The following is a 55,594-nucleotide window of genomic DNA, read 5'->3' as shown; positions in this document are numbered from 1 at the left end:
AGATCGACAAGCCCAGGGCGGTGCGGGCCGTGGCGTCAGCTTGTGGCAAGAACCGGATTGGTGTGTTGATTCCCTGCCATCGTGTATTGCGGGGCGATGGCGGGCTTGGCGGTTATCGCTGGGGATTGGAGCGAAAGCGGGCGTTGTTGGAGGCAGAGCGGAGAAGTGTGACGAGGGAATAAACGATCCCAAAATGCTCCGACAGCAATTTTTTCCTGTTTCAGTTATACTGGAGCGCTTATATTGGCGAATAAGCCAATAGCGAACCGGGGAAATATCATGAGCAAGAAAGTCGTAAAAGCTGTTTTAACGTCTGCTGAGATTGAAGAGCAGACAGCTGCCTTTTTAAAGTCCGGTGGGCGCGTTGAGTATGTGGCTAAAGGTAAAAGTTCGCAGTTGACCTCGGCTGGCCCGAAGCAGATTAATCTGAAGAGTAATTAAGAGATTTTCAAACAAGGTAGCTTCGGCTGCCTTTTTCTTTATGTGCCACTCATATCGGTCGAACCACGTCATAAAATATCGTAACCACTAGCCGACAGCAGGCAAGCTACAATCTTCTGAATCATGGATCTGATATGAGGCATAGCTGCGGTTATGAGTCACAACGAGGAAAGCCCGGGTGTCGGGTCGGGTTCTGGCGAACAGGACTCAACAACGGCCCTGATTGAAGCCATCAATATCCGCAGCATGTCGTTGATTGTGCTGACCAGCATCGCCTCCCTGTATTTTATCGACTGGGCCCAGCCTGTTCTGCTGCCGCTTGTGGTCGCAGTTCTGATCAGTTACGCCCTGGATCCGCTGGTGGCGACACTGGATCGGATTCACATACCCCGTCCATTGGGTGCAGCTCTGGTTCTTTGCGCACTGATAGCGATTCTGGCGGCGGCAAGTGTGCCACTCAAGCAGGAAGCCATGGCCATGCTGGACAAGATTCCCCAGGCCATCAAGGAGCTTCAGCGTGAAGATGCGTCTGCGTCCGAGGATGAAGAAAGCATCATGGAAAAAGCCCAGATTGCCGCCAAGCAGATTGAGGAAACCGCCGAGAAAAGCCAGGAGGAACCGGCTGTTCAGGCCGGCGTGACACCCGTACGGGTGGTGGATGAGCCGATGGACGTTCGTGACTATGTCATCCGCAATTCGCCGGCCACAATAGTTCTTATTTCCCAGATGTTTTCTGTGCTTCTACTGGTGTTTTTCCTGCTTTCCGTCGGCAAGCTATACCGGCGTAAGATCGTTAGAATATCCGGCCCGTCGTTCCGGCGTATGCGCAAGGCGGCACGAATTATGAACGAGCTGCATCACCAGGTACGCCGGTTCCTTTTTGTCATGGTCATCAGTGCGCTTTTTGTCGGCATTCTCACCTGGCTGGCATTCCTGCTATTAGGAGTTGAGCAAGCGGCTTTGTGGGGCGTGGTGGCTGGTATTGCCAGTGGTGTGCCGTATCTGGGGCCTTTCCTGGTTCTGGTCGGCTCTGGGGTGGCCGCATTTCTGCAGTTCGGCGAGCTCAATACTGCCGTGATTGTTGCGCTTACATCGCTGGTCATCACCAGTATTCAGGGGAATCTGCTGATGCCGTGGCTGACGAGTTACGTCTCCAGTTTGAATGCCGTCGCCATTTTTATCGGGTTGTTGTTCTGGGGTTGGTTGTGGGGGCCAGTGGGCTTGATTGTGGCTACGCCCATTCTCATGATCGCAAAATCCGTGTGCGATTATGTGGTGAACTTTCGTCCGGTAGGAGAGTTGTTGGGTAAATGATTCGGGTGTGACCACAGCTTCAATCCTTGATGACTTCTCGCTCGAATCGGCCAAGCACGACCACGATAATCAATGAAAGCACCGTCACCATGCTGGCAAGGGCCAGGGTGCCAAGGCCGCAGGCTACGCCAATGGCGCCGGATACCCAGATGGAGGCTCCCGTGGTAATGCCCTGAACATTGCCGCGGCTCTGGATGATACTGCCGGCGCCCAGAAAGCCAATGCCGCCAATCACGCCTTCGACAATGCGTGTGGGGTCAATTCGGGCGGAAGGGTCGCCTTCCGCCGTGGCGAGCAAAATGTGCATGCCCATCATGATGAATGCGGATGCCCCCACGGAGACGAGCATGTGCGATCGCAGTCCCGCTGGCTTCCCTCGTAGTTCACGTTCAAGCCCAAGCACCAGTGCCAGGCCAGCCGCCATAAGCAGTCGAATGACCATGTCCATTAAGGGGATTTCGCTTTCCAGCACAGATCGTCTCCTGGTCTTTCAGTTTTGTTTGTATCTGCTCACGCAGATTAGCAGGTAAGGCCGGGATCGTCCTTTTATGAGGTTACTGCCGACACGGTTCCGTGCCATATTGGCAATTCCATATCCTCGGGATCTTCGTTGGGGCCACCGGTCCGGCTCTTGAATGAGCCTTCCTCAATCGGTATCCGGAACAGCGCGGTTGCCCGGCGCTCCTTCTGGTTCGGTGCCCGTACCTGCTCCCAACGTCCTGGCTCAATCTGGTTGATGATGGCCCGGAATGCGGCGTCGAATTCTGCAGAGTCTTCCACGAGCTGTGCGCAGCCGAACAACACCAGAGATTCGTAGTTGGCGCTGTGGTGGTACGCAGACTTGGTCAAAACCCATTCATTGGTGACGGCAAACGAGATGCAAAGGAGTTGGCCCGAGCCGAGGCGTTTTGACAGCCGGCCTCCATTGAGGGTGTGAACGTACAGGTGGTCATCCATTCGCCAGGCGGTAATCGGGATGATGCGGGGCTCGCCGTCCTCCACAAAGCCCAGGTGCGCGGTTTTGAGTCGGTCAATCAGCGTATAGGCAACCTGGCGGTCCACCGAGGCTCTTTTGGTGGCCCGCCTCACGGTGCTCCTTGGGCAGGACGTGAGAGGTGAGGCTTGTTGAGTATTTGGCTGATTCATTCGGTGGTCCTCAAGGCTGTGGATTGGACAGTTGCGTTCTATTTCACGTCACTTCTGATACCCTCAAAAGACCCAGATTGTGTTTTTTTATAGGACCAGTGGTTGTGATTGATGATATTCGGTTTGATGCTGACCAATCTCTGCAGCTTCAGCTCTATCGACAGTTGGCTGATCGGATTCTGGCTCAACGCTATCCTCCGGGATACCGGTTGCCGTCCAGTCGCCAAATGGCGGAGGATCTTGGCGTCAGTCGGAACACAGTGAATGCGGTCTACGATCAGTTGAAAGCAGAAGGCTTCCTTCAGAGCCATGCAGGTAGGGGAGTATTCGTTCACGAGGATATCGGGTCGGCTATCGAACCGGCTGGGAAAAAATTGAAAATACCCTCTGGCGGGAGTTTCCGACTGCCTTCACTGCCAGACAGGGTGCGTGGGACTCCCCGCAGAGCGGAAGATGCCTGCTTGCCATTTCAGCCCGGCCTGCCGGATCTGGACGCCTTTCCCGTCAACGCCTGGAACCGCGTGCTGCACCATCAGGAAAGCCGGCGGGGGCTTCGCGGTTATGACAGCACTCAGGGCTACCTGCCGCTGCGGACGGCCATTGCGAACTACCTCCGAACGTCGCGTGGCGTGCGTTGCCATGCCGATCAGATTGTGATCACCAATGGTGCGCAGCAGGCCTTGTCGTTGCTGGCGGATGTGTTTCTGAGTCCCGGCGATCGTGTCCTATGCGAGAATCCGGGCTATCGAGGTGCCCGCAATGCGTTGGGGCGCCTTGGCAATCCGTTGGTGCCCATTCCCCTGAAAAATCAGGTTCTTGATGTGACCGCGTTGCCACATCTGGGCTCCGCCAGGTTGCTGTTCTGCACCCCCACCCATCAATATCCCATGGGGGGGATTCTGGACCTCTCCCAACGGATGGCCCTGGTGCAGTGGGCTCGGCAGAACGATTGCTGGATAGTGGAAGACGACTATGACAGCGAATTTCATTTCTTCAACAAGCCGTTTGCGGCGGTGCAGGGTATGTTCGACAATGCGCCGGTACTGTACGTGGGAAGTTTCAGCAAAACGCTGCTGCCGGCATTAAGAGTGGGATATGTCGTTCTTCCGGAGGAAGTAGTGGAGCCGGTGCTCTGGGCCAAACAGGTCGGTGGTGGCGAAACGCCCTTGCTGATTCAGGCCACTATTGCCGAGTTTATGGAGAGTGGCCAGTTCGTTCGACACGTTCGCCGGATGCGTCAGTTGTATCGGGACAAGTGGCAGTACTTCCAGGACGCGGTGCAGAGGAAACTCGGGGATCTGGTGCACCCTGTGGCCGAGAGTGCGGGTATGCATCTGGTGCTTGAAGGCCGGTTTGATGACTCAGCCTTGAGTGGATGGCTGAGGAAACAAGGCTTTGGCAGCACGCCCTTGAGTGCGCACTACATCGGAGATACCGCATCATCCGGTCTGGTCATGGGGTTTGCCAGTGCCAGTGAGCGGGAAATGGAGGATTGCGTCAGCATCCTCAGAAGCGCGTTAACCTGAATGTAACCGCAGCTTGTAATTGACTCAAAATCCGTCGGAATAGCAAAGGGAAGCAGCATGACAACACCATCCGAGGCGAGACAGCGCGCCATTCTGAATCGTCTTGACCGGTTCAGTCGTCTGATGGACAGCAGCATCGGCCTTCCATTTACCAGGTTCCGGATTGGCATAGAGGCCATCATCGGGCTGTTACCGGTGGTTGGTGATATGGCTGGCCTGATCCTGTCGGGCTATGTGCTGGTAGAAGCGCAACGCGCGGGCGCCAGCAAGGCTGTGAAGTTAAGAATGTTCAGAAATATGGTCATCGATTTTCTGGGTGGCCTGTTGCCGGTGGTGGGGGATGCCTTTGATGCCGTGTATAAGGCGAATACTCGCAATACCAGACTGCTGAGAAACTATCTTGAGAAGGAATTGGCGATTGAACCACCGCCACCGCCGTTCCCCTGGGGAACGCTGATTGGGTTGTCGATTCTGTTTGCAGTGATAACCGGTGGTTTGTCGCTCATTCTTTGATCACCCGAACTGACTATGGATAGAGCATGATGCTGGACGCACTTCAGGCCAATGGCCTTATGCAGATACTACTACTGACATTGATGGCCGGTCTTGCAATGCCTGTGGGCGCAGCACTGGCATCGGTGGAGCGTATTCACCCGCGCTGGCTGGAAACCGAGGTGCGGCACAGTGTGATCGCGTTTGGTGGTGGCGCGCTGCTGGCGGCTGTTGCGCTGGTACTGGTGCCAGAAGGGACGGCTAACTTGTCCATGGTGGGCATCGTTGTCTGTTTTGCCGGAGGCGGTATCAGCTTTATGCTTCTGGATCGATGGCTGGCTGCCAACGGCACACCGGCGAGCCAGTTGGTGGCCATGCTTTCGGATTTTGTGCCGGAAGCCATGGCCCTCGGCGCCACTTTCTCGGTGTCCAGTGAGGGCGGAATTCTGCTGGCCGGCATCATTGCGTTGCAGAATATCCCGGAGGGCTTTAACTCCTATCGGGAGCTGGTGGACGCGACCCATTATCGAGGATTGAAAATTGTGGGTGCCCTGGCGCTGATGGCGTTGCTTGGGCCGGTGGCCGGTGCCCTTGGTTACTTTCTGCTGTCGGATGCCCCGAGTGTGGTATCCGGCATCATGCTGTTTGCGGCAGGGGGTATTCTCTACATCATTTTCCAGGACATAGCGCCTCAGGTACGCCTGAAAAAACACTGGGCGCCACCATTGGGGGCGCTTGCGGGCTTCCTGCTTGGGGTGATGGGAGAGGTGGCGTTATCCGGATAGGGGACGTTCCGGCGTAGTTTGGCTATCATTCTGCCCTTTATGCGTTGTTTACTTTTTATTTTCCCAGAACAGGAGACTAACCGTGGCGGATACATCACTTAAGGAAAAACTTTCCAGCGCAGTCAAGGACGCAATGCGGAGCAAGGACAAAGATCGCCTGGTGACGCTACGTATGGCTCAGGCTGCGGTGAAGCAGATTGAGGTCGACGAGCGCCGGGAACTCACTGATGACGATGTTCTGAAGGTGCTGGACAAGATGTTGAAACAGCGCCGGGACGCCGCTGCACAATATGATGACGCAGGCCGGGGCGAACTGGCAGACAAAGAGCGCTCGGAGATGGTGATCATCGAGGAGTTTATGCCTGCCGCGCTGTCTGAGGACGATCTGGATGCGCTTATCCGCGAAACCATTAACGCGACGGGAGCCTCCGGTATGCAGGATATGGGAAACGTGATGAATGAACTCAAGCCCCAGGTGCTCGGCCGGGTGGATATGGGGCACCTGAGCAAGAAAGTTCGAGCTGCGCTGGCGGGTTAAGCCAGCGCTGGGACCACGGCCTGGTCAGGCGAAGTCGTAGTCTCCACCTTTCTCCAGTGCTCTCTGGTACGCGGGGCGCGCATGCACCCGCGCTACCCAGGCCTTGATGTTTGGCCTCTCGTTACCAACGATGCCCCTGGCGACGGACGCCTCCAGAGGAAAGCTCATCTGGATATCCGCCGCACTCAGCTGTTCTCCAAGAAACCAGGTGTTTTTGGCCAGTTGTGACTCCACGAAGTCCAGGTGGGTCTTGATCATCGGGCCGATAAAAATCTGGTTGGTTTTGTCCGAAATTCCTTTGGCGATCGGCTTGATAAAGAATGGCATTGGGCTGGTCTTCACCTTTTCAAACACCAGGCGCATGACCAGCGGTGGCATCAGTGAGCCCTCGGCATAGTGCATCCAGTAGGTGTAATCCAGCCACTGTTGGCCTCCGGCTTCGGGCAGCATGGTGTCTTTACCATAGGTGTGCGCCAGATATTCGATGATGGCACCGGATTCGGCAACCACCAGATCTCCGTCGGTGATGACCGGGGACTTTCCGAGGGGGTGCACTTTCTTGAGACTGGCTGGAGCCAGCATGGTTCCAGGGTCGCGCTCATAGCGTTGGATCTCGTAGGGTACGCCCAGTTCTTCCAGCATCCAGAGAATGCGTTGTGAACGTGAATTATTGAGGTGGTGAACTGTGATCATTCGGAAGCTCCGTTCCCGTTTTATAAGTGGTCAGGGTAGTACAGTAGGCTGAAAAAGGCTGATTGGTTCACTCGAAATGTAGTATTCCGCTGTTACCTATCCCTGTTGAAAGTGGCGCATGATGGATATGCATTGTTGATCAAACAGGGAGGAATGAACATGTCGAATAAAAAACTGTTGCTGCTGGCCGGCGATTTCACCGAAGACTACGAGACCATGGTGCCGTTCCAGGCACTGACCATGCTGGGCTACGAAGTACACGCGGTTTGCCCGGAAAAGAAATCCGGCGACAGCGTGAAAACCGCCATCCATGATTTTGAAGGTGACCAGACTTACACCGAAAAGCCGGGTCATAACTTCGCGCTCAATTACGATTTCGATAAGGTTCAGGTTGATGACTATGCTGGGCTGGTGATTCCCGGTGGTCGGGGCCCGGAGTACCTGCGCCTGAATGAGCGGGTGATTGAGATCGTGCAGGCGTTCAACAACGCGGGCAAACCCATTGCGTCGGTTTGTCATGGCGCCCAGATCCTGGCCGCCGCCGGAGTGCTGGAGGGGCGCGAGTGCAGTGCCTATCCTGCCTGTGGGCCCGATGTGAAAATGGCGGGTGGTCGTTACATGGACATTCCGGTCGATCAGGCTCACGTTCAGGGCAACCTGGTGACGGCTCCGGCCTGGCCTGCCCATCCGGCATGGCTGTCAGCGTTTGCTAAACTGCTTGGTGCTGAGATCTCGATCTAGTCTTAACCCGGCAGCCTCCGCTCGAGGCTGCCGTTATCACAGGAGACGGACTCCATGTGTGAACTCTATGTGAAAGCCGACCCGATCCTGTTTGAAAGTCGGTCCCGTTCTCTCCGTATCCGGGGGGTGGTCACAACGCTTCGGCTTGAGAACCAGTTCTGGGATATTCTCCGGGAGATTGCCGAAGTGGACGGCATGACCACCAATCAGCTCATCACCAAACTCCACGAAGAGGTGATGGAACTGAGAGGTGAAGTAGAGAACTTCGCCTCCTTTCTCCGTGTAAGCTGCACACGCTATCTGGCGCAGCGCGAAGCCCGTCCCGTTCCCCTGATAACGGCTCATTCATCGGGTAAGGCCCAGTCCCGGGTCGCGTCGGTCCCTTGAATTATCCGCCGTCCGGGCGCAGCTAGTAGGGTAGGTTCATTTCACACAACTGACAGGGGAGGCACCCCATGCATGTATTCATTGCCGGAGCCAACGGGCAGATCGGGCGTTTTCTATTACAGGAAATCGCGGATAGCAGGCATGAGGCACGAGCACTGGTTCGCCACGCAGACCAGGGGCCGGAGTTGCAGCAGCTTGGTGCCACGGAAACGGTGATTGGCGACCTGGAGCAGGATTGCAGCGAAGCGATGCGGGGCTGTGACGCCGTTATCTTTACGGCCGGGTCCGGCCCCCATACTGGTCCGGACAAGACGGTAGATGTGGATCAGGATGGCGCGATTCGACTCGTGGATACCGCCAAGGCCATGGGCATCAAACGTTTCATCATGGTCAGCAGTATGCGAGCTGAAGAGCCCGAAAAAGGCCCTGAAAAGCTTCAGCATTACCTGCGTGCCAAGCGTAATGCCGATGAACACCTGAAAAACAGTGGTCTGCATTACACCATTGTGCGCCCTGGCCGACTTACCAATGACGATGGCAACGGTAAGGTGTCTGTCAGCGAGCGACTGGACGCGTTCGGAGAGATTCCTCGCCAGGACGTTGCCCGGGTTCTGTTGGCTGTGCTGGATTCTGACAATACCGGCAATTGCATTTTTGATGTAGTGTCTGGAGATGTGCCGGTGCGTGATGCGCTGGCGAACCTGTAAGCCGCATCCGCCGGCATGATCAACAAGAGAGCCGCAATGAGCGATAACCCGTTAGCCTCGATTCTGGAAATGGATGGCGAAGAACGCTATGACTATTTTCTGGATGCTGTGGTGGAAGAGCGTGAGCTCTGGATACTGGTCAATGGCGATAACCAGTTTCTCAAAATTGTCTCGGAGGAAGATGGCGTCGGATATCTCCCGGTGTGGCCCGCTGAGGACTTTGCAGCAGATTATGCAGGGCCTTCGGGTGACCTGAGCCCCAAAGCGATTTCATTGCCGGACTTCTTCAAAAAGTGGGTGCCCGGGTTAAGCCGTGACGGGCTTGAGGTAGGCGTTTTTCCGGGCGCCGACAGTGAGCTCTGGATAACGCGGCCGGAAGAGCTGAAGCAGGACCTTCAGGACGTGTTGTCGGGATCTTTCTGATCCCGGCTACACCAGAAAATTCCCCCTCTCTGATACGGTCAGTTCCACTTCTTCGCTTCGATCCTTCAGGGCGACTCCGGAGGTGCCCAGTTGCCTGGCTTCCTTCAGAAGGTAGATCACTTTCTCGCTTGCCTGTTCCACGCCCAGTCCGGCAGGACGGATATTGGATACGCAGTTGCGGCGGGCATCTGGCAGCCCCGGCTCGGGATGATGAGTAAGGTAGACGCCGAGGCTGTCGGGTGAGCTGAGCCCCGGTCGCTCGCCGATCAGTACCACCACTTGTTGTGTCTGGAGCACCTGGCCTATGTGGTCGCCAATCGCTACGCGCCCCTGTTCTACCAGCAGAGGTGTTGCAACCCGCCACTCAGGGCCGTCATGGGCCAGTTTCCGGAGGAAGCTGCGCATGAACGCCGGGGCGTTTTGCTGCACGGCTCTGGCTGACAATCCGTCGGCGATCACTATGGCCAGATCAGGGGGCTCAGCAGAGCCTGTTTTCGACGATTGTAGACGGCTGCTGGATGATTCGCTCAGAACACGCCCCAGATCCGGCCTTTGCAGGTAGCAGGCCCGGTCTGGTGCCTGGCTCTGAAGTTGAATCGGTGGGCCCAGGGCCGACATCTCGGGTATCTGCTGAAATTCGACGATCAACTGCTCAATATCCAGTGGATGGTGCACGGCATCCCTGGCGCGGGCATGGGCCAGCTGAAACTCAAGAAGCTCCGCTGTGGGGAGACTGACGCCCGCCCTGCCAAGGCCGATGCGGGCTGGGGTGCACTGGCGCAGACCTCGCCAGGGGTTGTGAACGACGATCGGGAACTTTGAGTTGGTCATGGTTATGTTCTCCTTCGCGGGCCGGAGAGGCTGTGGCGGAAGGCCGCTGGTATGTCGTTATTCAGCGACACCCGATCCGAATCCTCGAAAATCTGCATGGCGTGCAACCATTGCTCGAACTCCGGTGCCGGTTTCAGGTTGAGCACACGGCGGGCGTAAAGGGCGTCGTGGAATGACGTGGTCTGGTAATTGAGCATGATGTCATCTGACCCTGGAATGCCCATGATGAATGTGCACCCGGCGACTCCGAGCAGCGTCAGCAGGTTATCCATATCATTCTGGTCGGCTTCGGCGTGGTTGGTGTAGCAGATGTCGCAACCCATCGGCAGCCCGAGCAGCTTTCCGCAGAAATGATCCTCCAGGCCTGCCCGGGTGATCTGCTTGCCATCGTAGAGATACTCCGGGCCGATAAAGCCGACCACCGTATTCACCAGCAGCGGGTCAAAATGGCGGGCGACCGCGTAGGCCCTGGCCTCGCAGGTTTGCTGGTCAAGACCGTGGTGAGCATTGGCGGAGAGGGCGCTACCCTGACCGGTTTCAAAGTACATTACGTTTTGGCCGACGGACCCGCGTTTCAGGCTCAGAGCGGCTTCCTGGGCCTCTTTCAGGGTGGCGAGGTTGAATCCGAAACTCTGGTTGGTGGCTTCGGTGCCGCCTATAGACTGGAAAACCAGATCTACGGGCGCTCCCTGCTCGATGGCTTCGAGGGTGTTGGTCACGTGCGTAAGCACACAAGACTGAGTTGGAATGTCGTAGCGCTGGATTACTTCGTCGACCATGGTCAGTAGCCGCTTGGTTTGAGCCACGTTATCGGTCGCTGGATTAATGCCGATGACGGCGTCGCCATTGCCATAAAGCAGGCCATCAAGAATGCTGGCGGCGATGCCTGCCATGTCATCTGTAGGGTGGTTCGGTTGCAGCCGGGTGGAAAGGCGCCCCGGCAACCCGACGGTGTTTCGGAACGCTGTGGTTATCTGGCATTTCTGGGCAACCAGGATCAGATCCTGGTTGCGCATGAGCTTGCTGACCGCCGCCACCATTTCCGGCGTCAGACCGGGGCGTAGTCGTGCCAGCATCTCCGGCGAGGCGTTATCGCTCAGAAGCCAGTTCCGGAAATCGCCGACCGTCAGGTGAGAAACGGGGGCGAAGGCGGCGGCGTCATGAGAGTCCATGATCAGGCGGGTTACCTCATCCGTTTCATAGGGAATCAGGGCGTCGGTCAGAAATGTCTTGAGTGGCAGGTCGGCCAGACACATTTGTGCCAGTACCCGCTCTTCAGCCGACGCTGCGCCAACGCCGGCGAGATGATCGCCTGAGCGCTCTGGCGTTGCCTTTGCCATCAAGGTCCCCAGGTCCCTGAAATCCATGGTCTGAAATCCCATACGGTACGTGTACTGGCCACTCATGGTCTTCTCCTTTAATCCCGGGGGCGACTCTGGCATGCCCGCATCAAATTACTTTAACTACACTGTAGTTTCTTGAAGCGGATGCTGTCTCTCAATTTGCCAACCGATTGGGCAACTGACTCGGTCTAAGGTTCTACTGCCTTGAATTGCGACAGGTGCTAGACTTGGAACCCCTGCAGGTGTAAGGAAACCCTCAATGGCGCTTGGCCGTTTGCTTCTCGTTGTATTCATGCTGTCGCTTGTTTCTCTCCCCTCCCTTGCTCTGGAATCGGTTGCGTCCGGAGAGAAAAGCGTGGAACTGACAGACTTTTCCATCGAATACTTCATCGATGAATCGCAAACGATGGACTATGAAACCGTTCGGCTTGAGTCTTTCGACCAGACCAAGAACACCACCACCCTCGGTACCCGGGCGGCGGTGACCTGGTATCGGGTTTCATTACACAACTCAGGTACTGATGACCGTTCGCTGTTTCTGCACCTTCCCAAGGCTTATCACGTTCGTTCAATCGATATTGTTGAAGAGCGCTCCTCACGCGTCGTCAATCGACTTTCCGTTAACCTCAATGAGGCTGACGCCCACCCTGCCATGTATCGGGGAACACTGGTGTATCCGTTCGAACTGCAAGCCGGGAAAACGACGGTTATGTATGTGCGTAGTCACGCATACTCACACCAGTGGTTCTCGTTGAAGGTATACGATGACGAGAATTCCCGGCGGGCGCTGGCCGGGGGGCACCTCGATATTGCCCTTATGGTGGGGATGATGCTGGCGCTGGTCTTCTATAACGGCCTTTTGTATTTCGCCACCAGCAAGAAGGAAAACATTTACTACTCACTCTATCTGATTTCAGGCCTGGTCTGGATCGCGCTGTCTTACGGTTTGGTGGCGAAGGCGTTCAACGCTTACGGCGACGCAGTGTTTGTCCTGAATCTCTCGTTGATAACCATGCCGATTTTCCTGCTGTTGTTCATGATGGCCATTTTCGAAACACATGAGTATTTCCGAACCGAACATCGCGTGCTTCAGGGTATGCTGGCATTGCTGGTGGTGACGTTTGTTTACGGCCTGTTTGATATCGCGACGGCCCTGAAGCCTGCCAGCAGTCTTGCCGCCCTGATGATGGTAGTGACCTTCTCCGTGAGCATTTCGCTGTTCAGGAAGGGGCACCCTCTGGTCAAATTTTTCCTTGTTGGTCACACCTTTTTTGTGGTGTTCAACGGGTTTGCCGTCCTGTACTACAAAGGTCTGGTTCAACCGAACTACATCAATAGTCATGGAGTCGGTATTGGTATTGTTCTGGAAGCGCTCACCCTGGCTTTCATTATTTCTTACAGGATCAAGGTGTTGGAGGATATCCGGTCAAAGCAGGATGAGCTGAAACGCCAGGCCTCGACGGACCCTCTGACACGGCTCTTCAATCGCCGGTATTTCATGGCAGAGGGAGAGTACGTGCTGGAACAGGCCCGGACCTCGGGTGAGCCGTTGTCGGTTATTGCCATTGATATCGATCATTTCAAAGCGGTCAATGACACCCATGGCCACAATGTGGGCGACCTGGTTCTGGTAGAAGTTGCCTCGGTATTTCGTCAGTTCAGCCGGGACAGGGATCTGGTCGCGCGCTTCGGTGGCGAGGAATTCGTCATTCTCCTGCCGGGTGCGGATCTGGCAGAGGCGTTTGGCTGTGCTGAACGTATCAGGAACGCTGTCGAAGCCATGATCATTGATGGAGGCGATGGGTTGGTGGTTCAAGTCACAGTAAGTGTCGGTGTGGCTGAGGTAAACCCCCTTCTGGAATCTGTGGAGGGGGCGGTCAAACGGGCCGACCGTTCACTGTATGAGGCCAAGGCCGGGGGCCGCAACCGGGTTTGTGGCTATGATGGTCCGGCAGGCAAGGCCCTACCCACTTGAAGGAGGAGATCCTCCAATGGCGTCCCGCACATTAAGAAGCGCTAATCACGTTGTTTGAACCCTGTGCTAGAGTTGGAGTGACCGTGGTTGCTTTTGGATACACGCAGCCATAGCCGAAATAGCAGTAATCATACTGATAAGGAGGCAAGATGATGGAAGCGAAATCCGGTCAACAAAATGAGTACGAACAGGTCCGTGAGGATCTGCGCCGTCTTCAGGAAGATATGGCCAAGCTGACCAGAAGTGTCGCTGAAGGCCAGAAGAACAACATCAGTCATCTCCGAGACGAGATACGCCGCGAAAGCCGGGAAGCGTTTGACCAGGTAAAGCGGCGGGGCGATGAAGCCCTTGATCGCGCAAAGGATGTCAGCGGCAAAGCGGTGGAAAACGTGGAACACAAAATTGAGGAGCGTCCCTTCCTCAGTATCGTTCTTATGTTTCTGGCCGGGTTGTTGGTGGGTCGCTTGTTGGATCGCTGATGATGCCTGACTCGGCCTGGTTGCAGGGCGCGCTGCGCAAGGTAGTCGCGGCAGTTCTGGGTTTACTGCTGGCGCTGGTTTTGCTGGTGGCCCTGCTCATTACCGGTTTTTACATGCTCGTCAACGCCGCCACGCTGGCCCTGGCTCCTGTGCTGGGTGAAGCCGGTGCTATGGCCGTGACGGGCTTTTTCTGCATTCTCCTGTTAGTGCTTTTTTTCTATCGTATGACACGGCCGGCCAGGTCTCACGGACAGGCCGATTCCGGCGAAAGTTCAGGCATGTCATCGCCGGTAGAATCTTTAAGGAACCTGATTCGAAAGAACCCTCTGGAATCGGCGTCTATTGCTTTTGTGCTGGGCATCGCCGAACAGGGAGATCCCCGGTTGAAGTCTCTGTTGCTTCAGGGCGGTATGGTTTTGATGAAGGAAGCCGAAGCTGAACGTGCTGCCAAGCACGAGCATAAGTCTGGCTCACAACCTTCCGATAGCCAGTCGGAAACAACGCAGTAACAGACCAAGAGCAAGACATGCCGCCATCACCATTACAGTCAAGCCTACCTGGTGCGCCGGAGAATAAACGCGCCCTCTGGTCTTGGGCGCTCTACGACTGGGCAAATAGTGCCTTCTTTACGATCATTCTTACTTTTGTCTTCGCTCAGTACTTCAGCGTCTCGGTGATTCAGGATGAAGTGGCCGGCACGCGGGCATGGGGCAACATCGTTGGTATAGCCGGGGTGGTGATTGCCATACTTGCTCCAATTCTCGGTGCTGTTGCCGATCAGTCAGGCCGGCGCAAACCCTGGTTGATCAGTTTTACACTCCTGTGTGTGATTTCGTCGGCCATGTTGTGGACGGTGACGCCGGATCAGAGTCAGTTCTGGACGGCCGCTCTGTGGGTGGGGTTGGGTACACTCGGGGCTGAGTTCGCTTTCATCTTCTATAACTCGATGTTGCCGGATCTGGCTCGGCCGGAGCGTACCGGACGGTGGTCTGGCTGGGCCTGGGGACTGGGTTATGTGGGCGGTATCGCCAGTCTGGTGGTGGCGCTCTACGGCTTTATCGAAGCGGACGGCACGTTCTTTAACCTTGATCGAGACGCCGCAGAGCACGTGCGGGCAACCTTTGTTCTGGTGGCCGGGTGGTATCTGGTATTTGCCTTGCCGGCGTTCTTTTTTATCCCGGATCGTCCGTCAACCGGTTTGAGTCTGGGGGCGGCGACGCGGGCTGGACTGGCCCAACTGAAACAATCCATTGCTCATGTACGGCAATACCGGGACATCGTACGGTTTCTGGTTGCGAGGATGCTGTACACCGATGGCCTGGCGACGATTTTTACCTTCGGTGGCGTCTATGCAGCCGGCACGTTCAACATGAGCCCCACTGAAGTGCTGCAGTTCGCCATTGCCCTGAACGTCACTGCCGGGCTGGGCGCGCTGGGCTTTGCCTGGATTGATGATGCCCTGGGCGGCCGCAACACCATCCTTCTGTCGTTGCTGGGTCTGGGCTGCAGTGCGTTCGCGATTCTGGTGGTAGATGGGGCCACCGCGTTCTGGATATGGGGCATGATTCTGGGCATTTTCGTTGGGCCGCTGCAATCGGCCAGTCGTTCTCATCTGGCCCGTGTGGCCCCGCCGCATCTGCAGACTCAGATGTTCGGCCTGTTCGCCTTTTCCGGGAAGGCAACCGCGTTTGCCGGCCCGTTGCTGGTGGGTTGGGTGACGTCGGTTACCGACAGCCAGCGTTGGGGCATGAGTACGATCTTGCTGTTCCTGCTGATCGGGTTTGTGCTGATGCTGAAAGTGCCTGCGACTGAGGCCCGAAAAGCGGAGGACTGACACGGTATCTGCCCCAGCTTCGGCTATTCTGATTCATAGCCATCCCACAACAACAAGATCCTAAGGGGCGTTTTGCCATGGCCAGATATGACTTCATCATCAAGGGCGGCCGCTATTTCGACGGCACCGGGGCACTCTCGTTTACCCGCAATCTTGCTATCAAGGATGGCCGGGTTGTCCGTGTGACGGCCGATCCGATTGCTGATGACGATGCCGAGCGCGTGATCGATGCCTCCGGGCTTTGGGTGATGCCATGATTATCGACTGCCCGGATGCAGCCCTGATCGGCAAGAATTTCGAAGAGGTGACCAGGGCCCGTGGTGTGCATGTCGTCGATCTGTTCCTGGATCTGGTGGTGGAGTTCGGCAGGAATATTCGTTGGTACACCACCGTCGGAAACCATCGAAAACAGGTACTCAAACGCCTGGTGAAAGACCCCCGGTCGCTGATTACCTTCAGTGATGCCGGCGCCCATATTCGGAATATGGCGTTCTACAACCTGCCACTGCGCATGCTCAAGCTCGTTCATGAGTCTATCAATGACGGAGACCCCATCATGACCACGGAGCAGGCCGTACATCGGTTGACGGGAGATCAGGCCGACTGGTTCGGTGTGGATGCGGGCAAGATTCGTGAAGGGGACCGCGCCGATGTTGTGGTTATTGATCCGGCGGGGTTCAATCAGGACCTTGAGCAGGTGCACTGGGGCGAGATGGAAAACTTTGATCTGCAGCGTTTGGTCAATCGCAATCCCGGCATCGTAAAAACGGTTCTGATCAATGGACGGCTGGCGGTCGACGACGAGCAATTCTCGCCGTCATTTGGCCGTGAAATGGGCTATGGACAGTTTATCCCGGCGAGGTAATTAATCAGGTTATGGCCAAGGCCTCTTTTGCTAGAAAGTCACTGCGGCTGATGTTCTGGGTAGTTGTAGCCGCACTGGTGCTGATGTTTTCAATTATCCTGCTGTTCAGGTTCGTGAACCCTCCGACCTCGGCCTTCATGCTGGGTTATCAGATGGGTGATGCCCGCGAGCCTTTGCAGCACGAATGGGTGCCAATATCTGAGGTATCCGAATGGATGGCGCTGGCGGTGATCGCCAGTGAAGACCAGCGATTTCCGGAGCACCACGGGGTTGATTTCAAGGCTGTTCATAAGGCGGTCTCTGAATATCAGGCTGGAGAGGGCTTGCGAGGTGCCAGTACCATCACGCAGCAAACGGCCAAGAATCTGTTTCTCTGGAATGATCGAAGCTTTGTCCGAAAAGCCATCGAGGCGGGTCTGGCACTGGCAATTGATGCGATCTGGCCTAAACAGCGGATTCTTGAAGTCTATCTGAACATCGCAGAATTCGGACCGGGCATCTACGGTGTACAGGCAGCCAGCCGCGCCTACTACCGAATTCCGGCGGGCGTGCTGTCGCCACTCCAGGCTGCACATCTCGCTGCAGTCCTTCCTAACCCGAACGTGTTGAGCGTGCTTTCGCCCACGCCTTACGTTCAGGAACGAGTGGCCTGGATTGAGGGGCAGATGGCTCGGTTATCGAGGGCGGGGTATCTCGCCGAAATCAACGCTGGCAGGTAATGCCAAACCGTTGTTGATGGTTCACCGGCTCTTTGATGAGTGGGCCTCGCTCCGGCACTGGGATGGTGTCATACCAAACCGGGCTTTGAATGCCCGGCTGAATTGGCTGGCGTCGTTGAAGCCGCAGGCGAGAGCGATGGCAGTGATTTTGGTGGTTGATTGGCGCAGATGATCGCGTGCCCGGATGAGCCGTTGTTCCTGTACATATTGGTAGGGGGCGCAGCCAAACGTGGCCCGGAACAGTCTTGCGAAATGGTAGGGGCTGAGATTCACCCAGCCGGCCATTTCCGACAGTGTGAGAGGCCGGTCCAGTTCCGCATGAATCTGCTCCTGTAACAGTCGCCGGTACTGATGGGACAGTTGCCCGGTAACTGCGGGAGGTGCTTTGGTGACGCTGGCGTGTCGGCTGACCACCTGTAGCAGGAGCCACTGTGCCAGGTGATCCATCGCCATTGCCTGGCCGGGTGCCTGCCAGTCGCTCAGCACCAGGAGTTTACCTGCATGGGCCAGGATAGGATCCTCACGGTGGTAGCGCTCGTTCAGTTGAATCTTATCCGGGTCGGAATCCCAGGTTTGACTGGCACATCGAGCGACATCGACATCATTGAAATAGAAATGGAAAAACTCGAATTGCCCGCCGATTTGCCAGATGGAGCGGCTGCCCGCAGGAAACAGGCACATGGCGCCGGGAAAGCCGCGGCTGACCGCCTTTCCGTTGACCATCCGCTGGGCTTGCTGGCCCTTGTCGATGTAGATGCTCAGGGCGTGATGACGAGGGCGCTCGTAGCGAACCTCCCCCTGACGGTTCTGCCATTGGGCGAGGGTTTTTCCATGCTCCAGGTTCATCATTCGCTGCGGCGCAACGCCCGCCGTGCGAAGGCTGTCGGCAATGTCCAGCTGCCCCCGTCTGTCTTGCAGCGGTGACGGGTTTGTTGTCGTTGGGTTGTCCATAATGCAAGGCCTCCGCAAGAATCATCCACGGTTCCGCAGGATCTGACAAGCTATCGCGCGTTCGTTTCCATAATCTGACCACCTGACGCCCGAACTTGCCATTTAACTGGGAGCCTCTGAATCATGCCCATTAGTGCCCATTATGGACTGACTGTATTGATATGGGGTCTGACCTGGACGGCGATTCGACTGCAGGTCGAATCTGCGTCTGTGGATTTGGCAGTGTTCTATCGCTTTGTGATGGCTTCTGTGGTTGCACTTGCGGTTCTTGCCGTTACCCGGCGGCTGAGCAGGTTGACGCCTGGCCAGCATGGCTGGCTTTTTTTGCAAGGGCTGACGCTATATAGCGTGAATTTTCTCCTGATCTATCGGGCCGCCGAATCGATGACCAGTGGGTTGTTGGCGGTCGTGTTTTCTCTGGCGGCACTGTTCAACGCGTTCAACGGTTGGCTCTGGTTGCGAACCAGACCGACAGCGAGGCTCTACCCCGCCGTGGCCCTTGGTGTGACCGGTGTCGCGCTGCTGTTCTGGCATGACCTCCAACTCGGCAATGCCACTGGCGCGAGCATACTGTTTGCGGTCGCTGGAACCTTCTGGTTTTCCATGGGTAACCTGGTGAGCGTGAAGGTGAGGGCCGCAGGGGTTCCGTTGTTTACGGCCAATGCCTGGGCAATGGTTTATGGAGCACTTATTCTCGGATTGTGGTGCCTGATCCAGGGGGTAGAGTGGATGCTGCCTGCCACCTCAGTATTCTGGGGAGCGACCGTGTTCCTTGCCGTTCCCGGCTCTATTGTGGCGTTCTACTGCTACATTACTGTCATCCAGGTGCTGGGCGCCGACAAGGCAGGCTATGCCGCGGTACTGTTCCCGGTTGTCGCTCTTTCGGTCTCCACCTGGCTGGAGGGATTCGAGTGGACGACGCCGGCTATGCTGGGCGCCCTGCTGGCCATATTGGGAAACTATGTGTTGTTTCGTCCCGGCAAGCGTCAGAGCGTCAGCGCAACCAGCGTTCCCGAGCAACGGACCTGACTCTGTTGCTATGGGCTCACTTTGTCGTGCAGGACTCATCGCACCCGTTCGCACCGATCTCTTTGGGGGCCATTTTTAAAAACACACCCAGTGCGGCCAACAACAATGCTGTACTCGCAATAATAGCAACCGGATAAACGAGATTCCCCGCCAAATCAAGCTGGCTGTATTTGATGATCATGATCAGGCCTTCAAGCGACATGGCCACGCAAACGGTACTGATGAAGCGGGGCAGGGTGCGGCGCATCATAGTCACTATATCGTGAGTTTCTGAACGGCCGCTGTATTCCGAGCGGATCACCATCGCCAGTTCGTAAACTGCCAGTGCGATAATGCTGCCGTTGACGCCATTAATCATGGCCTGCATCAAGGGCTCATCGGAATTCAGGAGCTCAAAGACATCGACGATGGTTGCTGCCACAAGAGCGAAGGCCAATCCGAAAAACAACCAGGAGAACAGCCTGGCGAACAAACCGCGTACTGGAATACTTCTCAACCTGTCGAGCATGCGTTTTCACCGTGACCTGTGGATGTGATGAGACAGGCTACGGATATTTCGTAAAGGCTGCGATTACAGGTTGCACACAGCGCGGTAACCTTGAAGCAAAGGGCGAGTTGATTATTTTACCTCCGCTCATCGCCAGGCCTTGTCGTTGGGCCGTTCACACCGGCTATCCTTGGGTTGCCAACACAGTTATCCACAGATTCTGTGGGAAAACTCTTTGCTGTTTGATCATTGTTTCGCCGGTTGTGGAGAATGTTATTGAAACCATAACTCGGCGCTTTCAAGGCGTAGTCAACGCTAAGGTCGCAAAGCGAACATAAGAGACTACTCGCTGCGATCAACTTTTTGACGTTCGAAGCAGCTCAGAACAGCCTTGGAGGTTTCCCCAGAGGGGTGACTCGTCATGTCCACTGGCTGTATGCGACATCCGGGCCTTTTAAGCCGCAGGCCCGGATGTCGTCACAACACTCAGTGGTAAATCACAACATCTTCTTCAACTGCCCGTAGTCTCCTCCGGTGCGAAGTACCAGAGTGATGTCGTTGTCATTCCGGTTCCGGAAGAACCATCCATGGTTACCAGTAAAGGCTGCTTCCAACTCGCCTTCATCTTCCGGTACGCCCCGGCCTTTCTCATAGGAAATGGACTGGCCGCCTCCATCACCGTGGGTATCAAAGTTGATCGGGCCACCCTCAGACACCCAGGAGAACCGGGCTACCGCGCCTTCCTCCATTGTAAGTTTGAATTCGGTACCCTCTCCCGGAGTGAGAACAACGCGCACTTCATCCTGCCACTGGGGTTCGGCAATTTCTGGTTCAGGGGCGGGCTCTGGCTCAGCAGGCGCAACCTCCGCTTCCGATGCGGGGGCTGGTTCCTCAACGGCTTCAGCCACGACAGGTTCCGAGACTTCCGGAGATTTCTGACCAGCCGCAGAGTTCACCGCAACCATCTGGGCAGCCTCGTCAGCCGCAGCTTCTTCGGCGAGCTGTTCTTTGATCTCGCCCATTTCGGTCAATCCCAGCAGTCGGCCCGCGCCAGTCGGGTCCAGAGCGTACTCGGCGGGCATGACCACGGTAACCAGCAGGACCAGTGCCACAATGGCTGCAATAATGGTTGATCGAATCAACTTGGCAGTGCTGGGCAGTTCTTCACGATTGGGTATATCGGTGTTGTACATAGGGAATCTCCAGAATTAAGCGACAAAGTAACCGGTGAGCTGATAGCCAAAGAGCAGGAAACCTGCACTCATCATGGCCACGTTGGCGGTGTAGGCGTGCCGGAAAAAGCCGTCGGTCTTCCGCCAGAAACTGATCGCAATCAGGATCATGGCGAGGGCGATGAGCTGTCCGATTTCCACGCCCACGTTGAAGGCGAGGAGGTTCGGAATCAGGCCATCCGGCGAGATGTCGTACTCGATAATCTTCGTGGAGAGACCGAAACCGTGGAAGAACCCGAAAATCAGCGTGGCGGCCTTGGTATTGGGTTGGAAGCCAAACCAGCGCTGATAGGCTCCAATGTTGTCCAGTGCCTTGTACACGATGGACAGACCGATAATCGCATCAATGATGTAGCTATTGATGCCCACGTTGAAGTACACCCCGAGCAACATCGTCGTGGAATGCCCGAGTGCAAACAGGCTCACGTAGATGGCGATGTGCTTCATCTTGTAGAGGAAGAAAATGACACCCAGCAAGAACAGCAGGTGGTCATAGCCGGTGACCATATGTTTGGCCCCGAGATAGGTGAAGGCGATGAGGTTTACACCGGTAATTTCCTGGATGTACCCCTTGTCGCCCTGGGCGACTGCGTGGGCGAGCACATCCGTACTCATTCCCAGCAAGCCCAAAGTCAGAAATATCCATAACAGACGACTGCCGGTGCCCGACGAGGACACGCCGCGGCAACCGTCAAGCAAACTTGACAACATAAAGACTCCAATCACATTTGTTTTCTAGGGCCGCTCCAGCGGCAGGAATCAAATAGGAAGGGAACCTTTTGGTGGGCGTTCAAGCCGATAGCGCAAACTGCGGGGAGAACCTCCGGCAAATGGAATGGCCTGCCGGAAAACGGTCGGGCTTTGGGAAACGAATGGAATCCTCAGCTGGTCCACGGTCTCGTGGGTGTGATTCCCTGCATCGTGATGCAGTGAAGGTGACTCTGGTTCTTCGTCGAAATCGTGACTGTGTCCGTGTCCACCGTGACTGCCATGGTGGCCGTCCGACTGAAACTCCCAGTCGCCCGCTATCTCAACCACACCGTGAGAGAACGACTCGCCAATCACCGACAGTGACAGGCCCGCCAATGCGAAGAGCATGAGAATTGTTGGAAGCAGTTTTCTCTGGTGAATGGCGGAAATCATCTATCGAGTGGGTCGAGTCTGTCGTTGGCTTTCGATGGAAACAGAGGATACCATCCCCCCATGGGGGATAGGAATTAAACATGGTAAATGATCACACGCATCAATCTCATCCGAACATCATCAAACGCCTGAAGCGAGCTAACGGCCATCTTGAAAGCGTGATAGGCATGATTGACCAGGGAAAGCCCTGCCTGGAACTGGCCCAGCAGCTTCACGCGGTGGAAAAAGCCATTCAGCAAGCCAAGCGCGTGTTGGTACAGGACCATATCGAGCATTGCCTGGACGATGCTATCGGGCCGCTGGAGCCGGATCAGCAGCGGCGTATCGATGAATTCAAGGCCATCGCCCGATACCTTTGATTTCGTTCGTTCCTACGCTTCGATCTCAGCTATTAATCACACCGTAGAGGCTCTACCGTCACGTGGACCAGGGACCGGCAGCGGGCCTGAATGCGCTCTTTGTAAACTGTCGGCGATTCTGGCTGATGCGAGACGATTGAGACAATGGCCGCGTGAATGTTTGGGCCTATCGCCCACACATGCAAATCGCTGACCTTGGCATCGTCGACTTCGACGGCTTCCTTAACAGTTTCCTCCATGTCCTGGTGCTGCTCGTCGAGAAGGATCTTGGAAGTGTCTTTCAGCAAGTGCCAGGACCACTTGGTGACCAGAAACGCACCAATAATCCCCATCATTGGGTCCATCCAGTTCCACCCGGCATATTTACCCGCCAGAAGGGCAACAATGGCAAGGACTGACGTCAGCGCATCCGCAAGCACATGCAAGTAAGCGGCCCGGCGGTTGTGGTCATGGTGATGATGGTGGTGACCATGATCGTGCCCGTGACTGTGGCCATGCTCATGGCCTGCATCTCCCAGTATCCAAGCTGACACCCCGTTGACAACCAGGCCAATGATGGCCACGAAAATAGCCCCATCGAAAGAAATGGGAACGGGCTGGATAAAACGCCCCACGCTCTCGATGACCATGTAGAGCGCAAAGACTGCCAGCAGGATTGCTCCGGTGAAGCCACCCAGCGCATTGACCTTTCCTGTGCCGAAAGAGAATCGGTCGTTGCCTGCGTTTTTCCTGGCATACGCGTAGGCGAAGGCCGCAATACCCAGAGCCACTGCGTGAGATCCCATATGTAGGCCATCAGCCAGCAACGCCATGGAGCCATAAACGATTCCGGCCAGGATTTCCCAGACCATCATCGCCAGGGTCAGGCCCACCACGATGAGTGTACGAGTTTCGCCAGAGCGCTTCTGATCCTGACCAAAGACGTGATTATGTTGCCAATGGTCGAGTTGTTCATGGTGCATAACAGTGTTCCCGGCAAGGCTGATGGTTGTTAGACCTGTAGGCAAATCTCACTTTTGACCTATCCCCCCTGGGGGGATAGCATGGAATGCTACTGGAGTCCGATTTCTACCACAACCTTTCTGCTTCTGATGCTGTCACTGGTGAAGCCATGCTTGAGATTCTGAGACACCGAACCTATCGCCATTTGTTCCTGGCACAGGTAGTTGCATTGCTGGGTACCGGGCTGGCGACGGTGGCATTGAGTCTATTGGCGTTTGATCTGGCCGGAGAACAGGCGGGACAGGTGCTCGGCACCGCCATGGCGATAAAAATGGTCGCTTATGTCTTGATAGCCCCGCTGGCGTCGGCCTTGGCAGAGAACATACCTCGTCGTGCTCTGCTGGTCTCCCTCGATGTGGTTCGAGCGGCGACGGCGCTGGCTTTGCCTTTCGTGACCGAAGTCTGGGAAGTGTATGTGTTAATTGCTGTCCTTCAGTCCGCATCGGCGGCCTTTACACCAACCTTTCAGTCCACGATTCCGGAGACTCTTCCAGATGAGGATGACTACACCAAGGCGCTGTCGCTCTCCCGGCTGGCATACGATCTGGAAAACCTCATCAGTCCGGCACTCGCGGCGTTGATTCTGCTTGCTACCAGCTGGCAGGCGTTGTTTTGGGGCACGGTGATCGGGTTTATCGCATCAGCCTTGCTTGTAGTGTCGGTTGCTTTGCCAACTAGGACCAAATCAGAGAAACGTCGCGGCGTTTATGATCGAGCAAAGGCCGGATTTAAAGTTTTCATGGCAACTCCTCGCCTCCGTGGGGTGATGGCTCTGAACCTGGTGGTCAGTCTTGCAGGAGCCATGGTGATCGTGAATACGGTTGTGCTGGTGCAGGGACGCTTCGGCCTAACTGAGCAGCACACAGCCATGGCTTTTGCCGCGTTTGGCGCTGGTTCCATGTTGGCTGCATTGGCGTTACCGGCTCTCTTGAAGCGCTGGCAGGACCGGCAAGTCATGCTGACTGGCGGGTGGATTCTAATTTCCGGGTTGATTCTCACAATGGCGGTGAGATCACTGGAGTGGCTATTGCCCGTGTGGGCTTGGCTGGGCGTCGGTTTCTCGACGGCTCAAACCCCCATTGGCAGAGTCCTTACCCGGTCGTCGCATGCTGAAGACAGGCCAGCTCTGTTTGCCGCCCAGTTCTCTTTGTCGCATGCCGGATGGTTGGTCGCGTATCCATTAGCTGGGTGGCTTGGGTCTACTGCGGGTATGACCGTTACTCTGTTAGTACTTCTGGGGCTTGCTCTCGGAGGGCTGATTCTTGCGTTGAAGCTGTGGCCCTCCCTTGATCCGTCAGAACGCTGGCATAACCACGTCGACCTGCCAGGCGACCATCCTCATGTTGCAAACGCCTCTAACTCGGGAGTTCACCGTCACAACTATGTCATTGATAGCCTGCATCCTAAATGGCCAGATTGAGATTGCCAGGGATTCTGCGAATGTTCGCTTTTGTTTAGGTTCGGACAATTTATGATTGCACTACCAAAAAAGACGATGAAATAGACGGTTCAACGGTTGTTAGACAAAGGTGCGTAACTTCACTCCGAGAGGGTTGCATTCCGCGAGGTCCGGGTTCGCTTTAATGCGGGTCCCCATGATGTAGTCGAACCAGGGACGGGTGACACACCAGTTGGCGTCCTGATTGGTGTTCATATGGTGATTGTAATGCCAGGGAATGGCCTTCTTTCCCACTCGGGTTCCTCATAGACTTCGTCGCGGTCATCCTTGGTGCGCACGATCTTGTGATGCTGCCAGTGGCTTTTCATGGACTTTGCCTGCCATTCTCGGGGCATTGTTGGCTTTGATTGGAAACGATGTGCTGTTTCGGTCTGCGGGACGGTAATCCAGCTTTGTGGTTCAATGGACAATGTCCTACAAGGAAGCAGGACAATATTGGGCATTGCTAAACGGCAGGTTTTGTTAACGTCCGCCCCCTTGGACGGGCCATCTACATGGTCGACATTCCTGGAAAACACATTAAGGACTTCCTGCTGTGAGCACCCCAACCGATACTTCTTATGACACCCCTGTTATCCCGAGAAAAGTTCCGGCCGGCCCACCACTGAACTGGATTTCGGCGGCGGTGCGACTGCTGCGCAGTAACTGGGGCGTGATTCTGCCTGCCTATCTGCTGGTGTTTCTTGTTCCGGCGCTGATTCAATATGGTGCGATGGAGGTGATTTCCGGTGGCAGTGTCTTTGGCACCGTGGTGCTGGTGATTGTCAGCATTTTCGTAACGCTGCTACTCAACGCCGGTATGGTGGCTCTGTTCCACAGCGCAGCCGAGGGGACTCCCCGGTTTACCCAGGTGTTTTCCGGCTTCAGCGGGCACACGATACTTCATACTTTCCTGATGGTAGTGATGATGATTGTCGTCGGCATTGTACTGTCCGTTATTGGCTACGTGATCTCAAGTATTGCCGATTTTTCGTTTTCATCTGTTAGCCGCTATGGCATGGGCGGTTTCATGGATGGTGGCTTCGGGCCCTCAGCAGGTATTGCTTCGATTCTGCTCATGTTCATTGCAGTGCTTTGCGCGCTGGTTCTGTTCGGTGCGTTGTTCTTCTATGCAATCCCGTTGATTGTGGTTGCCAGACAGGGGGCTTTAGAGGCTGTTCGTAACAGCCTGCGCGCGTGCTTCAAGAACTTGTTTGTACTGCTTTTCTTTGCTGTAAACGCGATGGTTGTTACTCAACTGGTACTGTTCCCCACGTTCGCAATTGGTGCTTCAACCGCATCGGTTATTGGCATGACGGTGATTACAATTGTCGTGTCGTTTGTCTGGGGTGCAGTTCTTGCGGGCGCGTATTATCTTTCGTTCCGGGATGTTCTTTTGGGCAAAGGTGATACCGAATCAGACAACGATATCGAAGCCACTGTTCCCGCCTGAAGCGACTAAAAAACAAGCTATTGGTGGGTGTGCCAACACCCACCCAACCTGGCGAAGCGCGCATCTGTTCAGATTGATCATTTTACCTGCGCTTTCCGCCAGGGCCTGCCACTGCACGCTTTGCACTGCCTATCCTGTCGTTGCCAACAACGTTATCCACAGATTCTGTGGGCAAAACCAATCAGCCCTGTTAATTCATCTGTAGCTGTGGAAAACACTTGTTCAAAAACCGGTTCAGGGGGGCCTCGATGATCGAGGGCAGGTTGATACCCAAAGGGTTGGACTCGGCAAGCTCCGGATTTGCTTTGATACGAGTTCCCATGATGTAGTCGAACCAGGGACGGGTGACACACCAGTTGGCGTCCTGATTGGTGTTCATATGGTGATCGTAATGCCAGGGAATGGCCTTCTTTCCCCACTCGGGTTCCAGGTGAGAGCGCCGGTGCACATAGAAGTACCGGCCAGCCGCGTAGTAGGTGCCCAGTGTAAAAAACGGGGCTACCGGTAGCGCCAGAGAGGTAACCGCAGTGAGCGCAAGCAGGGAGGTGACTTCGTTCCGGGTGCGCCAGTTGGACAACCCTTCTTCATAGCCTTCGTCGCGGTAATCCGTGGTGCGCACGATCTTGTGATGCTGCCAGTGGCTTTTCATAGACTTCGGTACCGGGCTGTATCTGGGTTTTCCCGGCCGTGGTGTCCCGTGGAGGATGTATTTATGGGCATACCATTCAACACCGTTGGCAAAAATCAGGGCGACCGGAAAGCCAATCATGAATCACCTCTTTCAGAGAGTGGCTGAGTTTTCATCGTGCCATAGCCGCCTCGAATTTCTGTGCTCATTTGCGTCAGCTTGTCAGGCCCCGTTGGCGGAATCGGACAACCTGATCAAATTGCCTCCAACATTGGGCGCCCCAGGGATGACGAGGGTCGGGCGAACCTATCCTGAGACTTCGCACAGAGTTATCCACAGATTCTGTGGGCAAACCGCTGAGTGATCCGCAGCCGTGCAGGTTCGTAATTCCCCGTAGTTGGGTGCAATCGCTTGAGAGTTCCGGTAGTGTCGCGCCCTTTTTGCCGCAAGGACCCATTCCCAATGACCGCCGAGACTATCCCTAAACCCAAGGCAAGCGAGAGCGTCTGGAGCGACAGTGATCCCGTTGTGCTGGTTCTGACCATTGGCTTTATTCTGCTGTTTGTTGGTGCTTCTGTTGTCGATGCCGATTACGTGGCTGACCTGATTGGTCACGGTTTTTCGTGGACCGCAAAATATCTTGGTTCTTTTTTCCAGCTGCTCCTGCTGCTCACGTTTTTTGTGGCGGTTGCCACGGGCGTAAGCGGGGCCGGTCGGGCCAGGATTGGAGGGCTGGATGAGCCGGAGATTGGCCGGTTCCGCTGGCTATCGATGATCATGTGTACGTTGCTGGCCGGTGGTGGAGTCTTCTTCGCAGCAGGTGAGCCGGTCTATCATTTTGTGGTCACCCCGCCGGCGTTCGACACCGGGGCCGCGTCCCCTGCCGCCGTTGCACCTGCGCTTGCCCAGTCATTTATGCACTGGGGGTTTCTAGCCTGGGCTGTGCTTGGCTCACTAACGGCCATCGTGCTCTCGCGCGCGCACTACTCACAAGGGCAGCCACTGCAGCCACGGACGCTGCTTTATCCCGTGCTAGGCGAGCGTGTTGTCAGCGGGCGCCTGGGTGGAGTGGTGGATGCCGCCTGCGTGATCGCAGTGGTTGCCGGCACCGTGGGCCCGATCGGCTTTCTGGCGACACAAATGAGCTTTGGATTGCATGAGCTGTTCGGTGTCTCCGATGGCTACGGTACTCAGCTCATGGTTCTGGCTGTGCTGGCAGGGGTATACATGACATCCGCAATGACCGGGCTGCATCGGGGTATCCAGCTGCTCAGTCGTTTCAACGTCATCCTGGCGCTGATTATTGCCGGCGTTATTTTTGTGTTTGGCCCCACGCTATTCCTTACGGATGTCTACCTGCAATCCATGGGCGAATATCTGGGCTCGTTTTTTTCCATGGCGACCATGACAGCACAGACGGCGCCCGATTGGTGGATGAAGTGGTGGACGGTGTTTTTCTTTGCCTGGTTTATTGGCTATACCCCCTTGATGGCAGTGTTTGTATCGAGAATCTCACGGGGTAGAACCATCCGTGAAACCATCATGGCAGTCGCCATACTGGCACCCATCGCCACGACCATCTGGTTCACGTTGCTGGGTGGCTCTGGCATATACCATCAGCTGTCCGGCACGTTTGATTTGACCGACGCTTTGAACAATTTCCGGTTTGACGTCGCCACATTGACGGTTGCGCAGGCACTGCCGGGAGGCACCTGGATGGCGGCCGCAATCCTGTTGCTGACCACCATCTTTGTGGCGACAACCGGAGATTCGATGAGCTACTCCATTGCGATGGTGGGGGCCGGCCATGACGAGCCGCAACCCTGGATTCGCGTTTTCTGGGGTGGCGCCATGGCACTGATGGCCGCGATTCTTCTCTATATGGGGGCCGGTCAGATTGGGGTGTTGCAACAGTTCATTGTTATCACAGCCATTCCGGTGTCGTTGATTATTCTCCCTTCTTTGTGGACCGGTCCCCGGGCCGCATCAGCCCTGGCGAAAGAGCAGGGGCTGGCTTAGGTTTTTACTTTTCCCCTCAGGGATTTGATCTCTCCACGGCGGGTTTTGTTATCCACACGCCGCCGTTGGGAGGATTTCGTCGGCCGCGTTGGCCGGCGGGCTTTTTGCGGCTTCACTGCCTCCTGAATGAGAGTCTTGAGTCGGTTCAGCGCGTCCTCTTTGTTCTGCTCAAACGTGCGGAAAGACTGCCCCTTGATCACAATCACGCCGTCTTTACTGATGCGCTGGTCGGACAATGCCATCAAACGTTCTTTGTAAAACGGCGGCAGGGTGGAATGCAGGACGTCGAACCGGAGGTGTACGGCAGAGGCAACCTTATTCACATTCTGACCGCCGGCCCCCTGGGATCGTATCTGCGTAATCTGGATTTCCCAGTCTGCCAGTTCGACGGCATTGGATAATTTCAGCATAGTGGCACGTGTTGAGAGCTCGGATTCGAGTGTTTACGAGTATCATCCTACGCAATCCGGCAACCAATCAGAAGCGATGAACACAGGGAGACACCGAATGAAGGTGATGGTTTTAGGCGCTACCGGCCTGACCGGAGGCATGGTGGTGGAGAAGCTCCTCGAGCAGCCGGAGATATCGACTGTGATCGCTCCGGTTCGCCGGCCGATGGTCGTGGAAAATTCGAAACTGGAGCAGCGCTTCATGGATTTTGATGCGATGGAGGCTCAGCCTGACGCTTTCCAGGTGGATGTCCTGATCTGTTGCCTTGGAACGACCCTGAAAAAGGCAGGCTCCAGAGAAGCCTTTCGCAAGGTCGATCATGACTATGCATTGAAGGCAGCTCAGATGGCCCGTAACGCCGGTGCACGGGCATTGATTCTGATGTCGGCCATCGGAGCATCTTCGCAATCCCCGGTTTTCTACAATCGAGTCAAAGGAGAGCTTGAGGACAATGTCCGGGCGCTGAAATTTCCTTATCTTACGATCTACCACCCGAGCCTGTTGCTGGGGCAGCGCAAGGAGGCTCGAACGGCCGAGGCTCTTGGTGTGGCCGTCATGCCGGTTGCGAATCGGGCGTTGATCGGGCCACTGAGAAAATATCGGGCGATTGACGCGGAAGCCGTAGCGTCGGCCATGGTCAACGAGCTTGAGACCATTGGCGGAATCACTTCGGGCGGTGCAGTGGTGAGAGTGTGGGAGTACGACGATATCTTAACGATGGGCAATCGTCGCTAATGCTGTCCTTCACCTGATGTAAAATCCGGGTCACTGTTCCCGGGTGATCGATGAGGTTGATTAATGAAATATGTACTTGTTCCTTTTATGGTGTTTTCCGTACTCATGGCGACAGGTTGCAGTCGCCCGGAATCGCCCCAGGAAGTATCCGAAGCATTTTGGCAAGCTGTACTTGAAGAGGATGCTGAAGCGGCCGCAGATTATTCAACCCTGGTCGATGAAGCGGGGTTCGATGGTTTTGAACAGCAATGGCAGAACGTGAGCATTGAGTGGGGGCGTGTGGTCATTGATGACAATCTGGCTCGGGTAACCACCACCCTGAGTGGTCTGGAGGGCCGGAACGAAGCCACGGAGTCCTTAACCTATCTGGTACGTAAAGGTGACGACTGGCTGGTGGATTATTATCGCACCGGCGATGCCCTGAAACAGGGCCCGGTATGGGGAAGTCTTGTTGGGCAGCTGGAAAGACTGGGTGAAGATCTCAAGAGTCGCTGGGCAAATCAATCCGATGAGATGGCGGTAGAGCTTGAGAGGCTGGGGCGGGAGTTGCAGCAACAGGCCCAGAGTATGAATGAAGATATGTCGGCGTTGGCTGAAGAGTACGGTGACCAGCTGAGCCAGCATCTGGAAGAGCTGTCTGAATCCCTGCGGGAAGCGCTTGAATCTACTCCATCTGCAACGCCGCAGGACAAACGTACCTTGAACGAAACGGTAATCAGGCTTGAAGACCAGCGGGAGCAGTTGTCTGAAGCCAACTTGAAAACGCTTGCGGAGAGCACCGCGACCGCCGCCGAAGCCCAGCTGCAATTGAGCGAATTGAGCGAGGAGTTTGCGGCCTACAAGGCGGAATGGCGGCAACGTGTTGTCGACATGCAAGCAGAAATGGCTGAGTTTCTGGAGAATCTGAAGACCCGCTGAGCTCAGGGGGGGGGGCTCCTTGCCCTTCCATGGTGCGTATTTTTGCTGGCGCACCCCGATGGTGCGCCCTCTCATCCTTTGAATCCGGCAATTGCTACCTCCCTTCAGGTTTTGACCAGTCCGCCGGTTCAGGCCCGCTCTTTGCTTAGCTTCCTTCTGAAAGCAGGTATGTTTGCACCACATCGTTGTAGTGCAGGCATGCAGTACCGATTGAGGAAGGCGCGCTATGACTTTACGCAGTGATTCCATGAACCTTTCATCCGATGAGCGGGGCTGGTTGCCCTGGTTTGGGGCCACAGGTAAGTTGCGGATGGGATGGTCCTGTTTTTTGAACCGCCAGCAATATGCAACGAATGAAGAGATATTCGAGAGCATCGCGAAAACCCGTCGCGAAGCGCTGATTAACTGGGCAAATGGCAAGTGGGCCTTCCTTGAGGGGCTTGCGGCACGGCTTGAGGGTAGCGAAGAGGATAGCATTTCAGAGGTGCTGGATTCGGCCGTTACGCGCCTCCGGGAAATCTCCGAGCTTTTCGTTGTGAGAGAAGATGGCTCTGTTGTCGCCTCGACGGTGACCGGCAGAACCGGAGCCGCAGGTCTCATGCCCGCGGCCGTGCAACGAGGGGTGAGAGAGCGGTTTCTCCACGGGCCCTACAGTGATCCGGTCACCTTGCAGCTTGGTGCCACAACCTCCAGGTTTCATGACGATGTCACGCTGATGTTCTACCAGCCGGTCGCTCTCGCTGGCAATCAGGCAGCGGCAGTCTGTGCCCGGGTTCCGAACGATGTCATGAGTGACCTGATTCAGCGCGAAGCCGGGCACATTTTTGAAGAGTCCGGCGACAACTACATTTTCATGATCGACAGTCAGTTTGATCCGTCGATCAGACCGGGAGTTGCCCTGTCGCGCTCGCGGTTTGAAGACGCCACCTTCAGTCACGGTGACAACCTCAAAGACGGAATCCGTACGGGCTTCGGTACAGTACGGATTCGGGAACACACCGAGTTCGAAATACGTTTCACCGACCCGGCTACGGGGCAGTTGCACCCAGGGGTACGCGAAACCATGGCCCGCGGTGAAAACCTCTACGTTAAGTACCCCGGCTATTCCGACTATCGCCACATACCGGTGATTGGCAAAGGCGTGACCTTCCAGTTACCCGGGTCTCCTGATCGTTGGGGCATGATGTGTGAAGGCGACCTGGAGGAGGTGTATCGGAAACGTTCGGTCAGCTATCGACTGACGGCGCGGCTCGGGGTCCTTATGGCGCTTATCTGGGCAGCAAACGTAGCGGTTTCGGCAAGCGGTGCTCCCCTGTGGCTGGAAGCCTCCGTGAACGCGATGGTTGCGCTCCTGGGGCTTGTCATCTTCCGGGCAAGTTCCGCCAAACCATTGGCAGATAGCCTGTCATCACTTGCGGATGTCATACGAAACATTGCCGAAGGAGGCGGGAATCTGCGCCAGCGTCTCGATGTCGGCAAGACCAAGCGGGATGAGAGCGGGGATCTCGCGCGCTGGATGAACAGCTTTCTGGATACCCTCGACGGCATGGTGGGGCAGGTCATCAGTCTTGCGGGTGAATCCCGCTCCGCCAGTGAACACCTTGTGGGTCAGAACCGCCAGGCGGATGAAAAGATTCAGCAGGTGGTACACGACATAGAGCAGATGCTGAAGGGCGCAGATCTGCAGCAGAACGAAATCGAAAATGCCTCGACCACAGCGCAGGAAATGCGAGTAAGTATGGAAGATGTGGTGGCTCGCGCCAAAGATCAGTTTGCCCGTGTCAGCCGTGAAACCGAGAGCATTCGCGACGTTATCGTGCGTTCGGCCGAGGGTATCCGCGCCGCGAGTGAACGCACGGATGAGATCGGCAAGGCGGCTGAAATGATCAACGACATTGCAGCCCAGACCAATCTGCTAGCGCTCAATGCGGCCATAGAAGCGGCTCGGGCCGGTGAGGCAGGGCGAGGATTTGCAGTCGTCGCCGACGAGGTCCGGCAACTGGCCAGCAGGACAGCCCAGGCCACGACGGAAATTGATGAGCGCCTGTATCGGGTGCGGGAAGAAACTCAGCGCGCCGTAACCACGATGGAAGACGGCATGGCAGAAATGGAGACCCGTCTGGCTCAGGCCCGGGCAGCGTCGGATGACAACGCAGAGCTGCATCACATGGTCGACAAGCTCTTCCGGGCGATCTCGGGCATTGCGGAAACTAACGCTGTTCAGAGTGCCCAGACCAGTGGCGTTGCTGACAGCGTAAGCTTCATGACCGCGGTGATCGCGGGGTTGACCGCAAGTTCTGAGATGACGCACGTGTCGGCAAACAAGCTGAAAAATCTGACCGGTCAGTTTCAGGTGAGCAATGCCTGAAAGAGAGTGGCCGGGGCGCTTCGGCCCCGGCCAATCGGTGGGCCCAGGAATCAATTCGTCAAAAGCGTTTCATACACCTCTGCCAAAAGGGCGCCGTCCAGCAGGGACAACAGTCGGTTGTGTGATACGGAGACGCCAGACCACGTCTGGTTCCAGCTGCCGGTACAACCATAGGTGATCAGGGTGGTGTTGTGGTGGGCGTAGTCCAGGCAACGACCGCTTCCCTCATTCCGCAACTGCTGGTTTTCCTCATTGTATTGCCAGCGCTGGTTGGCATTATCGGCCTGGCATAAAGTCAGTCCGAGTCTGCCGTTGACAGGCGTCAGGCATTCCCAGGGGGTAGCCGTTGGATGGATCCGGCCTTTCAGGTCCATGGTCCAACGGGGCGTACTGGCAAGATCCTGAGGCAGCGGCGTGAGAGCCACATAGCCATCTTCATCAAGGTTGCTATCGAAGAACAGGTTGTTGCCGCGAATGACGTCACCGCTGGGGACCAGATCATCGGTCGAGTCAATCAAGCCGTTTTCGGTGAGGGCGCGAAGCAGCCGGCTCCGGGTTTCCGACACTGTCACGTTGGCGCGCCGGGCCTGTTCGAGAATGACGGCAATCTCTCGGGTTGCCTCGTCCTGTTCCTTCAGTTGTTCAAGGCGCTGCCAGGCTTCTGTCGACAATTCATCCCGCAATTCAGTATCGGTATAGCTTGCAACCAGCGTCGCAAGTTCACCGTTCATCACCGCGAATTGAGTGGCATCCAACGCCATCAACGACACTTCAATCTCGGCTATTTCGCGTGCGCGCAGCTGTTGATAGCCAATGTCCTGGCCTACTATGCCAACCGGAGGCAGGTCGGGTATGGATCCGTCAAAGCTTGTTTGTGTCAGGGTCTGGATATTGCCCTCCCGACGACAGAGCAAGCTGGCGCTGGTCGGCCTGAAATCCGCGTGCAGATTGAAATGCAGCTGATTGACACTGCTGGCATTGTGTCGGTCCGAGGCCACGGACACCTGCTTTTTATTGCCTTCGGCGTTGCTGACTTCCACCCAGCAAAGGTCGCCGCCAGCGCTCAGGTCTGGCTTCGGCAGTTCAAATACGTTGCCGTAGTTGCCGTGGAAAACCGGGTAAATGACAGCGGCTGTTCCATCGGGATCGTAGCCACCGAGGATAGTGGCCACCGGAACGCCAACCTCTACCGGTGCAGGGTGTGAACTGCTGAAGTTCTCATACTGCCCCGTGGTTGTGTTCCACTTCTTGTAACCTGAAGGGAAACTGGTATCCGGTACTGGTAGCCGTGCCACATCGTTCTGGATTATGCGGGCGGAGTAGCCGGTGTAATGCGTGTAGACCGAGAAAGGCCCACCGTCTGAACCGCCAGACATGGCGTCGCGCTTGAAATTGTAGGCGCCTGATTCATCCACACCGAACAGGTTGGCGCGCATACGATCCCGGTGTGCGATGTAGCCCCAGCCACTGTCGGCATGGTGTACTGCCCAGCGGCCGTCCTCGGTCAGACCCTGGCCTGGGTAGTGCCCCAGCCCGTAGGCGTGCCCCCACTCGTGACTGGCCTCGTTACCCCAGGTGGCGTAGAGCGTTCCGATGCCGTTACCGCCGCTCAGCCCGTGGGACACCCTGCCATTCTGATACATGCCCCAGGCGTGGTGGTTGGTAATCTGTTTGAATACGTGGGGGTGGCTCTGGTTCATGTGATTGCTGGTATAGCCAAAGTTGGCCATGTTGATACCAACACTGACCTGTGACTTGGCCACATTCTCACGCATATCGCCGCTATAGACACCGCCCTCAGCCTGGCTTGCGCCATCTGCCTCTTTGTCGTAAATGACACCTGATCTGATGATGACGCGGTCAAGTACCGCGTCGGCATAGCTGCCCATGACCAATCGCGATACAGGCATGGTCTGGAAGTAGTCGGTGGCGGCCATGATTGGGTCACGAAGAGTGTAGTGTCCGTTTTCCTGGCCTGGTTCGGTAAGCATACCCAGCCGAATACTCTGGAAAACAATCTGAGAGGCTTCGCCAATGTCGATATTGCCAGCGGGGAGGTCCCCAAAGACTGAGGTGTCCGAATCGCGATCGGCAACAAAGCGAAGGGACATTCCGTTCCTGATCGTGTCCCAAGGCAGCCGGATCGACCAGGCCTGTGTGGAATACTGAACTTCCCGGGAACCGGTCACATCGGATTCAGGCAAAGCATTGGGGTGTGCCATGGCCAGGGTCATGAGCGGTTCGCCGTGAAGACTCACTTCCACATCAACGGTTGTCGGGTTGAGGCCAGGTTGGGGAACAAACAACAACAGGGCATCCCTGAGCGCCGTGATTCTCGGCATGTATTTGCTCTGGGTTTCGTCAACCTGATTGCGCTCGAAATTGTTGGCTGGAGCGACCGAGTGAGTTTGCACAAACTGGACTTCACCCTTGAGTTCGCCGCCGGAGAGGTCGTTCCTGAGTCCTCTTTTATTACCTTCGAAATCCTGTGAGTAGAAATCCCGCGCAGCAGTTGGCAGGTAGGCTGCGGTATGTTCAACCTGAAGTGAACCAGACAGCGTGACGGTTTGCTTGCCATTGGTTGCCTGGATGGAAACTGGCACCTTTGCAGAAACGTCATCAGCCTCAGGGTTTCCGGTTATTTCGCCAGTGGCCGGATCGATGGAGGCCCATTCCGGGAGTTGTTTGGCCTGATACGTGATATCCCCGGAGAGTGTGTTGATTTCGGCCCGGAACACATAGCTTGTCGCTGCAACCGCATTGGGCAGGTTAAGGGTGCGACTGGTGGAAGTGGACCTATCGCCTCCGTCTGAAGAACTGCTACCGCAGCCAGCAAGCAATAGTCCGGTTAATCCAAGTACAACGGTTTTGCTCGAAAACATCTTGAATCCCTGTGAGTTTTCCTGTTTTTCATCTTTTTACAATTCCGGCGGGGATTCTGAGGTTTGTCCTGGATTCCGGACAGCGGTTGTTTGTAATAAAACTGTAACAATATTGAGTCCATCACAGTTAGGTCTGTGATGGTTGGTTTGAGGAGGGAGTCTATGGTAGGCGATTGAGGGGCTGGATGGCTGTTGTAAGGGGCGGAGCCCCGGAATCCGTTTCGGGTTCCGGGGAAGACGCGCAGGCTCTTGATCAGAGCCCGTAAGAACGCGAAATGGTGTCTATCTCACCGCTTTCCTGCATGGCCTGGTAGGCTGTATTCAGGGCTTTGATCAAGTCGGGATCAGAGTCCTTGTTAATGGCCAGATACATCGGGGTTTCGCGGAAAACAAGAACTGCCTCAAGGCCGGTCACGTCGGAGGCATCGGCGGCCAGGTAGGGGCCTGCCAGGCCATCGGCCACCCATAGATCGATCTGATCCTGTTCCAGCCGCTTGGCATTCAGTCCATTGTTGGTGATGGCGGAAACGTCGAATCCTTTGTCTTCCAGGTATCCCGTCATCACATCGCCCTTGTAGCCACCGATACGGTAATCACGGGCATCCTCAAGATCGTCCAGTTTGATGCTGGAGCCGGGCTTGGCAAACAGGGTCCACTTGATGCTGGAGAGTGGTCCCACCCATTCAAAGAAAGGCTCCCGCTCGTCTGTCTTGGATACGCAGTAGATACCGTGGTCTTCGTGCCGTTGGGCGCGGTTCATGCCATAGCTGAGGTCACGCAGTTTGATGCTGTAGTCGACCTTGGCATTTTCAAGAACAGCTTTGAGCACATCGGTGCAGAGGCCGGTGATTTCGGATTCTGAATGGGCAAAGGGCTGACCGTTGGTGGTCATGTTATAAGGAGGATACTGTTCGGTGTAAACGCGCAATTGCTCGGAAGCAGTGGCACAGCCTGCCAGAACCAGCATGGCGGCGAGAAGTCCGAGTTTCCCTTTCATGAGGATGCTCCGTTTTCGGTTGAGAATTTGGGAGCTCACTATGATATTCAACAGGTGTTCAATGAGGCAGCTCGGATTCCTCTGCTTTACATTTGTGTCTTTCAGTGGTTGCGGTTAGTTAACGTTGTGTCCTGAGTGATTCAGGCCGCAACAATACGGTTTCTCCCTGCGTCTTTTGCTTCGTAGAGCCGTCCATCCACAGTGGCCAGAAATTCGGTTAGTGAATCATTCTGCGACGGAATAATGGTACCGATACCCATGCTGAGTGTTACCAACTGGCTCGCCGAATTATCTGCATGGGGAATCTGTTCACGAAGCAGCTCACTGATGCATCGCTCCGCCACTCTCACGGCGGCATCGGCATCGCTTTCCGGCAGAACAATGACGAACTCTTCGCCACCGAATCGTCCCACAAAGTCTTTGGGGCGTTTAATGGTTTTTGCTAGCACGGAGCTAACCCGTCGCAGGCATTCGTCGCCCTGAATGTGGCCATATAAATCGTTGTATTGTTTGAAATGGTCGATATCGAGAAGAATCAGTGATAACGGCTGACGGTTGCGCTGTGCGCTGAGCCAGGTGTCTTCAATAACGGTGTCGAACATCCGTCGATTGGACAAACCGGTCAGGCCATCCTTGAATGAGTACTCTTCGAGTTTCTTCTGAAGGGCTATCAGCTTCTCCTCGGTTTTCTTGCGTTCGCTGATGTCGAACATGAAGCCGATCAGGGCTTCTACTTCGCCACTGTCATCGCGAACAACATGCACGACGTCACGTATCCAGACATAGTGACCGTCCCGATGCAGAGCGCGGTAGTCTGCTTCATGATCGACGCCGCACTCCGATTGTTTGACGCAGAAATTGACGACCCACTCCTGATCCTCCGGATGCATACGGGTGGCCCAGTCTTCGACACTTTTCCAGCTATCCTGGGGCCAGCCCAGCAATGCATCTATCTGCGGGCCGATGTATTCGAACGCCATGGTCTGCCAGTTGATTTTCCATGGAATCGCCTTTGTGGATTCCAGCAGAGCCTTGTAGACAGAGCTGTCCGGCGTCATTTCGATGGATTGTTCTGGCATGTCTGGTTCCCCCGGAGATGTGCGCGGGCTACGGTCTGATATGTCGAGTATGTCATGACTTTGCGGCTAGAATACTGCTTTTATGTCACTAACAGTGATCTTTCGCAACTGACAAGACAAGGAAACGTCCATTGGAAGCATTACTCTTTCTCGTTATCGGAGCTGGCGTGCTGCTGGTGCCTTTGGGCTCACTTCTGGGCTTTCTGGCGTTCCGGCAAAGAGACCGTCACGCCTCCCGGGTCGAGGATCTGGCTCGGGAAGTCGCCGACCTCCGGGCAGAGGTTTCCAGGCTTCGCGATACCGGGGTTTCTCTGCCGGATCCGGTGACGCCGGCCACCCCGGATGTGCCGGCGGATGTCGGGTACGTGCGGGAGCCAGCAAGTTCGGTGGCAGAAACGACAGACGCAGAGACATCTCGGGAGCCGGCCGCGGAAGACACAGCAATTGCCGTTCCCATGAATCGGTCGGATGCTCTGGTATCCCGTGGCGTGGCGGCATTCAAAGCCAACTGGATGGTCTGGATTGGCGCGCTGAGTGTCAGTCTTGCCGGGATCTTTATGGTGAGCCATTCGATTTCCGCCGGACTTATCGGACCAGTGCATCAGTTGCTGATGGCGTTGTTGACCGGGTTGGGGCTGCATGCAGGCGCGGAATATTTTCGTCGGCGTCACATGGGGTCGGATCAGGTCTTTGCAGCACTGGCCGGCGGTGGCAGTGTCACACTCTATGCAGCCTTGTTGGCGGGCGTTCATCATTATGGGCTGATCGGGCCCGTACCGGCGCTTTTCGCACTTGCACTGGTTTCCGTCGCGACCATGTTTCTGGCGCTTGTGCATGGCCCATTACTGGCCATTATGGGGCAATCGGGTGCCTATCTGGTGCCGCTGCTGGTCGGGGGGGAAGGCGGAAGTGCCGTCTTTGTGCTGAGTTACAGCGTTGTGATCACCGTCAGCTCCCTGCTGTTGATGCAGTATGTCTACCGTCCCTGGCTTTGGTTTGGCACCCTGGCCGGCGCCGGACTCTGGTGGCTTCTGGTTGCCGTTAGTGGACGCCACGGCCTGGCGGTGTCCTGTTATCTTCCCGTGCTTTTCCTGTTGTTTTCGGTCTTGCCCGGAAATGGCCTGCTTCCCCTGCAGCGTCGAAGAGACGCCTTGCTGGCAACGTTGTTGGCCTGGGGAGCGTCTATTGCCTGGCAATCGACGGATGATCCCGCTTTTCTGGCGTGGCTATGGATGCTACCGGTCGCGGTATTGTTGCCCCAAAGCCGGCAGCGACTGTGGTTTTTGCCCTGGACCGCTGTGTTGGCCACGTTTGCCGGCTGGCTTTTCTATTATGCCGATCTGAGTCAGGACGTTCTGTTCAGGCCGTTGGGACAGAGTTTCCATCAGCCCTTCATCACCTATCTGATTCTTGCCTCTGTGCTGGTGGTATTGAGCGTCCTCTGGCAGTGGCGGACGCAGCTGGAGCTGAGGCGGTGGGCGTCGCTGGCGATGCTGGCGCCCGTTATCTGGCTGTTACTGGGTTGGTTGCTTGTTCAGGGCGGGCAGGCTGCAGGCAACTGGGCGTTGGTCGCGCTCCTGGCGGCGGCGGTCTATGGTGTCGTTGCCTGGCGCTTGGAGCACTCGCCAGGTTATCGCGTTGGCCTGGTCTGGGCGATACTGGCTGCCCACGCGTGCTATTCCATGGCGGTTGCCATGTGGTTGCAGGAAGCGTCAATGACATTGGCACTGGCCACTCAGTTCGTCAGCCTGGTCTGGCTTGGACGCCGATACCAGGCGCCCGAGCTGTTCCTGATTCTCAAGGTTTTACTGGCCATTGTGGTGGCGAGACTGACCTTCAATCCATGGTTGCAGAGCTACGATGCGGGTGGGCATTGGTCCCTTTGGACATACGGAGGGGCCACGCTGTTTGCTGGCGCTGCTACCTGGCTGGCCAGAAAGGAGGTGATTCGGCCCTGGCTGGAAGCTGTCACCTTGCATCTGCTGGTTCTGTTCCTGGGCGTGGAGCTTCGTTACTGGCTATACAATGGTGATATTTTTGCGCGGGAATATGGCGTCACCGAGGCGTCAATCAATACCGTGCTCTGGGGCGCTTTGAGCATCGTCTACGTTTTCCGGTCCAGGGTCGCGGGAACGCTGGGGTGGCTTTACCGGTTGCTGGCGAGGGCACTGACGGTGATCGCTGTTCTGAGTTATCTCGTTGTTGCCGTGGTGCACAACCCCTGGTGGACCGACGGCACTATTGGCAGTACTCCGGTATTCAATCTGCTGTTGCTGGCGTATGGCGCGCCGGTCCTTCTGGCTCTGGCCAGCGCTCGATACTCCGATCTTGTGCCCGTTCGCTGGTCTCTTTGTACGGCTGCAGTGGCTTTCGGGGTGTTCACTTTGCTCGAAATCCGGCATCTGTGGCAGGGCAGTGCGATGACTCTGTCCAGTGGAATGGGGGAGGGCGAGCTCTATACCTACTCGGTGATTGGTATGCTCTACTCGATTGCCGCGATCCTTTGGTCCACACGTAACCAGAGCGAACTGCTGCACAAGGCAGGAATGATTCTGCTTGGTCTGGTCATCGGCAAGATCTTTCTGGTGGATATGGCCGGGCTGCAGGGACTGTGGCGGGTTGCTGCCTTTATGGGGCTGGGGCTGGCGCTGCTTGGCCTGGCGTGGATGTACCGGCGAACCTCCGGCTCCGGGAAGGCGTCAGAATCCTGAGACCGTTGATCGGGATTTTGGCGTTGCCCATGACCGGTGTTCGCTATACAGTTAACAAACACTCACTTAATTCTGGCAGTAGATGAGGAAATCCAGGTGACAGAACTCGTAACTTACGAACTGAACGACGGCATTGCCACCATTACCGTGAACAATGGCAAGGCTAATGCTCTGAGCCATGAGGTATTTGACGCGCTGAATGCCGCGCTGGACCAGGCAGAGCAGGATAAGGCCATTGTCATTCTCACGGGCCAGCCGGGGATGTTTTCCGGCGGCTATGATCTCAAGGAAATGCAGAAAGGCCCGAAAGAGGCCATGGCGCTGGTTAAGGTGGGCTCTACGTTTACCCGTCGTCTGGCTGCATTTCCGCTGCCGGTTATTGCCGCGTGCAGTGGCCACGCCATCGCCAAGGGCGCGTTCGTTCTGCTTTCAGTGGATTATCGAATCGGGGTAGAGGGTGGCTTCAAGCTGGGCCTGAATGAAGTGGCCATTGGTATGACCATGCACCATGCGGGCATTGAGATTGCGCGCCATCGTATGCCGGCCCCTTACTTCTACCGCTCGGTGGTAAACGCTGAGATCTTTAACCCGGAAACGGCTATCGCGGCCGGCTTCCTGGATGAAATTGTGGCGCCGGAACAGTTGGCGGAGCGCGCCAAAGCGGTGGCAACGCAAATGAAGCAACTGAACATGCGCGCCCACAAGCAAACCAAACTCAAAACCAAGGCCGCTTATCTGGAGAAGCTGGACTGGTGCATTGAGCAGGATGCAGCCCACTTCGACGTACTGGGCTGATCCCTGACGGGGCCACCTGTCTGGTGGCTCCTGTCGCTTCAGTTGGTTTCCCGGTAGTTCACCAGATCGTAACGCTTCTGGTAACTGCCGTTTTCTCCCGCACACAGCAATCCCGCCTGGACCGGGCAGCCCTGATCGTCAAGCATCAAGGTGCCGATATTGCGGTCACTGGTCAGGAAGAAGTCGCTGTCTTCCGGCAGCAGGTAACGTTCCTGGTTTTTGCCCAGTAACTCGCCGATCCTGTTGATGGCCCTCAAGCCGATATTCTCACCCATGGATACGTTGTTGCAGGCGCTGCTGCAGATCTGCCAGAGCACGGGCCCCTTGCTGGTTTGACGTCTTCGGGCAAAGGCGTAGTGTACGTCGCCAGAGAAAACCACCACATGCTCAACACCGGGTAACTGACAGCAGGATGATTTCAGAGCCTCGAGCGATGCCGTGTCAGCACTCCAGGGTTCCCGATCCAGAGTGCGTTTGAACATGGGAAAATTCAGCTGCAGGTATTCGATATGACTGAATCCGTAGGTGGGGGTCGGTGAGACCACAATCAGAGTGCGACATTGATGAAACCCGGAGAGTCGCTGGCCCAGTTGCTGGATCTGCTGATCAGACATCAGGCCAAGCGAGTGTTTGCCTCGCTTGCTGAATTCCCGGTGCGTGCGGGTATCCAGCACCGCCACCGGCGGTGTCTGTTCCAGTTCGTAGCCCCAGTACCGCTCAAGCAACCAGTCCCATTCTTTGTGGTCGGCTGGCGTACCCTGTTCAAGAAGCGTTTTGAGTTTTGCCACTTCGGGCTTCACCTGAGAGGGCTGATTGCCCCAGTGCTGGCAGAGGAAGTAAGCCTGCAGAGCGTTGGTCAGCACGTACCGGCCAATGGGCGTGGTGCTCAGTTGCCGGGCGTTCTGTTTCGAGATGTTCCAGTCGTCGGTGACTTCATGGTCATCAAAGATCATGTAGGTCACCGTGTTGGCGAGCAGTTGGCGGACCTCCGAACGGGCCAGATGTGCAAAGCCAGACAGATTACGGTGGTCTTCTGCGTGTTGTCGCTCCGTGTAGACATATTGCACCGGCGGGTTCCGGCCATCCCGGGTATTGGCGGGCTGTTTGGCAAGCCGTGGCTTGAGTTCGTCGTGGCCCGCGAAGTCGAGGCCAAACTGGTGTCCGGCGCCTGAGAAGGCAAACAGGTACATGCTCAGATATTCGGCACGGGTCAGCAGGTGAGAGCTTTTGGCGCTGGAGCTGAATCCGTAGGGGCTTCGGGTTACCCAGTGCCGGTCATCCAGTTTCGACAGCCGGTGCAGGTCTTTGCCCGCCGGCAGGTTTTTCAGATCATCGGCCAGTCCAAGGTGTTTCTGCAGCTTGCCCAGATAATCCAGCAGCAAGGGTGACACATCGTCGGCGTAGATCTGGTCGCCGGTCAGAAACAGCTGGCTTGGCCGGCTCTCCTTGCGCAGATTCTCCGCCAGCAAACGGGCGCCCCCGGCGAGTTGGTCCGGCTTTTTGTCTTGCCCCGGGGAGTGAGGGCGCCGGCAGGAGGCCTGAATAAAATGCCGGTGTTCCCGTGGCAGGTAAACACTGGGCAGTTTGTCCGTGCCAGGGCAAAGTGTCGCCAGCAGTTGGCTGTCTCCAAAGGGCTCGCCATCCAGTACTATTTCGTAGAAGAGCTCATTGGTTTGGTGATAAGGCTCGGCGTTGTCGAGGGGAAGGTCCGTCGACAGCATGCAGATATAGCAGTTATCGCCTGCTGGTATGAACTCGACGTCGCAGTCTCTGGTAACTGGTGATGCTCTGGCATCATCCAGATAGGTATTCAGTTGAATGCTCTCGGGACGCTGGTCTAATACCAGCCATAGGTTGAGCATGGTGCGATTGGAGTGGCGTACGATAGGGCCGCAGACGATCATTGGAAACTCCTTTCCGGTATGTGAATCCTTTCGGGGGTAATGCCCGCTTTGTTGTTGTCATTAAAACGTGCAGTATATCTGATCGAATTAACCGCAGGGATCGCAAACGCAGTGTTTATGCTGCCTGTGATCGCATGTCCTTGCCTTGCTAACAAAGTTATCCACAGAAAGTGTGGGTAAACACACAAAGGAATGACCGTTTCATGACCGATAAACCTGCAAAAGCTGTTTCTGCTTCAGCTATTGAAAAGCATGTGTATAAAGTGTTTCCGAACGATATGAACTCCCACAATACGGTGTTCGGGGGCATGATCATGGCGAAGTGTGACCGCTTGGCACTGGTGGTCGCGGAGCGGCACTCGGCCCATGTCTGTGTGACGGCGGCGGTGGATTCCATTCATTTTCGCGCTCCCGCCAAAGGCAATGACACCTTGTTGTTCAATCTGTCGCTGAACCGTAGTTGGGACTCCTCCATGGAGATCGGTGCGAAGGTGGAGGCCGAGAACAGCTATAACGGCGAGACTCGCCATATTCTGTCCGCTTTTTTTACCTTTGTGGCACTCGATGAACAGGGCAAGCCGGTGGATGTGCCCCAGGTAATCCCGGAAACCGAGGACCAGAAGCGCCGTTATGCCAAGGCACAGATACGCCGTGAAGGGCGTTTGCGCACCCGGGATGAATTGTCAAAGGCGAGTGGCTGAGGGCTATCGCATATTACCGCCAGTCGTGGTATACCAGCGCCCGTGATGACTAACTATTCTGGAACCGGATGTCATGCCTAAAGCAAGTGAAATCAAAAAGAATCAGGCGGTTGAATACGAAGGCCGCGTCTATTTCGTGAAGGATATCGAGCGCTCCGTGCCCCAGGGCCGTGCCGGAGGCAGCCTTTACCGGATGCGCATGTACGATGTGGTCACCAACCAGAAACTGGATGAGACCTTCAAGGACTCGGACATGCTCAATCTGGCCGACCTGGTGCGCCGGGAAGCGACCTTCTCCTACGCTGATGGTGATGAGTATGTGTTCATGGATACAGAAGACTTTACTCAGTACATGCTCAACCGCAGTGCCATTGAGGATGAGTTGCTGTTCATTACCGAGGACACCCAGGGGGTAATGGTGATTCTGGTCAGCGAAAACCCGGTGGCCATTGACCTGCCGCCGACGGTGGAACTGACCATTGAAGAAACCGATCCGTCCATCAAGGGTGGCTCGGCAACCGCCAGAACCAAACCCGCCCGCCTGACCACAGGCCTGGTGGTACAGGTTCCTGAGCACATTTCCACGGGTGACCGAATTCGCGTGAACGTGGAAGAGCGCAAATTCCTCAGCCGCGCCTGATGATATGGCAAGAGGTCAGCCGATTGAGCTGACCTCTTGTGCGCTGAGATGGCGGTAGCTGCCTGGCTCTAGCCCATCCACAGTCAGCCCGCCCATGCTTTCCCTGTGCAATGAGATCACCCGGTTGCCCACGGCGTGAAACATGCGTTTCACCTGATGATAGCGGCCCTCGTAGATCGTCAGCCGTACTTCCCGCTCTCCCAATGGCTCCAGCGACGCGGGCGAGGTTCTGAGTTGTTCGTACTCGAACCAGATGCCTTCCCTGAACCGATCCTCTGTCTCCGGTGAGATGGCGTAAGCCGTGGTTACCCGGTATACCTTGGGGATTTTGACCGCCGGTTCGGTCAGCCGTCGGCTCCAGACTCCGTCACTGCTGAGAATCAATAGCCCGGTGCTTGCCCTGTCCAGTCGCCCTGCGATGTGCACATGTGGCCGAAGCGATGGGTCAATCAGTTCCATAACGGTGGGGTGCTGGTCATCGCGGGTGGCGCTCAGATAGCCCGATGGTTTGTTCAGCATCAGGTAATACGCAGGGGCCGCGCTCTGGATGATTCGCTGGTCAACGCACACTTCACGAAACCGCTGGATGTCCAGGTCCGGGTCATGGCAGCGCTCGCCATCAACCTGAACACGGCCGGCGGCGAGCAGGGTCTTGGCCTGTCGGCGGCTAATACCGTTCTGATTGGTGAGTATCCGTAAGAGTTTCATGTTGTGCCCGACAAAAAAGGAGCTCCGAAGAGCTCCTGGTGTGCTGTCTGATTTGCCATCAGTTATCGGCTGTGTCGCCCTCCCAGCGGGCAATCTTCTCACGGTCCTGATCGGACACCACGTCTGATTCCAGTGATGCCCGTTGCTCTGGTGCAACCAGGCCCTGGGCAGCCATATCCCCGGTTCTGCGCGCTTCCTGCTCCTGGCGGATATAGTCGAGCCGCTGTTCCCGGTCGGCCTGCTTTTCGTTCTTTATTTCGTCGTTACGGCGACGGAACTGGTCTTCCAGGTCGCCAACCACGCTGTTGATGAATCCATCGCATGGCGACAGGGACAGCAGATACCTCGGCTGCTCCAGGTTTTGCTGGCCAGAGACTGCAAACGTTGAGCTGACCGCTTCGGTTGCCAGAGCGAAGTAGGTGGCGTCGAAACTGAATACATCCTGTTCACTGGACGCACTGTGACGGTCGGCGCCGCGGTAATGAGTTGCCCGCATCACCGTGCCTTCACAGTGCATATCGAACAGGTTGGACTTGAAGAAGATCTCGGCCCAGAACAGATGGCAGATTCTGGACAGTGTCCGGCCGAAGCCGAGCAATAGCAAGCTGGCAAGCAGGATGGCGGCAGTGGCGCCTGCGGGGACGAACAGCAGGTTCAATGCCTGGTCGACATCGAGCCGGGTAGCGCGAAGCTGATCCAGAGCGTAAACATGGTCCATCACGCGATCGGCACCCAGCCAGAGCAGCAGGGCACCCGCCAACAGGAGTATCTGGCCAGCGATGGTTCCGCTTGCCCGGGCCCAACGCAGGGATTTTGGCTCTTCGCGGTCTTCGACAACAGGCTGTATTTCGACCAGAAGGTCGCCGTTGAACTGCTCATTCTCCCGGTTGGCATCACCGGTGTCGTTGCTGTCCAGATATACCCGGTTCGGCAGCTCCTGCTGACGTTTTTGCATCAACACCAGGTCGCGCAGCGTCGTGAAGATCTGGCGTGGGTGCAGATCGAATCGCCAGCTATTGTTGAGTTCAGAGCTGCTGGTTGCGATGGGCACCATGCCAATGCGTGCTTTGATCAAAACCACCGCAATGGCCGCTGTCGTCAGAGCACAGACGATAGTCAGGGTCAGCAGGGACCCGGTACGGAAAACCGGTTCAAGCAGGGGCATCAGGCCGGCCAAATCCTGGCGGGCACTGACGTGCAGACTGTCCCAGAAGCCAAGCCAGCCCTGGGCAGTCAGGATGGGCACTGCGATGGCACCGATGATCACCAGCGCCAGTCCCTTGCTGGTGGTCTGGCTCAGGCTGGTCATGTTACTGCGGGACAGCGGGTTGCCGAGTTTGACCCACAACAGCCCCAGGTACACCAGCAATGACGCTTGCAGGATCAGTGAGATAACCGTGCTGCCAACATCCGCACCTTCGGTGCCTGAGAACACCATGGTGACCACCAGGCTGGCCACCAGAAAGGCGGCGATGGCCACGAAACTCTTGGTCAGTTTCATGGCCAGATTCTGAGCGACGTTGCGAATTGGCCAGGGCGTGACAATCAGGTTGGGAAAGACCGAGTGAACCGCCCGGGCGAACCAGCCGGTGGGCTCGATAAAGGTCGGGTTGCTCTTGCTCATGAGCATGTTGTGGAGCATTTTAGAGTTATACAGGGTCGGCTCGCGTTCGTTCACGGCTTCACGGGCAACGTTTTTGGCCAGTGAGGCCGGCGCGGCGCGGCCCACGAAGAAACGCATGACCTGGAACAGGCCTCCGCCCAGCGCCTTCAACCCGCCCATTACAAACAGGCCGCCGATCAACAGGTTAACCCAGGCCCTGGGTTTGTCGGTACCAAGCAGGGGTTGAATCTGAAACAGGAGATAGACGCCAATCGCCAGCAGAATTGCACCACGAATGGACCGGACCAGCCCTTCGAACCGGAATGGATTCCGGATGTTGAGTTTTTGAGCTCCGTACTCAAATGCCATGCTTTGTTCCTTTACATGAGTAAGAGAGGGTGTAGAGAGGCGCAGAGTTTAGCCTGAAAACTATGAACAATTACCGGCAATTACATAAAAAAATGTAAAACGGAGTAAGATTTTTCGTGGTCGGCAGGGCGGATTTTATAAGACCCGGATTTTTTTCATCAGCGCGGGCCATCCAACCGGCAGTTGTTCTTCCAATGCCTTGAGGACTGAGTCGGGTATCTGCCAGGGATCAAACACCCGCTTGCAGCCATAGATAACCCAGTTGTTGGTTTTGCTTTTGAAGGTGAGCAGACACGGGAACTGGCGTTTCAGCTCGCGCAGCAGGTTACCGTCCGGCTCCGGCATGCGGTGATAGTTCAGAACGAGCCAGCCGTCAGGTTTGAGTGCCCGGGCACAGGCCTTGATGAACCGGCGTTGCGCTTGAAGGGGCGACATCCGGTCTGCGCTGTACAGATCCGTGACAATCATGGCGGTGCTGGCCCCCGGAAGCGTTTCCAGTGTATGCCAGGCATCGGCGACGGTGACATGAAGGCGCTCATGTTGCGGGAACGAGAACCAGTCCCGTGCGGTCTCGAACACCTTTTGACGCAACTCCACCACATGAACCTGACTGTCGGGTAACAGGCGGTGTATGCCGTGGGCGACGACGCCTGCACCCAAACCAAGCACAGTGATGTGGTCGGGCCTGGCGAAGGCAATGGGCAGCAGCATGGCACGGCTGTATTCGTGGACGGGAACATGGGGTGCCCGACGCAGAATTTTGCTTTGCTCAAACACGGAATCAAAACTGAGAATCCGGTGTTTGCGATCATCAATCACCAGAATATTGCCGTAGCGGTCGTTGGCGACATGCACGATATCGCCCTTGATATCGGGCCGTTTGATGATGGTGCCCATCAGTTGGCGGCGTAGCGCTGGTGCAGGATACCTACACGTTCCACGTAGGCTTTGGTTTCCGCGTAAGGCGGAATGCCCCTGTAGCGGCCAACGGCGCCGGGGCCGGCGTTATAGGCGGCGGTCGCCAGGCGAGTGTCGCCATTAAAGCGTTTGAGCATTTTGGCCAGATAGTCGACACCGCCGCGGATGTTTTCGCTGGCCTCCAGTGGGTCTTTTACGCCCAGTTCCTGTGCCGTCCCCGGCATCAGCTGCATCAGTCCCTGGGCACCGACCGGTGAAATGGCCTTGGGGTTGAAGGCAGACTCGGCATGTATAACGGCTCGCACCAGGGCCGGGTCAACATTGAATTCAGCTGCCGCGGTCTGGATTTCACTGCGATAGGGGCTCAGGAACAATGGCGTTTTGTGCCAGTCGACGCTGGATTCCGGGTCACAGGCGTAGCAGTGGAAGCGGATAACATCGAAGTCGGCGTTGCCCGGGCGCTGGCTGCTGTAGGCCACGACACCGTGTTCGTCGGTGTAACGATACACGGTTTCACTCTTGGTGGAGGCTCGTGGCTGGCTTTTGCTTTTCACATTGGTGAATTCCACCCGTCCGTCCGGATGCACGATGCGTTTGATGCTGTCGGCATGGGCCGTAGCTGTCGCGAGAAGGAGTCCGGTGACAAGGGCAATGGTGACTCTGGTTGTCAGGGATGTACCGCTGAAATTCATCAAGAACCCGAAGCTTTGTTTCTGAATGACACACTACGTCTATTATCGCGGTAGATGGCCGTTCAAGTGTAGGAGTTTCGTGCCTTCATGATACCGATTGTTCATGGGGTCACAAATTGGCCGTTGTCTTCAGGCATCGCCGGCAATCGGTCCGGCTGGCGGCGGAAGTCGCTTGCCCGACCAGTTCTCCAGCAGCCGGCAGGCAACCAGGTCGCCGGTCACATTGATGGCGGTTCGGCACATATCCAGGATTCGGTCCACGCCCATGATCAAGGCAATGCCTGCGGCTGGTACACCCACCGATTGCAGTACCATTGCCAGAATGACAATGCCGACCCCCGGGGTAGCCGGCGACCCTATGGAGGCACCTACTGCCATGGCGACCACCAGGGCCATACTGCCAACACTGAGGTCGATGCCGTAGACCTGGGCCAGGAAAACGGTCGCGACGGCCTGATAAAGCGCAGTGCCATTCATGTTGATGGTGGCGCCCAGGGGGATTACAAACTGGGAAACCGACGGGCGCACCCCCAGTTTGTCCTCTGCGGTGCGGATAGACAGGGGCATGACAGCGGCGGAGCTGGAGGTCGAAAATGCCAGCAGCAAGACATCACGGGTATCCCTCAGGAACTGCAGTGGCCGTACACCTGCCAGCAGTTTGAGAATGACCAGATAAAACCCCATCAGGACGGTGAGGCCGAACAGCACCGTTGCCACATACGAGGCCATGCCAATCATGGCACGAAAACCCAGGGTAGTCGTCAGTTGTGCCATCAGGCCAAACACGGCATAGGGGGCGAGGCGCATGGCCCAGCGAACCACGGTCATGCAGATTTGCTGCAGTGAATCGAGCAGGTCGAGCATCGGCTTGGCTTTGTCGCCCGACATACTGACCAGCGCAACGCCGATGATGATGGAGAAAATCACCACCTGCAGCATCTGCCCTTCCACCATGGCGTCCAGGGGGTTGCCGGGCAGAAGTCCAATCAGTGTCTGGGGGATGGCGTCCAGGCCGGGGATGTCGGCGGCCACCGGCGCGGCATCGGCTGGCGGTGTGGTCAGGCCGGTCATCAGATCTCCCGGGTTAACCAGGCCGCCCACCCAGAGGCCGATGGTGGCCGCAATGGCGGTTGTAATGACAAAAAACAGGGTAACCCGGGTACCCATTTTCCGGAGTTGTTCCAGGTTGTCGCTGGCGGCTAGTCCTCGCACCACCGAGGCAATCACCAGTGGTATGACGATCATCTGTATAGTGGCGAGGAAGAGCTGTCCCGGAAACGCCAGCCAGTTACCGATCAAGGTGCCCGTGTCCGGTTCGACCAGGCCGACCGAAGGACCAAGCAGGGTGCCCACCACCAGACCAAGCCCCATGCCAATGAGCACTTTAAGCCAAAGTCTGCCTTTGACCAGTGTGGCCAGGTAGACGCTCAGATGGCGCAGCGAACGAGGTGCATTGTCGGTGGTCTGAGCTGGTGTGTTATCCATGATCAACGTGTCCGTGTTGCCGTTTTTCTGTGCCGGTGACAGGCGGGGATCGGGCCTTTGAAGACAATAACCATAGGATAGTCAGGCAAACTATGCATCTGGATCAATTTCTTTGTGATTCCGCTTCGGTCCACGACTGTTTGGGCTAAACTGCAGAGAACGCTGACGATAAGGAGCTTTTATGCCGTTCTCTCCAAACCACCTTGCTGAGCTGAACCTGTTGCTGCAGTTTCCGTCCGCCTCTACTCAGGAGGGCATCAAGGTGCACGCTCACAGTGCGGCGCCGGAAACGCTGCGCGCGGCGGAATCCTTGTTTGCCAAGGGGCTGATAAGCCAGAAGGATGGTGGTTACCTGACCCCGCTTGGTTGCGAAGCGGTGGAGTTTACCCAGAAGCTTCAGACAATGCTCACTGCCCCATAGGTTGACTGTGGCTCTGTAATGGCAAGGCTGTACCTGTTCCCGGCCTGATTGGCCGGGTATAGTCGAGGCTCTTTTTCCAGCCTCTGCCGGGACTTATGCCACCGATCTATTACTCCTTTTTTGTGCCCGCCCTGTTTGTCTGGTTGTGGAGCACCGGGTTCATTGGCGCCAAGTATGGTCTGCCTTATGCGGAACCCTTTACCCTGCTGCTGATCCGTATGCTGCTGACGCTGGTGCCGTTGGCTATTCTCGCCGTGGCCATGAAATCCCGTTGGCCGGGCTGGCGTGGGGCCGGACATCTGGCGATTACCGGGTTGTTGGTGCAGGGAACCTATCTGGGCGGGGTGTTCTATGCCATCGATCAGGGCATGCCTTCAGGTCTGGTCTCACTGATTGTTGGTCTTCAACCGCTGGTAACAGCGTTGGCAGCCGTTCTGATTCTGCGGGAGTCGGTTGCTGGCAGGCAGTGGCTGGGGCTGGTCATGGGGCTGGCCGGGGTGGCGTTGGTGTTGGCGGAAAAGCTGGGCAGCGGTGCCAATGGTGGTAGTTTTTCACCGGTCACCATTCTCTGGGCCGGCTTGTCGTTGATCGGAATTTCACTGGGTACGGTCTATCAGAAGCGCTTCGGAACCGGAGTGGATCTGATATCTGGCACCATGATTCAGTACACAGCGGCTGCAGCGTTCTTCGCGATTGGTGCCTTCACGCTGGAAACCCGGCACATCGAATGGACAGTGCAATTCAGTCTGGCGCTGGGATGGCTGGTGTTCGGGCTGTCGGTAAGTGCCATTCTGATTCTGATGTGGCTTATTCGTCGCGGTGCGGCTTCGCAGGTGGCCAGTCTGTTTTATCTGGTGCCACCGGTAACGGCACTGGAAGCTTTTATTCTGTTCAATGAGCGGTTGGGGCCGTTGGCCATTGCCGGGGGAGTGGTGGCGGTAGCCGGGGTGGCCCTCGTGGTTACCGGAGGGCCACGACCGTTAAATCGCTGATGCTATACCTTTGGCCCCTTACCGCGCAGGGCGTTAACGACCAGCGACACCACCAGAAGCACCAGAAAGACGAAAAACAGTATCTTCGCGAAGCTGGCCGCTGTGCCTGCAATACCGCCAAAACCCAGAATTCCTGCGATCACTGCAATAACGAGACAAACAATAGCCCAATAGAGCATTTCCTGTCCTCCATTCAAGGGTTGCCCTTTAACCGTGGCACAGGGCTTCCCGGTACGCAATTTTCAGCGGGCTTTGTGGAGGGATGGTAACGGCCCCGTCATTTGGCCATCGCCGCAACAGAGTTCTTGTCAGTCCGTTTTTCGGGTTGGAAACACCGACGTGGAGAGTGTGGGCTGACAGCCAACGACACCTCGTGCCTGCTCGTGGGCATGCAGGTACCAACGCTGGCCGCCTTCCGGAAACGTGGTGCTGTCCACCTGAAACTCTGCGGTGCCCACGGTTGCAGGAATCGGGGTGCCATCGGCATGGCGGTAGACACAGCTGGTACCGATGGTTACAGGCCGGGCAACAGGCAGCTCAATGAAGCCGTCGCTGCGCACGGTCGGCGCTTCTCCATTGATGTCGGTAATCTTCAGGCAGGGGCCAAAATGAATACGATCCTGGTCGCCGACGGGTTCCTCCAGACAGTGTGTGGCCTTGAGAAAAACAACATTACGGTTGGCCCCTTCCTTTGCATCTGGAAGGTTCTGGCAACCTGTCAACGTCACCGTCAATGCTGTGATGCCGGCGGTAATCAGATGTTTCATCGGGATCTCCTGCTTGTGCCAGTAATGTATAAAGAATAAGGGCCACTTGAGTGCTTTCAGGCTTTCAGGCAATAGCGTCGTTCCGGGCGCCCAACGCTACCATAGTTTACTTCGGCGCAAAGCTCACCGGTGCCGACCAGGAATTCCAGATAGCGGCGGGCCGTTGTCCGGGAGGCTCCGATCTCGGCCCCCATTTCTTCCGCGCTCCAGTGACCCCCAGTGGCAACCACCCCTCTGATCTTGTCCAGCGTCAGGCTGTCGACACCTTTTGGCAGCCGTTCAGGCACGGAGGCTTCGGTGTCGTTGGTGGCTCTGGGTAACAGCGCATCTACTTCTTTCTGGGCGAGCTTGTTCAGTGCCAGCAGCTTGTCCAGATGCTCCCGGTAGCGGTTAATGGCTTCCTGCAGGCGCTCGAACACCAGGGGTTTCAGAATATAGTCGAATACGCCCCCACGAAGGGCGCTACGCAGTGTTTCTACCTCTTTGGCTGCGGTAATCAGAATGACGTCTGACCGACGGTCACGGGCTCTCAGTTCCCGGAGCAGGTCCAAACCATTGCCGTCGGGAAAGTAGACATCCAGGAGGATCAGTTCAGGCTCCAGTACGTCGATCAGATCCCTGGCATCGGCCAGGGTATGGGCTATGCCACAAAGTTCCACCTGTTCAACACGCTCAACAAACCGGCGCTGAATCTCGGCGATCTTCGGATCGTCTTCAACAATAAGCAGTCGGATCGTGGTCACGGATGTCCTCCCGCAATCGGCGTTTTCGGTAAGTAGAGCGTAAAACGACTGCCACCTCCGGACAGGTTTTCAACCGTCACCGAGCCTCCCCAGCGATCGAGAAACTGCTGAACCAGATGCAGGCCGATCCCGTGTTTCTCACCTTTGGTGCTGAAGCCACGCTCGAAAATCCGGGCCCGATCCGGCCCGGGAACTCCGGGGCCCTCGTCTTCAACCTCGAAAATCAGCTCGTGCCCCAGATCGGTCATCGACAGTGATACCCGGCCGCCGTTGCCCGCCTTGTGGACCGTGGCTTCAAGCGCATTGTCAATCAGGTTGCCGAGAACACTGACCAACTGATCCCTGGGCAGCTCCGCCGGGAGGTCGGCCATCTGGCTGCCAGGGTCTATTTCCAGACGCAGGCCCATTTCCTTCGCCCTATTGTACTTTCCGAGCAGACAACCAGCGATAATCGGGTCTGGCACGGCTTCCAGCAGAAGATGCAGCAGCGCCTGATGGTCGCTCACCTCGCTGCCAATCAGATTAAGCGCCTCTTCAGTCGCGCCAATCTGTATCAGTCCGGCGATGGTGTGAAGCTTGTTCGAGTATTCATGGGTCTGGCTGCGAAGGGTATCGGCATACTGCTGTATTCGCGTGAGTTGTCTACTCACCTGATCAAGCTCATCTCGCCGGCGAAAACTGGCTACCACGCCGATGATCTGCTCACCCTGGCGAACTGGCAGCCGATTGACGACCATTTGTCGTCCTCTTAACCAGACTTCACGGTCGAAGTCTGGTTGTCCGGTTTGCAATACCGACATCAGGCTGCTTTCCGGCAGAATGTCCAGAATGGGCTTGCCTGCGAGAGGTTCGTTCTCAGGCAGTTCCAGTGTCTCATAGGCTGCCCGGTTGGCGGTGGTTATTATCCCGTCCCGATTGACCGCAATAATGCCTTCACGAACGGATTGCAGGGTAGCGTCACGCTCCTGGAACAACCGGGCGATTTCCTCTGGTTCAAGGCCGAAGATGGCACGCTTGAATCGGCCGGCGATGATGATGGCCGAGAACACTGTGAACAAAAGCATTAGGCCGACAACACCATAGAGAACAAAATTATATCGACGTATGGTGTTCTCAACCTGCTCGAGACTGTAACCCACCGATACGATCCCGATGATCTTGCCCGTTTCCGGAGTGGATACCGGAGCCTTTCCGCGCATGGACTCCCCAAGGCTGCCTTTGGCGCGAGCGACATACGCCTGGCCGTGTTGCAGAGCCTGTTGGCCGTAATCACCATCGTCGTCACCCATCGAATAGCCAATCCGGGTCGGGTCCGGATGCGCCAGACGGATTGCCCGGTGATCGCCAATGACAATAAACAGAGCTTCATTGGTTTCGGTAAGCCGACGGGCCAGTTGATTGAGCGCAGGGATGTTTCTGGTGCGGACGCCCTCGATAACAGCCGGTGTGGCGGCAACGGTTTTGGCGACCATCAAAGCGCGCTCGCCAATTTCCTCATACAGTGACTCACTGAGGTAATAGCCGGCAAAACTGCCAATCAGCACCGTTTGCAAGGTGCCGAGCAATCCCAGGGTCAGGATCATGCGGGTTTTCAGTTTGGTTTTTCTTAACACGGATAGAGCACGGCTTTTTGTCGTTTGCTTTTCAGGGTAATCCATCCTTGCGGCCACCGCCCGTGATCTTTATGCACAGAATGCAGAAAAAAGTCTTTAAAGGCGTTACGCCCACAAGCTTCT

At 56.3% G+C, this 55,594-nt stretch carries 59 protein-coding genes (1 of these 59 only partly in view); 32 read left to right on the top strand and 27 right to left on the bottom strand.

Annotated elements, in window-relative coordinates:
• The 3 genes from Q675_RS28455 to Q675_RS28445 form a co-directional block, all read left to right on the top strand.
• Positions 1-182, top strand: partial view of a bifunctional transcriptional activator/DNA repair enzyme AdaA gene (locus Q675_RS28455; protein WP_023011208.1) — the end only. It extends 697 nt beyond the left edge of the window; 182 of the gene's 879 nt are visible here — the last part of the coding sequence; its start codon lies beyond the left edge, outside the window; the stop codon is at positions 180-182.
• 97 nt (positions 183-279) lie between these two features.
• Positions 280-441 (top strand): hypothetical protein, encoded by a 162-nt coding sequence (locus tag Q675_RS38300; protein WP_023011207.1) that lies wholly within the window; start codon positions 280-282, stop codon positions 439-441.
• Positions 442-594: 153 nt separating this feature from the next.
• Complete coding sequence (locus tag Q675_RS28445; protein ID WP_023011206.1) at positions 595-1,755, top strand: AI-2E family transporter; 1,161 nt, start codon at positions 595-597, stop codon at positions 1,753-1,755.
• Between the two features lie 19 nt (positions 1,756-1,774).
• On the opposite strand, the gene Q675_RS28440 is transcribed toward Q675_RS28445, so the two are convergent.
• Together Q675_RS28440 and Q675_RS28435 are read right to left on the bottom strand one after the other, a co-directional pair.
• Positions 1,775-2,227 (bottom strand): MgtC/SapB family protein, encoded by a 453-nt coding sequence (locus Q675_RS28440; protein WP_011786395.1) that lies wholly within the window; start codon positions 2,225-2,227, stop codon positions 1,775-1,777.
• Between the two features lie 74 nt (positions 2,228-2,301).
• Positions 2,302-2,817: a pyridoxamine 5'-phosphate oxidase family protein gene (locus Q675_RS28435; protein ID WP_227499539.1), complete on the bottom strand. Its 516-nt coding sequence runs from the start codon at positions 2,815-2,817 to the stop codon at positions 2,302-2,304.
• Positions 2,818-3,005: 188 nt separating this feature from the next.
• On the opposite strand from Q675_RS28435, the gene Q675_RS28430 reads away from it, so the two are divergent.
• The 4 genes from Q675_RS28430 to Q675_RS28415 all read left to right on the top strand — a co-directional run bounded on the left by Q675_RS28430 (position 3,006) and on the right by Q675_RS28415 (position 6,242).
• Positions 3,006-4,427: a PLP-dependent aminotransferase family protein gene (locus Q675_RS28430; protein ID WP_031211335.1), complete on the top strand. Its 1,422-nt coding sequence runs from the start codon at positions 3,006-3,008 to the stop codon at positions 4,425-4,427.
• Positions 4,428-4,484: 57 nt separating this feature from the next.
• Positions 4,485-4,940 carry a DUF4112 domain-containing protein gene (locus Q675_RS28425; RefSeq protein ID WP_023011204.1) on the top strand — a complete coding sequence of 152 codons (456 nt, stop codon included), beginning with the start codon at positions 4,485-4,487 and terminating at the stop codon, positions 4,938-4,940.
• A 26-nt stretch (positions 4,941-4,966) separates the two neighbouring features.
• The gene (locus Q675_RS28420) at positions 4,967-5,704 is read left to right on the top strand and encodes a ZIP family metal transporter (protein WP_023009196.1); all 738 of its coding nucleotides are present in this window, start codon (positions 4,967-4,969) and stop codon (positions 5,702-5,704) included.
• An 82-nt stretch (positions 5,705-5,786) separates the two neighbouring features.
• A complete protein-coding gene (locus tag Q675_RS28415) occupies positions 5,787-6,242 on the top strand; it encodes a GatB/YqeY domain-containing protein (protein ID WP_011786390.1) in 456 nt (151 codons plus the stop codon).
• A gap of 24 nt (positions 6,243-6,266) precedes the next feature.
• Here the strand turns inward: Q675_RS28415 and Q675_RS28410 are convergent, their stop codons facing one another.
• Complete coding sequence (locus tag Q675_RS28410) at positions 6,267-6,935, bottom strand: glutathione S-transferase family protein (RefSeq protein ID WP_023011203.1); 669 nt, start codon at positions 6,933-6,935, stop codon at positions 6,267-6,269.
• Between the two features lie 159 nt (positions 6,936-7,094).
• Between Q675_RS28410 and Q675_RS28405 the strand changes: the two genes are divergently transcribed.
• From Q675_RS28405 to Q675_RS28390, 4 genes are all read left to right on the top strand, one after another.
• A complete protein-coding gene (locus tag Q675_RS28405; RefSeq protein ID WP_014422317.1) occupies positions 7,095-7,676 on the top strand; it encodes a DJ-1/PfpI family protein in 582 nt (193 codons plus the stop codon).
• Positions 7,677-7,730: 54 nt separating this feature from the next.
• Positions 7,731-8,063: a ribbon-helix-helix domain-containing protein gene (locus Q675_RS28400; protein WP_011786387.1), complete on the top strand. Its 333-nt coding sequence runs from the start codon at positions 7,731-7,733 to the stop codon at positions 8,061-8,063.
• A gap of 68 nt (positions 8,064-8,131) precedes the next feature.
• The gene (locus Q675_RS28395) at positions 8,132-8,770 is read left to right on the top strand and encodes an SDR family oxidoreductase (RefSeq protein WP_023011202.1); all 639 of its coding nucleotides are present in this window, start codon (positions 8,132-8,134) and stop codon (positions 8,768-8,770) included.
• A gap of 36 nt (positions 8,771-8,806) precedes the next feature.
• On the top strand, positions 8,807-9,193 hold the full coding sequence (locus Q675_RS28390) for a DUF2750 domain-containing protein (protein WP_023011201.1): 387 nt from the start codon (positions 8,807-8,809) through the stop codon (positions 9,191-9,193).
• A gap of 6 nt (positions 9,194-9,199) precedes the next feature.
• Here Q675_RS28390 and eutC read toward each other — a convergent pair whose 3' ends face one another.
• Entirely contained in the window at positions 9,200-10,024 is an 825-nt protein-coding gene (gene eutC, locus Q675_RS28385) for an ethanolamine ammonia-lyase subunit EutC (RefSeq protein ID WP_023011200.1), read from the bottom strand.
• A gap of 2 nt (positions 10,025-10,026) precedes the next feature.
• Positions 10,027-11,430: an ethanolamine ammonia-lyase subunit EutB gene (locus Q675_RS28380; protein WP_023009189.1), complete on the bottom strand. Its 1,404-nt coding sequence runs from the start codon at positions 11,428-11,430 to the stop codon at positions 10,027-10,029.
• A gap of 292 nt (positions 11,431-11,722) precedes the next feature.
• Between Q675_RS28380 and Q675_RS28375 the strand changes: the two genes are divergently transcribed.
• The 7 genes from Q675_RS28375 to mtgA all read left to right on the top strand — a co-directional run bounded on the left by Q675_RS28375 (position 11,723) and on the right by mtgA (position 17,239).
• Positions 11,723-13,342, top strand: coding sequence for a diguanylate cyclase (locus tag Q675_RS28375; protein WP_227499538.1), 1,620 nt, complete (start codon positions 11,723-11,725; stop codon positions 13,340-13,342).
• Positions 13,343-13,491: 149 nt separating this feature from the next.
• Positions 13,492-13,821, top strand: coding sequence for a DUF883 family protein (locus Q675_RS28370; protein ID WP_011786381.1), 330 nt, complete (start codon positions 13,492-13,494; stop codon positions 13,819-13,821).
• The gene (locus tag Q675_RS28365; protein ID WP_023009187.1) at positions 13,821-14,330 is read left to right on the top strand and encodes a hypothetical protein; all 510 of its coding nucleotides are present in this window, start codon (positions 13,821-13,823) and stop codon (positions 14,328-14,330) included. The genes Q675_RS28370 and Q675_RS28365 overlap by 1 nt, the downstream gene beginning before the upstream one ends.
• A 17-nt stretch (positions 14,331-14,347) precedes the next feature.
• On the top strand, positions 14,348-15,655 hold the full coding sequence (locus tag Q675_RS28360) for an MFS transporter (protein WP_023011198.1): 1,308 nt from the start codon (positions 14,348-14,350) through the stop codon (positions 15,653-15,655).
• 77 nt (positions 15,656-15,732) lie between these two features.
• Positions 15,733-15,912 (top strand): hypothetical protein, encoded by a 180-nt coding sequence (locus Q675_RS28355; RefSeq protein ID WP_023011197.1) that lies wholly within the window; start codon positions 15,733-15,735, stop codon positions 15,910-15,912.
• Positions 15,909-16,520, top strand: coding sequence for an amidohydrolase family protein (locus tag Q675_RS28350; protein ID WP_023011196.1), 612 nt, complete (start codon positions 15,909-15,911; stop codon positions 16,518-16,520). Before Q675_RS28355 ends, Q675_RS28350 begins: the two co-directional genes overlap by 4 nt.
• Positions 16,521-16,531: 11 nt before the next feature.
• On the top strand, positions 16,532-17,239 hold the full coding sequence (gene mtgA, locus Q675_RS28345; RefSeq protein WP_011786377.1) for a monofunctional biosynthetic peptidoglycan transglycosylase: 708 nt from the start codon (positions 16,532-16,534) through the stop codon (positions 17,237-17,239).
• 21 nt (positions 17,240-17,260) lie between these two features.
• Here mtgA and Q675_RS28340 read toward each other — a convergent pair whose 3' ends face one another.
• On the bottom strand, positions 17,261-18,190 hold the full coding sequence (locus Q675_RS28340; RefSeq protein ID WP_023011195.1) for a helix-turn-helix domain-containing protein: 930 nt from the start codon (positions 18,188-18,190) through the stop codon (positions 17,261-17,263).
• Between the two features lie 123 nt (positions 18,191-18,313).
• On the opposite strand from Q675_RS28340, the gene Q675_RS28335 reads away from it, so the two are divergent.
• Positions 18,314-19,219 (top strand): DMT family transporter, encoded by a 906-nt coding sequence (locus Q675_RS28335; protein ID WP_023009181.1) that lies wholly within the window; start codon positions 18,314-18,316, stop codon positions 19,217-19,219.
• A 16-nt stretch (positions 19,220-19,235) separates the two neighbouring features.
• Here Q675_RS28335 and Q675_RS28330 read toward each other — a convergent pair whose 3' ends face one another.
• From Q675_RS28330 to Q675_RS28315, 4 genes are all read right to left on the bottom strand, one after another.
• Positions 19,236-19,727, bottom strand: coding sequence for a hypothetical protein (locus tag Q675_RS28330; protein WP_011786374.1), 492 nt, complete (start codon positions 19,725-19,727; stop codon positions 19,236-19,238).
• Positions 19,728-20,203: 476 nt separating this feature from the next.
• Positions 20,204-20,899: a hypothetical protein gene (locus Q675_RS28325; protein WP_023011194.1), complete on the bottom strand. Its 696-nt coding sequence runs from the start codon at positions 20,897-20,899 to the stop codon at positions 20,204-20,206.
• Positions 20,900-20,914: 15 nt separating this feature from the next.
• The gene (locus Q675_RS28320) at positions 20,915-21,553 is read right to left on the bottom strand and encodes a HupE/UreJ family protein (RefSeq protein WP_023011193.1); all 639 of its coding nucleotides are present in this window, start codon (positions 21,551-21,553) and stop codon (positions 20,915-20,917) included.
• A 144-nt stretch (positions 21,554-21,697) separates the two neighbouring features.
• Entirely contained in the window at positions 21,698-22,036 is a 339-nt protein-coding gene (locus Q675_RS28315) for a hypothetical protein (protein ID WP_023011192.1), read from the bottom strand.
• A 125-nt stretch (positions 22,037-22,161) separates the two neighbouring features.
• Between Q675_RS28315 and Q675_RS28310 the strand changes: the two genes are divergently transcribed.
• Positions 22,162-22,440 (top strand): metal-sensing transcriptional repressor, encoded by a 279-nt coding sequence (locus tag Q675_RS28310; protein WP_023011191.1) that lies wholly within the window; start codon positions 22,162-22,164, stop codon positions 22,438-22,440.
• Positions 22,441-22,472: 32 nt separating this feature from the next.
• On the opposite strand, the gene dmeF is transcribed toward Q675_RS28310, so the two are convergent.
• The gene (gene dmeF / locus Q675_RS28305) at positions 22,473-23,402 is read right to left on the bottom strand and encodes a CDF family Co(II)/Ni(II) efflux transporter DmeF (RefSeq protein WP_023011190.1); all 930 of its coding nucleotides are present in this window, start codon (positions 23,400-23,402) and stop codon (positions 22,473-22,475) included.
• 149 nt (positions 23,403-23,551) lie between these two features.
• Between dmeF and Q675_RS28300 the strand changes: the two genes are divergently transcribed.
• Complete coding sequence (locus Q675_RS28300; RefSeq protein ID WP_031211331.1) at positions 23,552-24,862, top strand: MFS transporter; 1,311 nt, start codon at positions 23,552-23,554, stop codon at positions 24,860-24,862.
• 99 nt (positions 24,863-24,961) lie between these two features.
• Here Q675_RS28300 and Q675_RS37865 read toward each other — a convergent pair whose 3' ends face one another.
• A complete protein-coding gene (locus Q675_RS37865) occupies positions 24,962-25,135 on the bottom strand; it encodes a hypothetical protein (protein WP_023011188.1) in 174 nt (57 codons plus the stop codon).
• 301 nt (positions 25,136-25,436) lie between these two features.
• Between Q675_RS37865 and Q675_RS28290 the strand changes: the two genes are divergently transcribed.
• The gene (locus tag Q675_RS28290; protein ID WP_023011187.1) at positions 25,437-26,333 is read left to right on the top strand and encodes a hypothetical protein; all 897 of its coding nucleotides are present in this window, start codon (positions 25,437-25,439) and stop codon (positions 26,331-26,333) included.
• Between the two features lie 190 nt (positions 26,334-26,523).
• Here the strand turns inward: Q675_RS28290 and Q675_RS28285 are convergent, their stop codons facing one another.
• Positions 26,524-27,102 (bottom strand): sterol desaturase family protein, encoded by a 579-nt coding sequence (locus tag Q675_RS28285; RefSeq protein WP_022991517.1) that lies wholly within the window; start codon positions 27,100-27,102, stop codon positions 26,524-26,526.
• A 321-nt stretch (positions 27,103-27,423) separates the two neighbouring features.
• Here Q675_RS28285 and Q675_RS28280 point away from each other — a divergent pair, with 321 nt between their 5' ends.
• Positions 27,424-28,980 (top strand): BCCT family transporter, encoded by a 1,557-nt coding sequence (locus Q675_RS28280; RefSeq protein ID WP_023011186.1) that lies wholly within the window; start codon positions 27,424-27,426, stop codon positions 28,978-28,980.
• Here the strand turns inward: Q675_RS28280 and arfB are convergent.
• Positions 28,977-29,390, bottom strand: coding sequence for an alternative ribosome rescue aminoacyl-tRNA hydrolase ArfB (gene arfB / locus Q675_RS28275; protein ID WP_022991515.1), 414 nt, complete (start codon positions 29,388-29,390; stop codon positions 28,977-28,979). The two genes, Q675_RS28280 and arfB, sit on opposite strands and share 4 nt — an antisense overlap.
• Before the next feature lie 97 nt (positions 29,391-29,487).
• Between arfB and Q675_RS28270 the strand changes: the two genes are divergently transcribed.
• The 3 genes from Q675_RS28270 (at position 29,488) to Q675_RS28260 (ending at position 33,451) form a co-directional block, all read left to right on the top strand.
• Positions 29,488-30,165 carry an NAD(P)H-binding protein gene (locus tag Q675_RS28270; protein WP_023011185.1) on the top strand — a complete coding sequence of 226 codons (678 nt, stop codon included), beginning with the start codon at positions 29,488-29,490 and terminating at the stop codon, positions 30,163-30,165.
• A 63-nt stretch (positions 30,166-30,228) separates the two neighbouring features.
• Entirely contained in the window at positions 30,229-31,083 is an 855-nt protein-coding gene (locus Q675_RS28265; protein ID WP_022991513.1) for a hypothetical protein, read from the top strand.
• 226 nt (positions 31,084-31,309) lie between these two features.
• Positions 31,310-33,451 (top strand): methyl-accepting chemotaxis protein, encoded by a 2,142-nt coding sequence (locus Q675_RS28260; protein WP_023009173.1) that lies wholly within the window; start codon positions 31,310-31,312, stop codon positions 33,449-33,451.
• 50 nt (positions 33,452-33,501) lie between these two features.
• Here Q675_RS28260 and Q675_RS28255 read toward each other — a convergent pair whose 3' ends face one another.
• The 3 genes from Q675_RS28255 to Q675_RS28245 form a co-directional block, all read right to left on the bottom strand.
• On the bottom strand, positions 33,502-36,333 hold the full coding sequence (locus tag Q675_RS28255; RefSeq protein ID WP_023009172.1) for a M66 family metalloprotease: 2,832 nt from the start codon (positions 36,331-36,333) through the stop codon (positions 33,502-33,504).
• 253 nt (positions 36,334-36,586) lie between these two features.
• Positions 36,587-37,330: a substrate-binding periplasmic protein gene (locus tag Q675_RS28250; RefSeq protein ID WP_023009171.1), complete on the bottom strand. Its 744-nt coding sequence runs from the start codon at positions 37,328-37,330 to the stop codon at positions 36,587-36,589.
• Positions 37,331-37,470: 140 nt separating this feature from the next.
• A complete protein-coding gene (locus tag Q675_RS28245; RefSeq protein WP_022991510.1) occupies positions 37,471-38,409 on the bottom strand; it encodes a sensor domain-containing diguanylate cyclase in 939 nt (312 codons plus the stop codon).
• A gap of 131 nt (positions 38,410-38,540) precedes the next feature.
• Between Q675_RS28245 and Q675_RS28240 the strand changes: the two genes are divergently transcribed.
• On the top strand, positions 38,541-41,120 hold the full coding sequence (locus tag Q675_RS28240) for a DUF2339 domain-containing protein (protein ID WP_023011184.1): 2,580 nt from the start codon (positions 38,541-38,543) through the stop codon (positions 41,118-41,120).
• Between the two features lie 96 nt (positions 41,121-41,216).
• Positions 41,217-41,915: a crotonase/enoyl-CoA hydratase family protein gene (locus Q675_RS28235; protein WP_022991508.1), complete on the top strand. Its 699-nt coding sequence runs from the start codon at positions 41,217-41,219 to the stop codon at positions 41,913-41,915.
• 38 nt (positions 41,916-41,953) lie between these two features.
• On the opposite strand, the gene Q675_RS28230 is transcribed toward Q675_RS28235, so the two are convergent.
• Complete coding sequence (locus Q675_RS28230) at positions 41,954-43,819, bottom strand: alkaline phosphatase D family protein (RefSeq protein ID WP_023011183.1); 1,866 nt, start codon at positions 43,817-43,819, stop codon at positions 41,954-41,956.
• Between the two features lie 203 nt (positions 43,820-44,022).
• Between Q675_RS28230 and Q675_RS28225 the strand changes: the two genes are divergently transcribed.
• On the top strand, positions 44,023-44,520 hold the full coding sequence (locus Q675_RS28225; RefSeq protein ID WP_023011182.1) for an acyl-CoA thioesterase: 498 nt from the start codon (positions 44,023-44,025) through the stop codon (positions 44,518-44,520).
• 73 nt (positions 44,521-44,593) lie between these two features.
• Complete coding sequence (gene yeiP, locus Q675_RS28220) at positions 44,594-45,160, top strand: elongation factor P-like protein YeiP (RefSeq protein ID WP_011786351.1); 567 nt, start codon at positions 44,594-44,596, stop codon at positions 45,158-45,160.
• Positions 45,161-45,175: 15 nt separating this feature from the next.
• Here the strand turns inward: yeiP and Q675_RS28215 are convergent, their stop codons facing one another.
• The 5 genes from Q675_RS28215 to Q675_RS28195 all read right to left on the bottom strand — a co-directional run bounded on the left by Q675_RS28215 (position 45,176) and on the right by Q675_RS28195 (position 50,935).
• Positions 45,176-45,868: a pseudouridine synthase gene (locus Q675_RS28215; RefSeq protein WP_023011181.1), complete on the bottom strand. Its 693-nt coding sequence runs from the start codon at positions 45,866-45,868 to the stop codon at positions 45,176-45,178.
• A 58-nt stretch (positions 45,869-45,926) separates the two neighbouring features.
• On the bottom strand, positions 45,927-47,840 hold the full coding sequence (locus Q675_RS28210) for a hypothetical protein (protein ID WP_023011180.1): 1,914 nt from the start codon (positions 47,838-47,840) through the stop codon (positions 45,927-45,929).
• A 135-nt stretch (positions 47,841-47,975) separates the two neighbouring features.
• Positions 47,976-48,737 carry a spermidine synthase gene (locus tag Q675_RS28205; protein ID WP_022991503.1) on the bottom strand — a complete coding sequence of 254 codons (762 nt, stop codon included), beginning with the start codon at positions 48,735-48,737 and terminating at the stop codon, positions 47,976-47,978.
• Positions 48,737-49,450: a lytic transglycosylase domain-containing protein gene (locus Q675_RS28200; protein WP_022991502.1), complete on the bottom strand. Its 714-nt coding sequence runs from the start codon at positions 49,448-49,450 to the stop codon at positions 48,737-48,739. The genes Q675_RS28205 and Q675_RS28200 overlap by 1 nt, the downstream gene beginning before the upstream one ends.
• 129 nt (positions 49,451-49,579) lie before the next feature.
• Positions 49,580-50,935: a dicarboxylate/amino acid:cation symporter gene (locus tag Q675_RS28195; RefSeq protein ID WP_022991501.1), complete on the bottom strand. Its 1,356-nt coding sequence runs from the start codon at positions 50,933-50,935 to the stop codon at positions 49,580-49,582.
• Positions 50,936-51,116: 181 nt separating this feature from the next.
• Here Q675_RS28195 and Q675_RS28190 point away from each other — a divergent pair, with 181 nt between their 5' ends.
• Together Q675_RS28190 and Q675_RS28185 are read left to right on the top strand one after the other, a co-directional pair.
• On the top strand, positions 51,117-51,356 hold the full coding sequence (locus Q675_RS28190; protein ID WP_011786345.1) for a TIGR02647 family protein: 240 nt from the start codon (positions 51,117-51,119) through the stop codon (positions 51,354-51,356).
• A gap of 95 nt (positions 51,357-51,451) precedes the next feature.
• A complete protein-coding gene (locus Q675_RS28185) occupies positions 51,452-52,348 on the top strand; it encodes a DMT family transporter (protein WP_011786344.1) in 897 nt (298 codons plus the stop codon).
• A gap of 2 nt (positions 52,349-52,350) precedes the next feature.
• Here Q675_RS28185 and Q675_RS37860 read toward each other — a convergent pair whose 3' ends face one another.
• The 4 genes from Q675_RS37860 to Q675_RS28165 form a co-directional block, all read right to left on the bottom strand.
• Complete coding sequence (locus tag Q675_RS37860; protein WP_022991499.1) at positions 52,351-52,527, bottom strand: DUF1328 domain-containing protein; 177 nt, start codon at positions 52,525-52,527, stop codon at positions 52,351-52,353.
• A 129-nt stretch (positions 52,528-52,656) separates the two neighbouring features.
• The gene (locus tag Q675_RS28175) at positions 52,657-53,115 is read right to left on the bottom strand and encodes a hypothetical protein (protein ID WP_023011179.1); all 459 of its coding nucleotides are present in this window, start codon (positions 53,113-53,115) and stop codon (positions 52,657-52,659) included.
• A gap of 56 nt (positions 53,116-53,171) precedes the next feature.
• Positions 53,172-53,858 (bottom strand): response regulator, encoded by a 687-nt coding sequence (locus tag Q675_RS28170; RefSeq protein WP_014422257.1) that lies wholly within the window; start codon positions 53,856-53,858, stop codon positions 53,172-53,174.
• Positions 53,855-55,516 (bottom strand): sensor histidine kinase, encoded by a 1,662-nt coding sequence (locus tag Q675_RS28165; protein WP_051995613.1) that lies wholly within the window; start codon positions 55,514-55,516, stop codon positions 53,855-53,857. Before Q675_RS28165 ends, Q675_RS28170 begins: the two co-directional genes overlap by 4 nt.
• Positions 55,517-55,594: the final 78 nt, after the last annotated feature.

It is taken from the genome of Marinobacter sp. EN3 (assembly GCF_000475315.1).
Classification (GTDB): Bacteria; Pseudomonadota; Gammaproteobacteria; order Pseudomonadales; family Oleiphilaceae; genus Marinobacter; species Marinobacter nauticus.
This window is presented reverse-complemented; position numbering and strand designations above follow the sequence as displayed.

Coding starts and splice junctions, on each gene's coding strand:
- Q675_RS28320 (WP_023011193.1), bottom strand. CDS start 21,553: ATGAGTACGGATGTGCTCGCCCACGCAGTCGCCCAGGGCGACAAGGGG.
- Q675_RS28420 (WP_023009196.1), top strand. CDS start 4,967: ATGATGCTGGACGCACTTCAGGCCAATGGCCTTATGCAGATACTACTA.
- Q675_RS28225 (WP_023011182.1), top strand. CDS start 44,023: ATGACCGATAAACCTGCAAAAGCTGTTTCTGCTTCAGCTATTGAAAAG.
- Q675_RS28325 (WP_023011194.1), bottom strand. CDS start 20,899: ATGTACAACACCGATATACCCAATCGTGAAGAACTGCCCAGCACTGCC.
- Q675_RS38300 (WP_023011207.1), top strand. CDS start 280: ATGAGCAAGAAAGTCGTAAAAGCTGTTTTAACGTCTGCTGAGATTGAA.
- Q675_RS28280 (WP_023011186.1), top strand. CDS start 27,424: ATGACCGCCGAGACTATCCCTAAACCCAAGGCAAGCGAGAGCGTCTGG.
- mtgA (WP_011786377.1), top strand. CDS start 16,532: ATGGCCAAGGCCTCTTTTGCTAGAAAGTCACTGCGGCTGATGTTCTGG.
- Q675_RS28390 (WP_023011201.1), top strand. CDS start 8,807: ATGAGCGATAACCCGTTAGCCTCGATTCTGGAAATGGATGGCGAAGAA.
- Q675_RS28175 (WP_023011179.1), bottom strand. CDS start 53,115: ATGAAACATCTGATTACCGCCGGCATCACAGCATTGACGGTGACGTTG.
- Q675_RS28410 (WP_023011203.1), bottom strand. CDS start 6,935: ATGATCACAGTTCACCACCTCAATAATTCACGTTCACAACGCATTCTC.
- Q675_RS28270 (WP_023011185.1), top strand. CDS start 29,488: ATGAAGGTGATGGTTTTAGGCGCTACCGGCCTGACCGGAGGCATGGTG.
- Q675_RS28250 (WP_023009171.1), bottom strand. CDS start 37,330: ATGAAAGGGAAACTCGGACTTCTCGCCGCCATGCTGGTTCTGGCAGGC.
- Q675_RS28195 (WP_022991501.1), bottom strand. CDS start 50,935: ATGGATAACACACCAGCTCAGACCACCGACAATGCACCTCGTTCGCTG.
- Q675_RS28355 (WP_023011197.1), top strand. CDS start 15,733: ATGGCCAGATATGACTTCATCATCAAGGGCGGCCGCTATTTCGACGGC.
- Q675_RS28205 (WP_022991503.1), bottom strand. CDS start 48,737: ATGGGCACCATCATCAAACGGCCCGATATCAAGGGCGATATCGTGCAT.
- Q675_RS28185 (WP_011786344.1), top strand. CDS start 51,452: ATGCCACCGATCTATTACTCCTTTTTTGTGCCCGCCCTGTTTGTCTGG.
- Q675_RS28335 (WP_023009181.1), top strand. CDS start 18,314: ATGCCCATTAGTGCCCATTATGGACTGACTGTATTGATATGGGGTCTG.
- Q675_RS28380 (WP_023009189.1), bottom strand. CDS start 11,430: ATGAGTGGCCAGTACACGTACCGTATGGGATTTCAGACCATGGATTTC.
- Q675_RS28215 (WP_023011181.1), bottom strand. CDS start 45,868: ATGAAACTCTTACGGATACTCACCAATCAGAACGGTATTAGCCGCCGA.
- Q675_RS28425 (WP_023011204.1), top strand. CDS start 4,485: ATGACAACACCATCCGAGGCGAGACAGCGCGCCATTCTGAATCGTCTT.
- Q675_RS28165 (WP_051995613.1), bottom strand. CDS start 55,516: ATGGATTACCCTGAAAAGCAAACGACAAAAAGCCGTGCTCTATCCGTG.
- Q675_RS28255 (WP_023009172.1), bottom strand. CDS start 36,333: ATGTTTTCGAGCAAAACCGTTGTACTTGGATTAACCGGACTATTGCTT.
- yeiP (WP_011786351.1), top strand. CDS start 44,594: ATGCCTAAAGCAAGTGAAATCAAAAAGAATCAGGCGGTTGAATACGAA.
- Q675_RS37860 (WP_022991499.1), bottom strand. CDS start 52,527: ATGCTCTATTGGGCTATTGTTTGTCTCGTTATTGCAGTGATCGCAGGA.
- Q675_RS28230 (WP_023011183.1), bottom strand. CDS start 43,819: ATGATCGTCTGCGGCCCTATCGTACGCCACTCCAATCGCACCATGCTC.
- Q675_RS28400 (WP_011786387.1), top strand. CDS start 7,731: ATGTGTGAACTCTATGTGAAAGCCGACCCGATCCTGTTTGAAAGTCGG.
- Q675_RS28300 (WP_031211331.1), top strand. CDS start 23,552: ATGCTTGAGATTCTGAGACACCGAACCTATCGCCATTTGTTCCTGGCA.
- Q675_RS28330 (WP_011786374.1), bottom strand. CDS start 19,727: ATGCTCGACAGGTTGAGAAGTATTCCAGTACGCGGTTTGTTCGCCAGG.
- Q675_RS28245 (WP_022991510.1), bottom strand. CDS start 38,409: ATGCCAGAACAATCCATCGAAATGACGCCGGACAGCTCTGTCTACAAG.
- Q675_RS28405 (WP_014422317.1), top strand. CDS start 7,095: ATGTCGAATAAAAAACTGTTGCTGCTGGCCGGCGATTTCACCGAAGAC.
- Q675_RS28265 (WP_022991513.1), top strand. CDS start 30,229: ATGAAATATGTACTTGTTCCTTTTATGGTGTTTTCCGTACTCATGGCG.
- Q675_RS28315 (WP_023011192.1), bottom strand. CDS start 22,036: ATGCTCTTCGCATTGGCGGGCCTGTCACTGTCGGTGATTGGCGAGTCG.
- Q675_RS28210 (WP_023011180.1), bottom strand. CDS start 47,840: ATGGCATTTGAGTACGGAGCTCAAAAACTCAACATCCGGAATCCATTC.
- dmeF (WP_023011190.1), bottom strand. CDS start 23,402: ATGCACCATGAACAACTCGACCATTGGCAACATAATCACGTCTTTGGT.
- Q675_RS28350 (WP_023011196.1), top strand. CDS start 15,909: ATGATTATCGACTGCCCGGATGCAGCCCTGATCGGCAAGAATTTCGAA.
- Q675_RS28360 (WP_023011198.1), top strand. CDS start 14,348: ATGCCGCCATCACCATTACAGTCAAGCCTACCTGGTGCGCCGGAGAAT.
- eutC (WP_023011200.1), bottom strand. CDS start 10,024: ATGACCAACTCAAAGTTCCCGATCGTCGTTCACAACCCCTGGCGAGGT.
- arfB (WP_022991515.1), bottom strand. CDS start 29,390: ATGCTGAAATTATCCAATGCCGTCGAACTGGCAGACTGGGAAATCCAG.
- Q675_RS28395 (WP_023011202.1), top strand. CDS start 8,132: ATGCATGTATTCATTGCCGGAGCCAACGGGCAGATCGGGCGTTTTCTA.
- Q675_RS28310 (WP_023011191.1), top strand. CDS start 22,162: ATGGTAAATGATCACACGCATCAATCTCATCCGAACATCATCAAACGC.
- Q675_RS28200 (WP_022991502.1), bottom strand. CDS start 49,450: ATGAATTTCAGCGGTACATCCCTGACAACCAGAGTCACCATTGCCCTT.
- Q675_RS28445 (WP_023011206.1), top strand. CDS start 595: ATGAGTCACAACGAGGAAAGCCCGGGTGTCGGGTCGGGTTCTGGCGAA.
- Q675_RS28260 (WP_023009173.1), top strand. CDS start 31,310: ATGACTTTACGCAGTGATTCCATGAACCTTTCATCCGATGAGCGGGGC.
- Q675_RS28340 (WP_023011195.1), bottom strand. CDS start 18,190: ATGGACAACCCAACGACAACAAACCCGTCACCGCTGCAAGACAGACGG.
- Q675_RS28370 (WP_011786381.1), top strand. CDS start 13,492: ATGATGGAAGCGAAATCCGGTCAACAAAATGAGTACGAACAGGTCCGT.
- Q675_RS28190 (WP_011786345.1), top strand. CDS start 51,117: ATGCCGTTCTCTCCAAACCACCTTGCTGAGCTGAACCTGTTGCTGCAG.
- Q675_RS28365 (WP_023009187.1), top strand. CDS start 13,821: ATGATGCCTGACTCGGCCTGGTTGCAGGGCGCGCTGCGCAAGGTAGTC.
- Q675_RS28285 (WP_022991517.1), bottom strand. CDS start 27,102: ATGATTGGCTTTCCGGTCGCCCTGATTTTTGCCAACGGTGTTGAATGG.